This window comes from Actinocorallia sp. A-T 12471, from assembly GCF_033875155.1.
Lineage (GTDB): Bacteria > Actinomycetota > Actinomycetes > Streptosporangiales > Streptosporangiaceae > Actinocorallia.
The window spans coordinates 57,672-114,117 of the sequence record NZ_JAWZTE010000017.1 but is presented as its reverse complement, the minus strand read 5'-3'; the positions used below and the strand labels follow the sequence as shown (position 1 = coordinate 114,117).

Here is a 56,446-nt window from a genome sequence, read left to right as displayed (position 1 = left end):
CCGGGAACGGCTGGAGATCCCCGAAGGCAAGAAGGTCGTCCTGTACGCGCCGACCTGGCGTGACGACCAGTTCTACGGCGCGGGCCGCTACAAGGCCGACTGGAACATCGACCTCGACCTCTTCGGCCGGGAACTCGGCGACGACCACGTGCTCGTCGCCCGGCTCCACCCGAACGTGGTCGACGGCGCACCCGACGCCCCCTTCGTCCGCGACGCGTCCCTGTACCCCGACATCGCCGAGCTCTACCTCGCCGCCGACGTCCTGGTCAGCGACTACAGCTCGGTCATGTTCGACTTCGCCAACCTCCGCCGCCCCATGCTCTTCTACACCTACGACCTCGCCCACTACCGCGACAAACTCCGCGGCTTCTACTTCGACTTCGAAACCGAATCCCCCGGCCCCCTCCTGGAAACCACCCAATCCCTCATCGACGCCCTCAAGAACCTCGACGAAGTAGCCGCCAAATACCAATCCCCCTACGAAGCCTTCCACACCCGCTTCTGCTCCCTGGAAGACGGCCACGCCGCCTCCCGAGTAGTAGACCAGCTCTTCGGCAAGCCATAACCCCAAGGACGGGGACACCGAACACCCCCGCCCTTACCCGGCGCAGCCGATCCGCCGCCAGATGATCCCGACGACGTCCGGCAGCCGCTCGGCCGTGCCGACCAGATCGTCGGTCTCGATCCCCAGCGCCTTCCCGCTCACGGCGCTTGCTTGGGGGGCGAGGCGGCCGGGCAGCAGGGGAGGCGGTCGCGGAGGTGGGTGCGGGCCGCCTCGACCGTGCAGGGGGAGCCCATGGACAGGTGGATCTCGGTGAGGGCCTGGGCGGCCAACTCGGAGGCGAGCGCGCGACGGGTGGGTTCCATGAGCGTGGGGGACATGCCGACGGTCTTCTGGGCGTCGGTGAGGTCGCAGCGGGTCGCCATCCACGAGCCGCCTCCCGCCCGCCACAGCCGCCACTCCGTGTAACGGCCTTGCAGCGTGGCCAGTTCGGCGGCTTCCTCGTCCGTCTGCGCATAGGTCATCGCACAACCTCCCTGAGGAGTTCAGCGAGGGCCCGGATGGTGTCGGCGCGCAGTTCATGGTCGTCGGTGAGGCGGCGGGCGATCCAGTCGCCGTGGCCTTGGCGGCCGAGCTCGCGCCAGATCTCCCAGGCGTGCCCGTACTCGGCCATGAGGAGTTCCGCCGTGCTCGGGCGGGCGCTGACCATCTCGGACCCCCGAATGAGTGGGTTGCCCGAGACGGTACGGAGAGTTACGGTGAGGTGACAGCTGTGGGGCGTGGTCTTTTCAGGTTGAACGCGGCGGAAGGGGCATGGAGCGTGACCTTCAGTCCTCGACGTTCATGAACTCGGCGAGGTCGCGCAGTTCGGTGGTGAGCGTGCGGGCCCTCGTCGCGAGCAGGGCGCGGGTGACGTCTCGGCCGTACTGCTGGTACTGGAGCCACTCGCCGTGGTCGCGGCGCAGGCCGGTGAGGATCTCGGTGGCCTCGTCGCTGTTGCCCGTCCGCAGGTGGGCGCTCGCGAGATCGAGGCGGTGCCGGTTCAGCGTCGTGTTGTTGACGTCGTCGGCGCTCCGCGCGATCGACGCGGCGATGGCCAGGGCGCGGTCGGGTTGCCCGCCGAGCAGTTCGACCTCGGTGCCCATCATCGCGACGTTGACCGGCCCGAACGCCTGGTGGCCCGGCATGTCCTTGTGCTGGCGGCCTAGCGCGTTCCCGGCGGCGGTCGCCATGCGCTGGTAGTCGCGGGCCTCGGTGAACCGGTTGTTCCTGGCGGCGGCCGCCGCGGCCCGGGTGAGCAGCTTGCCCCACCCGAACAGGTCACGTGCCGTGGCCCGCGACAACCGCGGCTCGATCTCGTCGGACGTGTCCGCGCACAGGCGCTCCACCTCGCCGAACCTGCCCTGCCGCATCATCGCCCATGCCTGCGAGGAGACCGCGGCGGCGGCGAGCGGCATGTCGCCGACGGCGAGCGCGTCACGCAGCGACTGGTGCAGCGCCATCAGCGCGAGGTCGTGACAGCGCACCTGGATCAGGTAGCGGCCGGCGAGCTGGGTGATGTCCGCGCGCAGCCGCAGGGCCTGTTCACGCTCGTGGCCGGGGTCGTCGTACACGTCGACGTGGTGGTGGGCCGATCGGACCAGGGACGGGATGAGCTCGGCGAGGTCGTCGTACCGGTCCGCGTGGTAGGCCGTCGCCACGCTCGCGATCGTCAGCCGCAGGCGCGCGAGGTCGGGCGAGTCGTCGTCGGCGGTGCCGTACAGCGGGCGGCCGCTGAGCGCGACGGGCGGAATGATCGCTGCGCGCATGTCGGCGAGGATCGCCTCGTCGTGCACGCCCTCGACGGGCCTCGGCGACGCCGGGGACACGAACCAGACGGTCTCCACCCCAAGCGCGCGGGCGAGCGCGTGGTACGTCTCCATCCGCGCCGACCCGCCCCGCTCGATCTTCTTGACGACCCCCAGCGAAAGCCCCGCCGCCTCGGCGAGCCGTTCCTGACTGAGCCCCCTCCGCCGCCGCAGCGCCCTCAGCCGGTCCCCGACGTCAGTGGTGCCGTCCCGCATAGCCCCGCCCCTTCCCGTGCCGTCCCGACACCTCCCACGGTAGGCGCGCGACTCCCCTTCCGCAGCGCCAACGCAACGACTACTCCCACACCAGGAAGATGTGGCCGTTTGGGGTGGTTTGTCTGCTGGGTGGGTGGGTGGGTGGGGTTAGGGGGCGGGGTGGGCGTAGATCGGGTGGGATGAGGAAGGGCCCGCCTTCCGGGGAAGGGGGGCCCTGGCGTTTGAAGGGTTACTTGCAGTTGGGTTTGGGGATGGGGCGGCCTTGGAATTGGGCCTTGGCGCGGGCGAAGTTGCAGGCGTATTTGGCGTGGATCTTGGCTGGGCCGAGGTTGCCTAGGCGCTTGATCTGGAGGATGGCTTCGTCGTCCTGGTGGAGGGAGCCCCAGGTGAGGTTGGCGGAGCCGGTCCAGACCCACTTGCCGACCTTCGTGCCGCGCTGGCCGGAGATGAGCGTGTACTTGGAGTGCATGATGTTCGGGCTGGTGTACGCGCCGAAGTCGTAGACCTTGACGCCCGCGCCGCGCAGCGCGCCGACGACCGAGGTGCGGCCGCCGTCGGCGGGGTCGACGGTGAGCATCACCTCGACGTTGCAGCCCTTGCGGGCCAGGGACGACAGCGCGGAGATGACCTCACGGCGCTTGTCGTTGAACTTGCCGGTGGTGATGCGGATGTGGCTTTTGCGCTGCTTGCCCTTGTGGGTGTAGACGCACTTGACCTCGCGCAGCGTCCGCGCGACGGGGTCGTGGGTCTGCCTGGCCTTCGGGAAGAACTGGACGTTCCCCTCGCTGCTGGTCACCTCGCCGCCGCGCTTCTTCCAGTAGTTCGCGAACGGCTTGCGCGCCCACAGGTCGTTGAAGTACCGGTTGTAGGCGTTGTACGTGCCCGTGGCGTTCGCCAGGACGACGGCGTCGTTCCAGTCGGTCCCGGTGCCGCCGGTCGCGTTGAGGTTCTGTGACGTCTGCACGACGACGTTGCGGGTGCCCCGGGTGTTGCTGAACAGGAAGAACTTCGTGTGGTTCAGCTTCTCGCCGATGCACGCGCGGGTCTGCGGGCAGGTGATGACCTTGTCGCCGCCGATCGCGTCGCGGACGCGTTCCAGGCCGGTCGGCGCGTAGTCCGGGCCCCAGCGCTGGAGCGAGTACTTGTCGGCGACGATCCTGACGTCGACGCCGCGCCGCGAGGCGGCGATGAGGGCGTCGGCGATGCCGTAGGCGTTGGAGAAGCGGAAGACGCTGATGCGGATCTTGCTACCGGGCCGCGCGCCCTTGACGAGCTTGGTGATGCGGTTCTCGATGTTCTTCGCGCCCTTGGGGGTCAGGGGGTTGTTGAACACGATGTGCGACTTCACTCCGCCGCCCGCCGCGGATGCCGTCCCCGGTAGTCCCGCGACCGCCCCGGCCGCCGTGACCGCCGCCAGCATCACGGCGAGCCCGCGTCTGTGACCCTTGCTCCTGAGCACCCCGAACCTCCCCAGCCCCGTACAAGAACATCAGCGCGCGACATTACCGGATCTTCACCGGCTCTTTTCAAGAAACCGGGACATCTCACATCACCAGACCGGACAAGTTTCATGAAAAGCGACAAAAACCTCCGCTTCCCCACAGCCAGCCCCAGCACAGCCCGTACCCCACAGCCCCGGACCCCACAGCAAAAAAGGGCCCTTCTTCACCGCATTTCACGATGAAGAAGGGCCCCGACGTCAGCGGAAGACCGGTCGGCTACCGGCCCGGCTTGGGCAGCTCCTGGCCCAGGTAGACGCGGCGCACGACGCGCTCGGCGGCGCTGCCGTTGTCCCACGGGCAGAACCTGGCGCGGAACTCCACCCGGTCCTTGGCCGCCGAGTCGCCCCAGGCGCGGCCGGACAGGAACGCGTCGGTGAGCTCGTCCTGGGTCTGCGCGAACACGCCGGGGGGCTGCTGCGACAGGTCGAAGTTGACGCCCCGGGTCCGCTTGTAGGTGTCCCAGTCGTTCGCGTAGATCACGATCGGCCGGTCTTCCAGGACCGCGTAGTCGAACATGATGGACGAGTAGTCCGTGATGAGCGCGTCGGACGCGATCATCAGGTCCTCGACGGTCGGGTAGCCGGACACGTCGATGATGCTGTCCTCGGGCAGCCCGCGGTCCTTCGGCTTGTAGAAGTAGTGGGCGCGCAGCAGCAGGACGTAGTCGGGCCCGAGCGTCTTGACGAACTCGACAAGGTCGAACTGCGGCACGAACCGCTTCATGTAGTCGCGGTGGGTCGGCGTGTACAGGATCGCCTTCACCCCCGGCTTGATGCCGAGCTGCTTGCGCAGCTTCGTCCGCTCGGCCTCGGTGGCGCGCACGAGCCTGTCGTTGCGCGGGTAGCCGACCTCGAGCATCTCGTAGGAGCAGGGGAAGCCCCGGTCCCACGCCTCGCTGGACAGCGGGTTGGACGACACGAGGTAGTCCCACCGGTCCGCGCGCATGATCAGCTCGCGGAAGTCCATGTCCCCGGCGCTGACCGGGAACTCCATCTGGTCGAGGCCCATCTTCTTCAGCGGGGTGCCGTGCTGGGTCTGGACGTGGACCTGCCCCTTGCGCTTGACGGGGTCGTCCACGAAGTTCACGTTGTTCACGAAGTACTTCGCGCGCGCCATCAGCCGCGAGTGCGCCCGCGATCCGGCGACGACGTACGGGACGCCGTCGGGCATCGTGGTGTGCGCGCCGCGCCGGACCACCCACACGCCCTTGATCTGCGGCGCGAGTTCCTTCTGCTTCTCGTAGATCGCCGCGGGGTTGCAGGCGTAGCCCCGGTACCAGTACGCGGCGTAGACCGCGAGGTTCGGGTCGAGCGGCATGCGCAGCTGCGCCCGGTAGTACAGGCCCTTGGCCTTGCCCTTGGCGAAGTTGACCGCGCGCCGGGCGTGCTTCCGCGTCTTGCGCAGCCGCTGCTTGGCCGCCAGGCGCTGCTCGTTCAGCCGCTTGGAGGTGGCGAACGCGCGGTAGTTGTTCTTCTCGATCAGCTTGTACTTGGCCGCGAGCTGCGGGTCCTCGGGCAGCGTGTGCGTCTTGGGCCGGAACGTGTTGTAGATCTTCGACATGCCGGCGAAGAACTTCGCCCGGTCCTCGGGCAGCACCCGGTCGCCGCGGCCGAGGATGATCAGCAGGTGCCAGATCGTCCTGTCGAACATCAGCGGACGGTACTGGTCGGTCTCCGGGTGCGCGTCCATGAACGCGAAGATGCGCTCGTACTGGGCGAACGCGTCGAAGTGCTTCTTGCCGCCGGTGCGGGTGATCGCGCCGCGCCTGCGCTGCCGGTAGATGTAGACGACGTCGTCAAGAAGGCTGAGCTTGTCGGCGGCCATCAGGATCGGGTACGTGACGTTGATGTCCTCGTAGTACCCGCCGCTGAACTTGAGGCCGAGGTCGACGAGGAACTCCCGGCGGATCGCCTTGTTCCACGCGGTCATCATCAGCTGGAGGACGCTCGGCCTGTCCTTGAGCGCGAAGACGTCGGGGGCGGGGGGTTCGCGGAAGAGCTTGTTGATGACGCTGCGCTGCACCTTGCCGTGCCAGTAGGCGCGCGCGTAGTCGAAGATCAGGACGTCGGGACGGGTCTCCTGGAGCCGGTCGTAGACCGAGGACACCGCGCCGTCGGCGGCGTAGTCGTCGCTGTCGAAGAACCAGACGTACTCGCCGGTGGCCAGCGACAGGCCGACGTTGCGCGCCTCGCCGAGGCCCACGTTCTGTTCCAGATGGACGACCCGCAGCCGCGGGTCACGCAACGCGTACTCGTCCAGGATGGCGCCGCAGCCGTCCGGGGACTTGTCATCGATCGCGATCACTTCGAGGCCGGGGCAACCGGGGTAGAGGATCGAGTCGAGGCACTGGCGGAGGTAACCCTGGACGCCGTGCACGGGCACGATGACACTCAGGAACACGCTGCTCATTCCAGATGAATCCGTTTCCAGCAATGGAGGCTTGGCCGGCGGCAGGACTGCCGCGAGTCTACCGAGGCACCGACCGTGCCCTGAGGATCACGATCACGCGTGCGGCATCCGACGACTCTACAGACTTCCGGCACGCGTCAAGCCTGGTTCATCTGCCCGATGGGCACCTGTAATAAGCGTGTTCTGCATCACTTCCGGGTGAATGCCCAGCTTGCCCGGGGTTCTACCGCCCAGCGAAATATCTTCCGCACCGGCGGCGTGCACAGCGCGGTGCCCAGAACGACCGCGAAAACGACAGTCGCGACGAGCCCGAACCCGTTCTGCAGGAACGCCGCGTGGTCCCACTCCTGGAACTGCGCGTACTTGATGACGAACCCGTGCAGCAGGTACGAGAAGATCGTCGCCGCGCCGAGCCCGGTGAACCAGTGCCTGCCGCGCGGCACCACCGCGAGGAACGCCGCGACGAGCACGAGCGCGGTGACCATCATCGCCAGCCGCATCGCCGTCCCGGTCAGGTTGCCGACGCCGAACTGGTCATGGGCGTCGCGCCAGTAGAACCAGCGGTAGTCCACCCGGTCCTTGACCCAGAACGAGCCGGCGAACGCGGCGGCGAGCACCGCGGCCCCCACCGGACGCGCCCACCGGCGGCGCAGCACCTCGAAGTGCTCGGGACGCAGGCACAGGCCAAGGACATAGAACGGGGCGAGGCCGAAGACCCGGTGCATCTCCAGGTCGTCGGCGAGCGGCGCGGTGTAGGCGAGCAGCGAGATGCCCACCGCGACGCCGAGCGGCCACCGGATCTGCTGCCACACCGGGGTCGACAGCCGCCACAGGAACAGGGCGAGCAGGAACCAGGTGAGGTAGATCGGGTTGAGGAGGCTGATCTCCAGGGTGGGCTTGTGGTTGAAGTGCCACTCCCACAGCGAGTAGGCGACCTCGAAGATCACATACGGGACGCCGACGTTCGTCAGCAGCCGCTGCGCCTTGCGGCGGCTGAAGGAGAAGGTCCGCGAGAAGTAGCCGGTGATCACGATGAACAGCGGCATGTGGAACAGGTGGAGGAACGTGTAGAGGCCGCCCGCCGCCTCGACGGTCGTGCGCATGCCGACGATCGAGTGCCCGATCACCACGAGGAGGATCGCCAGGTACTTGGCGTTGTCGAAGAACGGGTCGCGCGCCTTCGGCACGGCGGTCTGCGCCGCCTGCGCCGTCTGCTTGGCCTGCGCCGGTCCCGGGACGGTGATCTGGGTCAAGGTGGATCCCACATGAGAGCCTGCTGAAAGGTGGGTGAGAACCTAGCAGCGGAGCGTGACCGGGGATCACGGGGAAATCACCGAATATTAATGACCCTTTGCCGGATCTTGGTGGGGCCGTAGTGGGGCCTTGGCGGGGCCTCAGCCGGGAGTCGGTCAGGTCTGCGCGCAGATGTTGTCGCCGGCCTTGATCTCGCCGTCGAGCTTCTTGGGCAGCTTGGTCTTGGTGACCAGGCCCGTCCAGCCGGGGCCGAGCACGAGGTGGACGGTGCCCGCGGCGACCTTCTGCGACGGGACGGGCTTCACGCCGGAGACCTGCTTGGCCAACGTGTTCGCGGCGGCCTCCGCGCCCTCGCCGTAGAGGATCTGGGTCTCGGCGGGCATCTCCTTGGGGTTGCCGACCGACAGGACCTGGAACTCCTTGGCGGTCAGCGCCTCGCCGGTGCGCGCGGCCGCGCCCTCGATGCCGCTGCCGTTCAGCACCTTCACCTGAACCTCGGAGGCCGGGACGGTCTCCTTCTTGTTCATGTCCTCGATCTCGTTGTCGTTGGCGATCTGCGAGAAGAAGGTGTTGGCGTCGGGCTGGGCGAGGGCGACCCGGTTGGGGTCGGGCGCGTAGGGGGCGTAGGGGACCGTCACGAAGCGGATCTTGTTGAGCTTGACGTCCTTGAGCTTGGTGCCGAGGTCGACCATCGCCTCGAGCGTGAAGTCCTCGTCCACCTCGACGGTCTTGGTGACCGAGCGCAGCATCGCGTTCAGCTTCACCGGGTTGCCCAGGACGCCCTGGCTCAGCGCCTTCTTGGCGACCGAGCCGAGGAACTGCTGCTGGCGCTTGACGCGGCTGAGGTCGGAGCCGTCGCCGAGGCCGTGGCGGGCCCGCACGTACGCCAGGGCGGTCTCGCCCTTCACGTTGTGCTTGCCCTTCTTCAGGTTGAGCTTGCTGTCCTTGTCGTTGACGTCGTTCGGCAGGCAGATCTGGACGCCGCCGATCGCGTCAACGACGCCCTTGAACCCCGCGAAGTCCACGACCGCCACATGGTCGATGTGGATGTTGGTGATCGTCTGGACGGTCTTCCAGGTGCAGGTGGCCCCGCCGATGGAGAACGCCGAGTTGATCATGCCGCGCTGCGGGGCCGAGGTGCCGCCCTCGCGCGTCTGGCAGCTGGGGATGTCGACCATGAGGTCGCGCGGGAAGCTGATGCCGGTGACCGCGCCGCCGCCGGGGGAGAAGTGCATGAGGATCGTCGCGTCGGCGCGCGGCACCTCGCCCGCCAGGCTCTTGCCGTACTTCTCGTTGTCCTTGCCCTGCCGGGAGTCCGAGCCGAGCAGCAGGATGTTGACTGCCTCGTTCAGCTTCGGCGGGGCGGCGACGCCCTCGGGGGCCTCGAACCGGGTGATCCTGCCGTCGAGGTACCGCGCGTAGCCGTAGGCGGAGATGCTGCCCAGGACGAGCACGCCGGACATGGCGACCGACACCCAGCCGAGCGCCTTCCAGCCCTTGGAGACCCCCTTGTTCTCCAGGGTCTCCGGCTCCGGCGTCTTCGCGTCGTCGGCGTAGTCGAGATACAGGGGGCTGTTCATGGCTCCACGAGAGTAGGTCACGGGAGACGGCGCACGGTGGCGTACGGCGTTTCCAGTCCGGCTACTGCGGTCACATGCTCCGTTTCGATCCGGCGCGGCACCAGATCATCGGCAAGGTCGCGACAAAGTATGACCGATCCTTCCGCCCGGAGCGGGGCGAGCAGGCCGGAGATGAGGCTCCGCGCGTCGGTGAACGGGGCGGCCACCAGAACCCGATCATCGGCGTGCAGCCTGTGCTTCTGGAGGAAGGAGGCTATTTCGGTATCCAGTTGTGATGTGTCGAATGTGGTGTTCGTCACAGTGAGCTTGGGGCCCGAGTGTACATACGGAGAGAAACGGTCGCCATACGCCCTGACCTCGACCGCGTAGTCCGTCACCCAGGCGGGCGCGTCCTTGAGGGGCGCGCCCATCGCGTCGAGTGACAGGCCGACGACCTCGTCGGGCCAGTCGGGCGCGGAAGCCGGGTCGGCGGTCACCCACAGGCCCTCCTCCTCGACGACGGCGTCGCGCCCGAGCACGACCTCCTGACCCGCCCACCAGGCCGCGAAGATCCACACCGCGGTCTGCCAGTGCAGCGGAAGATCGATGACGACGCGGCCGCCCGGCTGCGCGCCCAGCCCGTCGACCAGCAGGTTCGCGGTCTTGGCGGTCCAGTTGTCGAAGGTGCGGCGGGAGAACTCGAGGCGTTCGCCGGTGGAGTCGTCATAGAAGGTCACCAGCGGGCGCTGGGCCGATCCGCGCAGGAGATCCATGGCGGAAGGGTACCGACGCGCCGCCCCGGCAGGTGATGACGCGCGCGTCGCGCGGCCGTCACCGGCCCCGACGCCTCACGGTTTTCACACGGGGCACCCGTTAGCCTGCTGCACCGTGACAACCCCAGCGGTACCGCCCACCCCGCTGGCGCGGCTCAGCGTCGCACCGGCCCTGCTGGTGGTCGCCTGGCTCGTCGTCGGACTTCCCCTGCTGCTGCTCGGCTCCTTCACGATCGGGCCCGCGCTCGCCCTGTTCCCGCTGGCCGCGGCCGCGACCCTGACGATCGGGTTCCGCGGCTCGACCAAGGCCCCGGCGAGACCCGGGCCCCGGCTCGCCTGGCTGCCGCCCGTCGGCGTCGTGCTCGTGGCGCTCGTGTTCTTCGTGGTGCAGCTGGAGTTCAACTCCGAGCAGGTGATCGTCCGGCGCGACCCGGCGACCTACGCGCAGTTCGCGGCATGGCTGAACGGGCACGGCGGCCTGCCGATCTCGCCGTCGCTGTGGGCGTTCGGCGGGCCCGACCCCGTCCTGCGGTTCGACAGCCCGGGCTTCTACGCCGACGGCGACGCCGCGATCCACCCCCAGTTCATGGCCGGGCTGCCGATCCTGCTCGCGCTCGGCGGCTGGATCGGCGGGACCGGCGCGCTGCTGGCGGTCTCGCCGCTGCTGGGCGCGTGCGCGGTGCTGACGTTCGGCGGCCTCACCGCCCGGCTCGTCGGCCCGCTGTGGGGCCCGGTCGGCGCGGCGGCGTTCGCGCTGTGCTGGCCGGTGATGTTCGTCTCCCGCTCGACCTACAGCGAGTCGGCGGCGCTCGTGCTGCTGCTCGGCGGTCTGTGCCTGCTGCACGACGTGCGCGACCTGCGCGACGGCAAGGCCCGCGCGTTCCTCGCCGGGCTCGCGTTCGGCCTCGTGGTGCTGGTCAGGATCGACGGCCTGCGCGACATCCTGCCCGTCATCGTCTTCGCCGGGGTGCTGTTCGCGCGCCGCCGCCCGACCGGGCTGCCGCTCGCGGCGGGCGTCGCGGTCGGCGCGGGCGCGGGCCTCCTCGAGGGCTACCTGTTGTCCCGGCCGTACCTCACCTATCTGAGCGGCTCGCTGACGCCGCTGCTCGCGGTCACCGGCCTCACCGTGCTCGGGACCGTGCTGATGGCTGCGCTGTGGCGGTGGCGTCCCGTGTCGTTCCGGCGCGGCGGCGACTGGGTGGCGCGCGGCCGCATCCCCGACGTGGCGGCCGCGCTCACCGTCGTGTTCCTGCTCGCCCTCGCGGTCCGGCCCTACGTGCAGACCGTGCGGCGCATCCCCGCCAACGCCGACGACGAGTTCAACTCCCAGTACATCGCCTACATCCAGGAGGCGATCGGGCTTCCCGTGGACGGCACCCGGCAGTACACCGAACTGTCCCTGCATTGGGTCGCCTGGTACGTCGGCGTCCCCGCGCTGATCCTCGCGACGGCCGGGGCGGCGCTGCTGCTCCGCCGGATGCTGCGCAGGGCGTCGCCGGAATGGGTGCTGCCGTACGGGCTGATCGCGCTGACGACCGTCGCGACGCTGCTGCGTCCCGGGATCACCCCCGACCACCCGTGGGCGTCGCGGCGGCTGGTGTCCGTCGTGATCCCCGGGCTGCTGCTGTTCGCGGTGTGGGCGCTGGCGTGGGCGACCCGTCGCGTGCGGCGCAGCGGGTACGGCCGTGCCGTGACGTTCCTGTTCGCCGCCGCCGGGACGCTCGCGCTGACGTTCCCGATCGGGGCCGCGTCGGCGGGGCTCGTGCTCAAGCCGGTCGACCAGGGCGAGAACGCCGCGGTCCGGGCGCTGTGCCGGCAGCTCGGGCAGGGCGTCACCGTGCTGATCACCGAACGGGTGACCGCCGACCGCTTCTCACCCGTGCTGCGCAACACCTGCGGCATCCCGACGGCCCGGGTGGACGGGGCCGACAAGGCCGACGTCGACAGGGTCGCCGCCCGCATCCTGGAACGCGGCCGCAGGGCCGTCGTGCTCGGCGCGAACGCGCCCGACGTGTCCCCGTACGGCGAGGCACGGCAGGTCGTCGACCTGCGGACCCGTCAGGACGGCCACGCCCTGGAGTCGCGGCCGCGCTCGACCTGGTCGCTGACGATCACGGTCTGGATGGCGGAGATCGCCAGGCCCTAGCCTCAGACGCCGGTCTTGCAGATGTCGTCGGACGCCTTGACCTCGTCGTCCACCTTCGGGATGGACGACGCCGCCGAGCCGAGGCCCGCGTAGTCCGCGCCGAGGTAGAGGTGGACGGTCCCGGCCTCAAGCGTGTCGTCGAGCTTCGGGGTGACGTCCGGGAGCAGCTTGCCGAGCAGCGCTGCGGCCGCCTCGCCGCCCGCGCCGAAGGCGATGACCGTCTCCTTGAGGGTGCCGCCCTGGTAGCTGCCGGTCGAGCCGAGCGACGCCTGGTACTTCTTGGCGGTGAGGTCGGTGACGGCCCGGCCCGCCAGGCCCTGCCGGTCGGTGCCGTTGTAGACCTTGACGACGACGTCGGCGGCCTTGACCTTCGGCGTGGTCGGCGCGTCCGCGCCGCCGCCGTCGGCCGCCGCGGTCGGCTTGTCGCCCTTGGGCTTGGTGTTCTTCGGCATCTTGTTGTCGCGGCGCACCGCGTCGAACAGCTCCTGCGCCTTCTCGTCCTGCCAGAAGACGACGCCCGCGAGCGCCGGGTTCGAGGCCCGCTCGGCCTCGGTGGCGTACCGCCAGGGCACGGTGATGAACCTGATGCTCTTGGGGTTGATGCCCTTGACCTTGGTCGCCAGGTCCATGATCTCGGTCGAGTTGAAGCCCTCGTCGGTCTTCAGCGACTTGGTCGCGGCGTTGACGAACCCGAGCAGCTTGCCGGGGTCGGTGAGGATGCCCTTGGTCGTCACCTTCTGCACGATCGAGCTCATCAGCTGCTGCTGACGCTGGATGCGGCCGAGGTCGGTGCCGTCGCCGAGCTGGTAGCGGGTGCGCGCCCAGCCGATCGCCTGCTTGCCGTTGATCTTCTGCCGGCCCGCCTTGGGGATGACGAGCTGGGCCTTGGGGTCGCTGAACGCCTTGGGCGAGCAGATCTCGACGCCGCCGAGCGCGTCGACGATGTCGCGGAAGCCCGCGAAGTCGACCTTGACGAAGTGGTCGATGCGGATCTGGGTGAGGCTCTCGATCGTCGCCCAGGTGCAGTACGCGCCCGCGTAGGCGAACGCGGAGTTGATCTTGTCGGTGCGGCCGGGGACCGTCTTGCCGTCCTTGTCCTTGCACTCGGGGATCTGCACGTAGGAGTCGCGCGGGAAGCTGATCGCGACGGCCTTCTCGCCGCCCGCCGAAAGGTGCAGCACGATCGCGGTGTCGGACCGTTCCCCGTCGACGTGCCCGTAGCCCGCGTTCTTGCCGCCCCGGCTGTCGGACCCCAGTAGCAGGATGTTGACCGAACTGTCCAGCTTCTGCGGCCGGTTGGCGTCGATCAGGTTGCCTGTGTCGTTCTCCTGCTTGATGTTGCCCGTCAGCTTGTAATAGAAGCCGTACGCGGTCAGGCTCCCCATGACGACCACCGCCGCGAGCGCGATCGACACCCACTGGATGATCTTCCAGGACTTGCCGTGCGGCTGCGCGGTCTCGTACGCCCCGCTGATCTCCGGCGTCTCCAGAAAGTCGAGGTCGTAGTCGATTCCGCCGCGCATGAGCCCTGCCCGATTCCCGGAGTGTTTCAAGGTGTGCAGCAGTATGGCGGAAGTGTCGTTGGTTGTCGTCTTGTAGCCGAGGGCGCGGGGCTCGGTAGGGTTGGGCGGCGTGAGCACTGAGCAGCAACCCGTGCACGTCACCGTCGTCCTGCCCTGTTACAACGAGCAGGACCACGTGGTCGACGAGGTCGAGCGCATCGCCAAGGCGATGGACGCCAGCGGGCACACCTATGAGCTGCTCGCGTTCGACGACTGCTCCACCGACGACACGCTCGCCAGGCTCCGCGAGGCCGAGCCGCGCTTCGCGCACCTGCGCGTCATCCCGTTCCACCACAACAGCGGGTCGGGCACGATCCGGCGGGTGGGCAGCCAGCAGGCGCGCGGCGACATCGTGGTGTGGACCGACGCCGACATGACCTACCCCAACGAGCGCATCCCCGAGCTCGTGGAGATCCTCGACACCGACCCGACGGTCGACCAGGTCGTCGGCGCGCGGCTCACCGAGGAGGGCTCGCACAAGGTGCTGCGGGTCCCGGCCAAGTGGGCGATTCGCAAGATCGCCGAGCGGCTGTCCGGCTCCAAGATCCCCGACCTGAACTCGGGGCTGCGCGCGTTCCGCCGCGAGGTCGCCAGGCCCTACCTGCGGCTGCTGCCGCCCGGGTTCTCCTGCGTCACCACGATCACGCTCGCGTTCCTGTGCAACCAGCACGGCGTCCGGTACCTGCCCATCGACTACGCCAAGCGCGCGGGCAAGTCAAAGTTCCACTTCACCAAGGACGCCTACCGCTACATCCTCCAGGTGCTGCGGATGATCATGTACTTCAACCCGCTCAAGGTCCTCATGCCGCTCGCCCTGTGGCTGCTCGGCCTCGCCCTGGCCAAGGCGGTCATCGACCAGTTCACGCACAACCTGCTCTACCTGTCGAACAACACGATGCTGATGTTCATGAGCGGCCTGCTGACGGTCTCCCTCGCGCTGCTCGCGGATCTCATCGTCCGCTCGCGCGGCGACGTCTAGGGCCCGGCGTGCGGATCGCGCTCGTCGGCCCGGCCTTCCCCTACAAGGGCGGCGGGGCGCGGCACACCACGGAACTCGCGCACCGGCTCGCGGCGGCGGGGCACGAGGTCGTCCTTGAGTCGTGGAAGGCGCAGTACCCGGGGTTCCTGTATCCGGGACAGCAGACCATCGACGTGCCTGAGGGCGAGTTGTTCCCGGCCACCTACCGCCGGTTGTCTTGGCGTCGTCCGGACGGGTGGTACCGGGCGGGGAGACGGCTGCGGGCTTACGACCTTGTGGTGTTCGCGGTCTTGTCGTCGGTGCAGGTGCCGGCTTATCTGGGGATTCTTCGGGGGCTCGGATCGCGGGCTAAGGCCGTCGCGCTGTGCCACAACGTGCTGCCGCATGAGCCGAAGCCTTACGACGGGCCGTTGATGCGGGCGCTTCTGCGACGTGTGGGGACGGTTCTTACGCACACCCCGGAGCAGGGGGCCTTGGCGGAGAGCCTTACGGATGCCGAGGTGCGCGTCGCGGAGTTGCCGATGCACCTTCCCGCGTCAGGCGGGCAAGAGGGGCGGGGCGGGGGAGGCGGGCTGCTGTTCTTCGGGATCGTCCGGCCCTACAAGGGGCTTGACGTGCTGCTCAGGGCGCTTCCCGAGGGCGTGCGGCTGACCGTCGCGGGGGAGTTCTGGGCGGGGCTCGACGAGACCCGCGAGCTGATCGCGTCGCTCGGGATCGGAGATCGGGTGGACCTGCGGCCCGGGTACCTTCCGGCCGAGGAGATCCCGGGGCTGCTGCGTGCCGCCGACGCGCTCGTGCTGCCGTACCGGTCGGCGACGGCGTCGCAGAACGTGCTGATGGCCTTCGAGCACGGGACGCCGGTGGTGGCGACCCGCGTCGGCGGGTTCCCGGCGCAGGTACGTGACGGGATCGACGGCGTCCTGGCCGATCCCGACGACCCCGTCGGCCTGCGCGCGGCGATCGAGAAGCTGCTTGCCGACCCCGACGGGTTCCGCGCCAGGGTCGAGCGCCCCGACCCCGAACCCGTCTGGGCCGCCTACCTGGCCGCGCTGACGGCCTGACCGTCTACAGGTGCGGTTCGATCGCGCTGAGCAGGGCCCGCTTCGGCCGTGCCCCGACGATCTGGGCGACGACCTCGCCGCCCTTGTAGAGGTTCAGGGTCGGCGCGCTGAGGATGCCGTACGCCCGCGCGGTCTCGGTGCTCTGGTCGATGTCCACCTTGACGACCTTGAGCCGCCCGGCGTACTCGGCGGCGATCTGCTCAAGGACTGGCGCGATCATCTTGCACGGCGGGCACCACTCGGCCCAGAAGTCCACGAGGACGGGCAGGTCGGCGTCGAGCACCTCGGCGGTGAAGTCGGCGTCGGTGGCGGAGGTGGTGGCTGTCGTCGCGGTCACGAGCTCTCCTCAGTAATCACGAATCTCCTTCAGGCGGTGATCGTCCTCGGGGACAAGGCCGCGGGGCGCCGGTTGATTCCCGTTCTCCGGGGCTTTCTGGAGCCGTCCTACGGCGGCCCAGATCAGGTCGGCGAGGGTCAGGACCGCGCGCGAGGCGAGGGCGAGGACGAGCGCGTCGGCCTGCCCCATGACCGGGCCGAGCGCCAGCACGAGCGCGGCCTCGCGCGCGCCGAGCCCGCCGGGCGCGAGGATCACCAGGAAGCCGACCACGTACGCCAGCGCGTACGCGCCGCCCGCCAGCAGCACCGACCCCGACGGGGCCAGCAGCCACAGGTGCACCGCGAAGCACACCCAGCCGAGCAGCGTCCAGGCGACCGCCGCGGCCATCGTGCGGGCCGGGACCGACCTGTCCAGCACTGGCCTGCGCACGAGCCGCAGCGCGAGGTTCAGCGCCCGGGTGACCACCCAGGGGTGCAGGCAGGCCAGCAGGACCGGCGTGAGCGCCACGGCCCACCAGTACTCGCGCAGGGCGTCCGCCGAGGTCAGCGGGAGCGTCACCGCGGCCGTCAGGCACCCCGTCGCGACCGTTGTGGCCATCGCCAGGAGCGTGGCGGCCCCCGAGGCCGTCCTGGCGACCCCGTAGCCCCTGGCGAGCTCCACCTGGCCCACGAGCGCCCAGACGGATCCGGGCACGTACTTGCCGAGCTGGCCGAGGAACATGATCCTGGTGGTGGCGCGGACCGGCAGGGGGGCTCCGCACCCGGCGAGCAGGGCCCGCCAGCCCAGCATCCAGCAGCCGAGCCCGGCGAGCCCGGCCACGAGCGCGCCGACGAGAGCGGGGGGCGACATCCGCGACAGGGCGTCAACGATCGACGGCCACTGCGATGCCACGCCGTACAGGCAGCACCCCAGCGCGGTCAGAACGAAGATCGACTTCAGCCGGCGGGAGTTCACTCGGCCACCCTATGGGGGAGAAAGCTCCGAGTAGGCTCTGTGATCTGCTCCGGACGGCCGGGTCAGACGCTGTAAGAAAGGTGTGGCGTGGAAGCGATTCTCCTTGTCGGGGGCAAGGGCACAAGGCTGCGGCCGTTGACGATCTCGACCCCCAAGCCGCTGCTGCCGACCGCGGGCGTGCCGTTCCTCGCGCACCAGCTCGCGCGGGCCAGCGCGGCGGGGATCACCCGGATCGTCTTCGCCACCTCGTACCGGTCGGAGATGTTCGAGGCGGCGTTCGGCACCGAGGCGTACGGACTCGAACTCGTCTACGTGGACGAGCGGCGGCCGCTCGGCACCGGCGGCGCGATCCGCAACGCGGCCCAGGCCCTGGTCAGCAAGCCCGACGACCCGGTGCTCGTGCTCAACGGCGACATCCTGTCCGGACACTCGATACCCGACCAGGTCAAGACCCATCTCGACGCCGACGCCGCGGTCACCCTCCACCTCACCGAGGTGGACGACCCGTCGCGGTTCGGCTGCGTCCCGACCGCTCCGGACGGCCGCGTCACCGCGTTCCTGGAGAAGACCAACAATCCCGTGACGAACCGGATCAACGCCGGGTCGTACGTGTTCCGGCGCGACGTCATCGACACGATCCCGTTCAACGAGGTCGTTTCGGTCGAGCGTGAGACGTTCCCCGGGCTTATCGCGTCCGGCGAGACCGTCATGGGGTTCGTTGACGCGCACTACTGGCTCGACGTCGGCACGCCGTCGGCGTTCGTGCGGGGGTCCTGCGACCTCGTCACGGGGCTGCTCGACTCGCCCGCGCTGCCGGGCAAGCCGGGGCCGATGCTGGCGCTGGAGGGCGCGAACGTGTCGCCGCGCGCGGTCGTCACGGCGGGGACCGTCGTGGGGTGCGACGCGACCATCGAGGCGGGCTCGACCGTCAGCGGCAGCGTGCTGTTCGACGAGGCGGTCGTGGCGAAGGGCGCGTGGGTGCGCAACTCGGTGCTCGGGCGCGGCGCGCGCGTCGCGTCGGGGGCGATGCTCGACGGCGCGATCCTCGGCGACGGCGCGGTCGTCGGGCCCGGCAACGAGCTCGGCGACGGGCTGCGGCTGTGGCCCGGGATCGAGCTGCCGCCGACCGCCGTCCGGTTCTCCAGCGACGTGTAGTGCCGCGCCGCGTTTGGGACGCGCCGTGGCCGGTGCGGCCGCGGCGCACCCTCGCGGTGTTCCGGCGCGGCCCGCACGACCCCGCCTACCGGGTGACGCCCGACGGAACCGTCTGGCGGACGTCGTACACGCCGGAGGGTCCGGGGACGCTCGCGGTGGCGGCGTCGGGTGGGCGGGCCGAGGCGGAGGCGTGGGGGCCGGGGGCCGAGTGGCTGCTCGACGCGCTGCCCGGGCTGCTCGGCGCGGACGACGAGCCCGAGGCGCTCGTGCCCGTCGATGACGTCGTGCGCGACGCCGTCGAGAAGCACCCGTTCCGTATCGCCAAGTCGGGACTCGTCTTCGAAGCGCTGGTTCCGGCGGTTCTGGAGCAGAAGGTCCCCGGTGCCGAGGCGTGGCGCGCGTGGGGGTATCTGCTGCGGCGGTTCGGCGAGCCCGCGCCCGGCGCGCCCGAGATGCGGGTGCCGCCGCCGCCCGAGGTGTGGCGGACGATCCCGTCATGGGAGTGGCACAAGGCGGGTGCGGAGGCGGTGCGGGCGCGGACGATCGTGGGGGCGAGCCGGGTCCGTCTCGACGGGCGTCCCGAGGTGCTGCCGAAGCTGCCGGGGGTCGGGCCGTGGACGACGGCCGAGGTGCGGCAGCGCGCGTTGGGCGACCCGGACGCGGTGTCGGTCGGCGACTACAACATCCCCGGGATCGTCGGGTGGGCGTTCCTCGGCCGCAAGGTCGACGACGCGGGGATGCTCGAACTCCTTGAGCCCTACCGGGGCCAGCGCTACCGGGTGACGGTTCTGCTCCAGCTCGCGGGACACCGGCCGCCGCGGCGCGGACCACGGCTCAGCGTGCGGGACTATCGCCGGTTTTGATGCGGTTTCTTGAATTTCGTGTGACTTCTCGTGGTTGCCCGCCCCCTGCCCTGTTCCCATTATGACGCTTGGCATAGAGTGCGCCCATGGAGAGCGCAGTGAGTGAATCCGGGCTGCGCCGCGCACTGGCGCGCGCCCGCGACGGGAAGACCCTGGACCAGGCCGAGGCCGCGGTGCTGCTGCACGCGCGCGGGGAGCGCCTGGACGAGCTGCTGTCCTACGCCGCGCGCACCCGCGACGCCGGACTGCGCGACGCCGGACGCCCCGGCGTCATCACCTACAGCCGCAAGGTGTTCATCCCGCTGACGCGGCTGTGCCGCGACCGCTGTGGATACTGTACGTTCGCCACCGCCCCGCACAAGCTCCCGGCCCCGTTCCTCAGCCCCGACGAGGTGCTCGACATCGCCCGCCAGGGTGCGGCGCTCGGCTGCAAGGAGGCGCTCTTCACTCTCGGCGACCGGCCCGAGGACCGCTGGCACCAGGCCCGCGAGTGGCTTGACGAGCAGGGCTACGACGACACGCTTTCGTATGTGCGCGCGATGGCCATCCGCGTCCTTGAGGAGACCGGGCTGCTTCCGCACCTCAACCCGGGCGTCATGACGTGGCGGGACTTCCAGCGGCTCAAGCCGGTCGCGCCGTCGATGGGGATGATGCTGGAGACGACCGCGACCCGGCTGTTCACCGACAAGGGAGGGCCGCACTACGGGTCGCCCGACAAGGACCCTGCCGTCCGGCTGCGGGTGCTTGAGGACGCGGGACGTCTCAATGTGCCGTTCACGACGGGCATCCTCATCGGCATCGGCGAGACCATCGAGGAGCGGGCCGACGCGCTGTTCGCCATCCGGCGGACCATGCGGGAGTACGGGGCGATTCAAGAGGTCATCGTCCAGAACTTCCGCGCGAAGCCGGACACCGCGATGCGCGGGACGCCCGACGCGGAGCTTGAGGAACTCGCGGCGACGATCGCCGTCGCGCGGCTCGTCCTCGGGCCCAAGGCGCGCATCCAGGCCCCGCCGAACCTCCTTGACGACGAGTACGCCCTGTTCGTCCGCGCCGGAATTGACGACTGGGGCGGTGTGTCCCCGCTGACGCCCGACCACGTCAACCCCGAGCGTCCGTGGCCGCAGATCGAGGAGCTCGCCGCGCGCACCGCCGCCGCCGGGTTCACGCTGCGCGAGCGGCTCACCATCTACCCCGAGTACGTCAAGAAGGGCGAGCCGTGGCTCGACCCGCGTCTCGTCGCGCACGTCCGCGCGCTCAGCGGCCCCGACGGCCTCGCCGACGAGGACGCCGTCGTGGAGGGCCGCGTCTGGCAGGAGCCGGACGGCGGCTTCACCTCCACCGGACGCACCGACCTGCACACCGCCATCGACGTCGAGGGCCGCACGTCAGACCGGCGCGACGACTTCGATGAGGTCTACGGCGACTGGGACGCGCTGCGCGAACGCGTCCGCGCCCCCGAACGGTTCGACGCCGACGTCAAGGCCGCGCTCGCCGCCGCCGAGAAGGACCCGGGCGGCCTGTCCGACGCGCACGCCCTCGCCCTCCTGCACGCCGACGGCCCCGAGCTCACCGCGCTCGCCCGCATCGCCGACGACCTGCGCCGCGAGGTCAACGGCGACGACGTCACCTACGTGGTGACCAGGAACATCAACTTCACCAACGTCTGCTACACCGGCTGCCGCTTCTGCGCGTTCGCCCAGCGCCGCACCGACGCCGACGCCTACAGCCTCTCCCTGTCCCAGGTCGGCGACCGCGTCGACCAGGCGTGGGAGGCGGGCGCGACCGAGATCTGCATGCAGGGCGGCATCCATCCGGATCTGCCCGGAACCGCCTACTTCGACCTGGCCCGCGAGGTCAAGCAGCGGCAGCCCGACATCCACCTCCACTCCTACAGCCCGATGGAGGTCGTCAACGGCGTCGCCCGCACCGGCCTTTCGTTGCGCGAATGGCTCATCGCCGCCAAGGAGGCGGGCGTCGATTCCCTGCCCGGGACCGCCGCCGAAATCCTGGACGACGACGTCCGCTGGGTCCTCACCAAGGGCAAACTCCCCACCTCAGCCTGGATCGACGTGGTGAAGACCGCCCATTCGGTCGGCCTGCCCACCACATCCACGATGATGTACGGCCACGTCGACACCCCGGCCCATTGGGTCGGCCACCTGAAACTCCTCCGCTCCATCCAGGAGGAGACCGGCGGCTTCACCGAATTCGTCCTGCTGCCTTTCGTCCACCACAACGCCCCCATCTACCTCGCCGGAATAGCCCGCCCCGGCCCCACGGTCCGCGAAAACCGAGCCGTCCACGCCCTGGCCCGCATCCTCCTCCACGGCGCCATCCCCAACATCCAAACAAGCTGGGTAAAACTCTCCGACGACCTCTGCACCGAGGTCCTCCAAGGCGGCGTCAACGACCTCGGCGGCACCCTCATGGAAGAAACCATCTCCCGCATGGCGGGCTCCGCCAACGGCTCCTTCAAAACCATCTCCTCCCTAGAAGAAATAGCCGCCCGCGCCGGCCGCCCCGCCGTCCAACGCACCACAACCTACGGCCGCCCCACCCCCGAACGCCTCACCGCCGCCCGCAAAACCAACGGCGTAGGCCACTTCCTCCCCCTAACCCCCGCCTGACCCCCGAAATCCCCGGGGCCGTAAACGCAAATGGCCCCGGGGATTCCCGAACTGCAACGTCCACCTCTAGGATCGACACTTCTCGGAAGTGAACTCGGCGCGGGCGGGCCTGACCCGTCGTGGCTGTTCACGCTCGACGTGTTCGGTGGAGGACAGGTATGGGTGTGCGGGTTTGGGGACTGGCGTTGGCGGTGCTCGCGAGCGTGTGCGGGTGCACGGGCGGCGTCGGCGAGTTGCCCAAGGCGAGCAAGGAGTTCACCGGGGCCCAGCCGTTCGACGTGCTCAAAGGCGAGGAAATGGGCATGCTCGACCACGCCCGGTTGTGGGCGCACGCCCGTTGTATGGCTGACGCGGGATATCCGCAGGTGTCGAAAGCTGGCCTGACGGAACCGCGCGACGCGTTCGATTATCTGAAGATCGGACCCGGCGGCGGCAAGGCCGGCTGGCCCAGCGAGGAGATCGCCCGCGCCAAGGGCTTCGGCGCGGATCAGGACCCGCCGCCCGCAAAGATCGTCAGTTCTGATCCCGCCTACGACGCGCTGTTGGTGAGCTGCGAGGACAAGGCGTGGAAGGCACTAGGCGACGACGCCAAGACGACCTACGACCAATACCACGACCTGGTCGTCAACAAGGTCGTGGTGGAGTACCACCAGTTGCTCCCCCGCGACGACTACCACCTCTACAACCTCAAGGCCGCCGAATGCCTGGAGGAAGCGGGCTTCCCCGCCGCAGGCAAAAACTCAACCCTGGAGCGCCCCTCGGATTACGGCGTCACCGCAGGCGGCTACGCAGGCCCGGACCCCGAAGACTGGCGCCCGCAGCAGAAACCCGGCACCGTCCAGGTAGGCCCAAAACCCGCCAAGCGCGTCTACGTCCCCACCGAACGCGAGTCCGACCTGGCCGTCGCCTTCCACAAATGCAACACAAAACTCGGCCGCATCAAGTTCATCAACGCAACCGAACTCGAAGCCCAACAAAAGATCATCACAAAATACAAATCCCAACTAGCCGCCTACGACACCCCCCTAGAGTCCCTGGCCCACAAAGCCACCACCCTCACCACCCCCACCTGACCCACCCCCCCCGAAAGGACCACCGCCAACACGGCGGCGGCCCCACTCGACCGCTGCGGCAAGGGCCCCAAGAGCGTTAGGGGGTGACGTTCCAGGAGTAGGAGATCTGCCAGTAGTGGGTGGGCATCACGTGGACGCAGACTTCGACTGGGCGGTCTTGTGCTGTCCAGCCGATGTGGGTGATGACATAGACGCTTTGTTCGGGTGACATCTGGAGGAATTCGGCTTCCTCCTCGGTGGGTGGGCGGACGTTGATGTCCTCGGTCATGCGGGTTTGGGGGAAGCCGAGTTCGGCCATGCGGCTCACCATTCCGCCCTGGCCGGTGTCGGTCTGTTCCAGGACGGTGTCGGCGGCGATGTCGAGCGGGATGTAGGACGGCGCGATCTGGACGGGGGTGTCGTCGGCGTACATGCGCCGCGAGCGGCACACGACCTGCTCGCCTTCCGGCGTCCCGAGGATCTCGGCGACTTCGGGTGGAGGGGACACGCGGCTGACGGTGAGCTCTGAGCGGGGCTCCATCCCCAGGGCGCGCAACTCGGCGTCGAACGCGCCCTTGCCCTGCTCACGCTGCGCACGCTGGTAGCGGGTCATCGGATCACGCCGGATACGCCTGGGCATTGCCGTCACGTGGTTCCCCTTCGTGTTAGCCGTCTGCCGGAGGACGTGCCCACCGGTGCGCCGTGGCACTCGGAATACCTGTGAGATCCGCGATCTGCCGGTAGGACAGCCCACTGTCCGCGAGAGCCGCGATCACCTGCGCTCCGGCCAAGGTGTTCACGTGCCGCCTGCGCCAAGCCTCAACGGCGGCGGCGACCAACTTCTCACGGTCCTCGACCAGCGCGCTCTCGTCGATCTCGGAAGCCTGCGCTCCCAGCAATTCTTCCAATGCCTCTTTAAGGTTCACCTTGAATCTCCCTGTCTCATTGTGAGACAGTCGCGGTGTCTCACAATGAGACAGTATACGTCCGGAGCGGATATAGGGACAGACGGCCCCAAACGGCGCGGCCACGCCGCTGGGGCCTTGATCGGAGGCGAGTCCGACCATGAGCAGTAAGGGTATGGGGTGGGGGGCGAGCGTGCCTCCCCTCGGAGTGGCGAGCGTGTGGGAGTGCGTGCGGCGTTCGTTGCACGCTGGGCAGGGGATCAGGGTCGGTACCGGCGGGCACGAGGCGCTGCGGGGGCAGCGGGCTTGGGTGCGGCGGGTGCTCGACGGTAACGGCTCGGCGGATGACTGTCTGACGGTGGTCGGGGAACTCGTCGCGAATGTGGTCGAGCACGGGGGCGGCGGTGAGGTGTTCGTGTGGCTGCTCCCGTCGAAGGGCGGGGTGCTTGGGCTGTTGGTGCATGGCCTCGAAGCCGTCGTCTCGCCTGAGTTTGTGGGCAGGCTCGGGGAGATGGCGGGGGCGGGGTCGGCGCGGCGGTCGATGCCGGGGGGCGAGGTGGAGCGGGGGCGCGGGTTGGCGTTGGCGGCCGGGTTGTGTACGCGGTGGGGGGCGGTGGCGCCGGGGCCCGGGCATGGGGCGTGGTGCTGGGAGATCCGCGAAGACGTCGAGGGGTGGCGGCGGGAGGTGCTGGGTGGGCTGCGGGTCAGGTATCCGGGCAGGATGCTGTGGTACGGCGAGTGCACTCGGCGGTGGTGGGCGGTCGGGCGCGACAAGCTTCTTGAAGCCGACACGCCGGACGGACTGGACCGGGCGCTGAGCGTCCACTACGGGCAGTCGGGTCCTGCTCGGTCCCAGATGGGGGCGCGTTCGGGGTCGGTCACATGCGGTGCCCCTCGGCGGCCCAGGGCGTCGGGGCTCTCCGTTGCCTAGCGCGCTGGAGGACCTCGCCCTGCGACTGCTCCACGTGGGCCGTGACGCGTGCCTCCGGGTAGGGGAGTCCGGCCCTTACCTGAACGTCAGGGTCCCCGGCTCGAAGGTGGGCGTGTCCGTCTTCCACGCGGACGGGGAGTTTCGGGTTTCGCTCGGCCCTGACGCGTCCATCGCGCTCGGCGCAGACCCCGACACGGCCGCGATGAACATCGCGGAGCTATGCACGATGGAAGGCATCGCACGGGCCCTCCGCGATGCCATCGCCCGCGCAGAACCGGGTCCGGCGGGTCAGTAGCCGAGCGGGATGTTTCCGGCGTTTCGGACGACCCAGGTTCGCCTGGTGACGGCGCTGCGGCGGTGACGCCCGGGAACTGGGGTGGGGTGGGTGGGGGTGGGGGGATGGGTGGGGGGCGGGGGATGATGGGGGTTATGGGGATGGGGCAGCGGGACAGTCTGCTTGTGGGGTATTTGTTCATGGTGGTGATGGTGGCGACCACGTTGCCTACGCCGCTGTATGCGATCTACTCGGGGAGGCTCGGGCTCGCGCCGTGGATGGTGACCGTGGTGTACGCGGTTTACGCGGTGGGGGTGCTTGGGACGCTTCAGGTTCTCGGGCGGGTTTCCGACCATGTCGGGCGTCGGCCCGTGTTGCTCGCGGCTGTGGCGTTCTCGGCGGCGTCTGCTGTGGTTTTTGTGGCCACCGAGGGGCTTGGCGGGCTGTTCGCGGGGCGGTTGGTTTCTGGGGTTTCGGCGGGGTTGGTGACGGGGGCGGCTACCGCGTACATCGCGGAGTTGGAAGCGCCGTTGGGGGCGCGGAGCAAGGCTGGCGTCATGGCGACCGTGGCGAACATGGGCGGGCTTGGGCTCGGGCCGCTGCTGGCCGGGGTGCTCGCGGACCATGTCGGGCATCCGCTCGACGTGCCCTACATCGCGGGGGCGCTGCTGCTTGTCCCCGTCGTCCTGGTGTTCGTGTGGCGGGTGCCCGAGACCGTCCGCGACCGCGACGGCTTCCGCGCCGGGATCGGCCTCCAGCGCATCGGGGTGCCCGCCGAGATCCGCACCCGCTTCCTCGCCGCCGCGATCGCCGGACTCGCGTCCTTCGCCCTGCTCGGCTTCACGACCGCGCTCGCGGGCCAGGTCCTGTCCGAGGGCCTCGGCAACCACAGCCACCAGACGGCAGGGGTCGTCGCGTTCCTGCTGTTCGCCGCCGCGGCCGCCGCACAGGTCGCCGCGGGCCGGTTCCCGCCGAGAACCGCGAGCCTCATCGGCCTCGCCCTGATGACGGGCGGCACCGCCGTGATCGTCGCCGCCGTCGCCGCGGCCTCCCTGCCCCTGCTCATCACCGGCGCCCTCGTCGGCGGCGTCGGCGTCGGCCTCGCCTTCCGCGCGGGCCTCTCGACGGTGACGGCCATCGCCCCCGAAGCCCGCCGAGGCGAGGTCATCTCCACATTCTTCATAGCCGCCTACATCGGCCTGACCATCCCGGTGGTCGCCGCCGGCATCCTCGTCACCACAACGACCCTCCTCGACGCCACCATCGCCCTCGCCCTCTTCATCGCCGCCCTCTCCGCCGCCTCCGCCACAATCATCACCCGCACCCGCCCAACCCCCTGACCCACGCGCGAACAGTAGGGATTCATGGGGAAATGCGGGGTTCGCACCGAGGCTCAGGCGGTCAGACCCTCCGAGAGGCACGTCGAGCGCAGGGGGCGGGTATGCCGGAAAGCAGGGAAACGGAGCCCATGGGGCCCGTCGACGTCGCGGTGATCCGCTTCAAAGGAAGCCGCTTCAACGGGGACGTCGCGCCCTCGCTGCTCGACCTCCAGGACGCGGGCACGATCCGGATCCTCGACCTCGCTTTCGTCTCCAGGGACTCAGACGGCTCGGTCGTCGCGACCGAGGTCGTCGACACCGAGTTCGCCTCGACGTTCCTCGGATTGACGAGCCGGCAGCTCGACCTGCTGAGCGAGGAGGATCTCGACAAGGTCGGCGACGGGCTCGATCCGGGCGACTCGGCGCTCGTGCTCGTGTGGGAGCACGCGTGGGCGAGGCGCTTTGGTGACGCGGTGCGCGGCTCCCACGGGGAGGTCAGGTCGTGGGAGCGGATTCCGCGTGATGTCGTGGCGACCGCGATGGCGGCGCTGAGCTAGAGGGGGAACGCGAATGATCAGGGCAGGACGGCCAGGGCTGCTGGGCACCATGGCGCGTACCGCGGTCATCACCGGGACGGCGAGCGCGGTCTCCGGGCGTGTTCAACGCAGGCAGGCGCGCCGGGACGTGCAGCAGGAGGCGCAGTACGCCCAGCCGCAGCCGCAGCCGCAGCCGCAGCCGCCGCCGACCCAGCCGCCGCAGCCCGCGCAGGCCCAGCCCGCGCAGGGCGACGACCGGATCGCGCGGCTTCAGAAGCTCGCCGACCTCAGGGACAGCGGCGTGCTCACGCCCGAGGAGTTCGCCGCGGAGAAGGCGCGTGTTCTGGGGTCCTGAGGTGCGCGGGGCTCAGCGGACCTCGATGAAGGTGTCCGGGATGCGGGGGGCGCGGTCGCGGGGTGGGGCGGCGGCGCGGCCGACGGCGATCGCGCCCATCGGGTCCCAGGAGTCGGGGAGGTCGAGGACTTCGCGGACGGTCGGGCGGCAGAACATCGTGCTCGACACCCAGCAGGAGCCCAGGTTCTCGGCGGTCAGGGCGACCAGGAGGTTCTGGACCGCCGCGCCCGTGGAGACGACGAACATCTCGCGTTCCGCGGTGTTGCGCCGGGGGTCGGGGTAGGCGTGCTGTCCCGCCTCGGTGTCGAGGCAGGGGATGACGAGGTAGGGGGCGCGGCGCAGGACGTCGCCGCGGGCGAGCCGCCGCGCGATGGAGTGCTCGGTGAAGCGGTCGGCTTCCAGGTCGGCCCGCCACGCGTCGCGCATCGCGTCGAGGAGCTTCATCCGGATTTCGGGGGATTCGAGCAGGACGAACCGCCACGGGGTCGTGTGGTGCGGGGCGGGCGCGGTGAGGGCTGCGGCGACCGCGCGGCGCACCGCCTCCCCGTCGACGGGTTCGTCGGTGAACTCACGGACCGTCCGGCGCGCGTGCAGCAGCTCCGCCCCGCCCCAGCGGAACATGTCGTCGGCCGGGACGCGCACGATCGCGCGCGCGCCGGGCCCGTCGGCGTCGGTGACGAGGTGGCCGAGCCCCCGCACGACCGCGACGGGCACCCCGTCGAGCTTGCCCTTGGCGAGTTCGGCGGCGGCGGCGAGCTCGTCGGCGATCGCGGTGACCGTCGCCTCGAGGAGGTTGCCGTGCGGGTCGGTGCGGCCGCGGAAGTCGTCAAGCGGTTCAAGGCCCGCCGCGCCGATCGCGACGTCGGTCTGCCCGGCCCGCCACGGCCTCCCGAAGGTGTCCGAGACGAGCACGGCGACCCGCGCGGGCAGCGCCGCGCGCAGCGCGCGGGCGGACGCGTCAGGGTCCTCAGGCAGCAGCAGCACGGTCCCCGGCGCGGTGTTCGACGCGTCAACCCCGGCCGCCGCCATGACGAGCCCGTGCCGCGTCTCCACGATCCGCGTCCGCCCCCGCCGCGCGACGACCCGGACGGCCTCGGCGTCGATCGCCGCCTCACGGTCGTCGGCCTTGACGATCCGCCCCTCGGCCTTGCTGACGATCTTCGACGTGACGACGACCACGTCGCCGTCGCGCAGCCCGGGGAAGGCCCCCGAGATCAACGCCGCGAGGTCGTCCCCCGGCTTGATCTCCGGAATCCCCGGAACCCCGATGATCTCGATGCTCACGCGCCCTCCCCGGACAGCTCGACCGCGAGGTCCACGGCCGCGGCGGCAAGCGCACGCGTCGCCTCCGGGTCGGACATCAGCAGCGGCCGCGACCGCACGACGACCTCCTCGAGCCCCGGCGACGCGAAGTGCGGCCCGTCCTCGGTCGCCACAAGCCAGCCGTTCAGTAGCGCAGGCCCGTAGAACCCCGCTACGGCCGCCGCAGACGTCTCCACCCCGATCGCGCTAAGACAGGCGTCCGCCATACCGCGCACAGGCGCGCCGCCGATGATCGGCGAGACCCCCACGACGATCTTGGCCTTGAGCGCGTCCCTGATACCCGGTATCGCCAGGATCGTCCCGACGCTCACCACAGGGTTCGACGGCGGCAGCAGCACGAAGTCCGCCTCCGCGATCGCTTCAAGGACCCCCGGCGCGGGCTTGGCCTCGTCGGCCCCCACGGGCGTGATCGCCAGCGCCGGAGCCGACGCCCGCATCTTCACCCACCACTCCTGGAAGTGGATGGCCCGTTTGCCCTTCTCGTCCTCGATGACGACATGGGTCTCGACCCTGTCGTCGGTCATCGGGATCAGCCGCACGCCCGGCTGCCACCGGTGGCACAGCGCCTCGGTGACCTGCGACAGCGGGTACCCGGCGTCCATCATCTGGGTGCGGACGATGTGGGTGGCGAAGTCGCGGTCGCCGAGGCCGAACCAGGTGGGCTCGACGCCGTACGCGGCGAGCTCCTCCTTGACCTTGAACGACTCGTCGGTCCTTCCCCAGCCCTGCTCCTCGTTGATGCCGCCGCCCAGGGTGTACATCACGGTGTCCAGATCGGGACAGACCTTCAGCCCGAACAGATGGATATCGTCACCGGTATTGCCGATGACCGTAACGTCGGCGTCCGGAGCCGCCGCCCTGAGTCCGCGCAGGAAGCGCGCCCCGCCTATCCCTCCGGCCAGAACCACGATTTTCACGGTTCAAGTCTTCCATCCCTGCGATACGCTACGCGCCCGGGATGAGCCGCCCAAATACCCCATTATGGAGTGATCCAGTGAACACCGAAGCGTTGCAGCGGCTGCGGGAACCCGCCGCGTATCTGCTGCTCGGAGCCGCCGCCGTCCAGGTTCTCGCCGGATTGATCTCGCTGTTCGCGGGCGCCGCGTTCACGTCGAACGCGTTCGGTGAGAGTTACGGCGCGGTGGGCAGTTTCACCGGATTCATCCTTGCGGCGCTCGTGGTCGGCGCGGTCCTGCTCGCGACGAGCCCGGCCCCGTCCGCGGCGGCCAAGACGATCGTCACCGGGGCGCTCGCGGTCGTCGGCGTGGGCCTTGCCCTCGGCGTCATCACCCTGTTCGCCGGCCTCCTTTCCGAGTACGCGAGCGGCGGCGACAAGGCGGCCGCGTTCTTCTTCGGCCTGAGCAAGATCGCGATCTCGGCGGGCGCGGGCTACTACGTCTTCCTGAACTTCAAGACGTTCCAGCCGGCCCGTCCCGCGCAGGTCCCCGGCCAGGTGTACGGCCAGCAGCCTTACGCCGACCCGTACGCCCAGCAGCAGCAGCAGTACGGCCAGCAGCCGCAGCAGTACGGGCAGCCGCAGTACGGCGTCCAGGACCCGTACGCGCAGCCCGGCGCGCAGCAGCCCGCGGCCCAGCCAGGACAGGACCCGTACTCCCCGCAGCACTCCGCTCCGGCCGACCCGTACGCCCAGGGCCAGTACGGGCAGCCCGGCCAGCAGTACGGCCAGTCCGACGCCTACGGCCAGCCCGCGCAGCCGGGACAGCCCGCTCAGGGCCAGCCGCAGTACGGCCAGCAGCCGCAGCAGGACCCGGGCGGCTGGACCCGTCAGTTCGGCGACGACGCCGCCGGACAGCCCCAGCAGCCCCAGCAGAGTGACCAGAACTGGTATCGCGGGGATCAAGGCCCGCAATAATCAGTTCCAGGAGCGGCGCGCTTCGCCCGGATAACCCATAGTTCACCCCACCCGTGGCCCCTACCGCTTGACGCACGGGGGACTACACACGTGTAATTTCGAGTGTGTAGTTCTGACCGGGGGGCTCTACGGGGGCGGCTAGGAGGTGCGCGTGGGCGAGATCGTGATCCCGCTGGCGCACGGCACAGATGAAGGTGAGGAGTCGGGCTGGCAGGAGCGCGCCCTGTGCGCTCAGACCGATCCGGAAGCGTTCTTTCCGGAGAAGGGCGGCTCGACCCGAGAGGCCAAAAAAGTGTGCCGGGCATGCGAGGTGCGCGCGGAATGTCTGGAGTACGCGCTCCAGCACGACGAGCGTTTCGGGATCTGGGGTGGCCTGTCGGAGCGGGAGCGGCGCAAACTCAAGCGCGCCGCCGTCTGATCGGACCGCAGCAAGGACCGACCGTGATCAAGGACTTACTGTGACATTCCGGCCGGTTCTCCGGCCGCGTCGGGCGTGGATCGTCCCGGCGCTGACCGAGACCGGGCGGTCACAGTAGAGTAAGCAGCCGCGTGGACCGAGGTCCGCGCGGCTGTCGCCTTGTCGCACAAGATTCGCTCCCGCACCCCACCCGAATGAGCAGCCCGTGGCGCCTGGACTCGACCGGCATGTGGTCACCGCCGTGCTCGTCATGCACGACGGCGCGCGCTGGCTGCCCGAGACCCTCAAGGCGCTGCTCAGCCAGACCCGCCGCATCCAGCGCCTCGTCATCGCCGACACCGGCAGCACCGACACCGGGCCCGCGATCGTCGCCGGCGTCGTCGGCCCCGGCAACCTGCTCACCCTCGACCGCGACGTGCCCTTCGCCGCCGCCGTCGCCGCCGCGCTGAAGACCCCGGCCGCCGCCATGGAGGTGGACGCCGCCGACGCCGTCGAGTGGGTGTGGATTCTGCACGACGACTCCACCCCCGCGCCGACCGCCCTGGAGAACCTGCTCCTGCAGGCCGACGCCGACCCCAACGTGGCCCTCGCCGGACCGAAGCTGCGCGACTGGGACGACCGCCGCCTCCTGCTGGAACTCGGCGTCGCCCTCGACGGCCAGGGCCGCCGCTTCACCGGCGTCGACCGCGGCGAGTTCGACCAGGGCCAGCACGACGGCGTCCACGAGGTCATGGCCGTCAGCACCGCGGGCATGCTGGTCCGCCGCGACGTGTGGAACCACACCGGCGGCCTCGACGAGCGCTTCGGCCTGTTCCGCGACGACGTCGACTTCGGCTGGCGGGTCCACGCGGCCGGGCACCGGGTCATCGCCGTCAGCGACGCGCTGGTCTACCACGCCGAGGCCGCCGCGCGCGGGGGCAGGCCGTCGCCGGTCGCGCCGCGCCGCCTCGACCGCCGCAACGCCATGTGGGCGCTGCTGGCCAACCTCCCGGCCAGGCACGCGTTCGGGTCGCTGCTGCGGCTGCTGTTCGGCTCGCTGCTGCGCGTCACGCTGCTCGCGCTGGCCAAGAAGCCGATGGCTTTGCGCGACGAGGTCGACGCCGTCAAGGACGTGGTCTCCGCGCCGCTCAAGCTGCGCGCGCTGCGCTCGGGGCGCACCGAGGGCAGGGCGCGCGTCTACCGGTCGGTCCGGCGCTTCCAGCCGCAGTGGGTGACCCTGCGCAGGCTCGCCGAGCGGCTCGGCGCGCTGATCGCGCCGACCGAGTACGGCCTCGACCCGGTGGAGGCCGAGGAGGAGCACATCCCGCTGCGGGAGCGGAGCTTCGGCGTCATCCGGCGGATTCTCGCCCACCCGAGCGCGGTCGTGCTGCTCGTGCTGTCGTGTGTGGCCTTCCTCGCGGAACGGTCTTTGCTCGGCTCCCAGGGGCAGCTCGGTGGGGGCGCGCTCGTCCCGGCGTGGGGGAGCACGGGCGACCTGTGGGCGACGTACTGGGCCGGATGGCATCCCGTCGGCCTCGGCTCGGCGGACGCCTCGCCTCCCTATCTGCCGTTCTTGGCGGCGTTGTCGGTGCTCACCCTCGGCAAGCCGTCCTTGGCGGTCATGGCGGTGCTCGTAGGGTGCGTGCCGCTCGCGGGGCTCACCGCGTACCTGGCCGCGAAGCGGCTTATCCCGACGAGCCTTCCGGCCGGGAAGCGGACCGCGCGGCTGCTGCGTCGCAGCCGGGTCCCGGCGAGCGCCATCCGGGTGTGGGCGGCGATCGCGTACGCGGTGCTGCCTGTGGTCACCGGGGCGATCGCGTCCGGGCGGGTCGGTACCTGTGTGGTGTACGTGCTGCTTCCGCTCATCGGCCTTCTGGGCGCGCGGGTGCTGCGTGAGCCGCGCGGGAGGGTGGACGCGCGTCAGGCCAGGCGTGCGGCGTGGGGCCTTGCGCTGCTGCTGACCGTCGCGATGGCGTTCGTGCCTTTGACGTGGCTGCTGCTGCTCATCCTCGGCGGGCTGTCCTACCTCGGGTCGAAGATCGTCAGCGGGATCGACCTCGCGATCGCGCTGGCCGTCCCGCCGCTGCTGCTCCTGCCGACCACGCTCCAGCTGCTCGCGCACCCGTCGCGGTTCCTGCTCGAGGTCGGGCTGCACCGGCCCGACCTCGTCGACCAGAGCCTGACCGGCCTGTCGATCCTCACCCTCGACCCGGGCGGGCCGGGCACCGACCTCGGGTGGGCGACGGCAGGGCTGCTCGCGCTGGCCGTCGCGGCGCTGCCGCTGCGCAGCCGCCGCACCGCCGTCATGGGCGGGTGGATGCTGATCCTGTTCGGGTTCCTCGCCGCGATCGCCGTCTCGGCCGTCGTCGTCACCGAGGCCCCCGGCGAGGGCGCGCCGGGCTGGCCGGGGGTGCCGCTGGCGTTCGCGACGGGCGGGCTCATCCTGGCGGCGTGCGCGGGGCTGCAACGCTCGGTCGAGCTGGTGTCCACGGGCACCTGGAAGTACCGGTTCGGTGCGGCAGGGGCGGTCCTCATCGCGGTGTCCACGCCCGCGCTGGCCGCGCTCGCCTGGATCGGCATCGGCGTCGACGGGCCCGTCGGCAAGACCCAGAAGGAGGCGCTGCCCGCGTTCGTCACGGCCGTCAACGCCGAGACCAGGGCGCGCACCCTCGTGCTCGACCACGACGGCGGCGACGCGATCGCCTACAGCCTCCTGCGCGGGCCGTCACCGGCGTTCGGAGACGAGGACTTCAAGCCCGAGGACAAGACGGCTCGCCGCCTTGCGCGTCTGGTGGCCGACCTGGCTGCGGGGCGCGGTACCGAGGGGCTCAACCACTTCGGCGTCCAGTTCGTGTACCTGCAGTTCACCCAGGAGGGCAGGGAGCGGCCGGAGAGCGCCGAACGGCTGCTGCGCCGTCTCGACGGCCTGCCCGGGCTGACCCGGCTGAGCCGTAGCCACGACTTCGCTGTCTGGCGGCTCACCGAGCCGGGGGCGCGGCTGATGCTCGTCGGCGAAGGAGGGGCGATCACCCCGCTGCGTTCCGGTGCGGTGGAGGCAAGGGTCGACCTTCCGGCCGGCGAAGCCGGGCGCAAGGTCGTGCTTGCGGAGTCGGCCGGGGGCTGGGAGGCGAGCGTGGGCGGGAAGGCGGCCAAGGCCGTCACCGTCGACGGGTGGGCGGCCGGATGGGACGTGCCGGAGAGCGGCGGGACCTTCGTGCTCGAACGCGGGGAGCGGCTGTGGACGGCCTGGTCGATCGTGCAGGGCGTGCTGTTCCTGCTCGTCGTGGTGTTGGCGCTTCCGGGCGGTGAGGCGCCGGTGCGGGGCAGGCGCGGGCGGCGTCTCGGCCGTCGGCGCGGCGCTGCCGCCGCCTGGGTGCCCGAGCAGCGGTTCGAGGGGACTTCCGAGACCGTTTCGGCGGAGCCGTCCGAGCCCGTGGGGGCTCAGCCGTGAGCCGGGGGAAGAAGCGCACGCCGCTCGGCGGCGGCCTCGGCAGACGCCGGGCGACGGGCGGGCGTGGCAGGCGGCCCGCTGAGGCGACCTGGTTGAACCCCGAGGCTCCGGCCTCCGAGGACGTCACACCCGAGGATGACGGGGTCACCCGCATCGGATCGGGGCCGCGCGCCAAGACGGCCGAGCCGGGGGAGGCCGAGGGCGTCTCCATGGCGGCGCGGGGCGGCGCGTTCGCCAAGGTCGTGTTCGACAAGGTGCTCGACGTGGCGACGATCGTCGCGGGCAACCGGTACGGGGTCGCCGCCTCGATCCTCGTGGCGGTCGCCGCCCTGTACGGGTCGGCTGCGCTGACCCGTCCGGGGGAGCCTTCCGCGCTCAAGGGCGCGACGGTCCCCGTCGGGACGGCCCTCGCCGCGTGCCCGGCCGCCGAGCAGACGGCCCGGCTGTCGGTGGTGTCGGGCGGGGAAGGCCAGGGGTCGGCTTCCGTCACCGCGCTCGACGGGAAGGCCGAAGGCAAGGCCGTGGCCGACGTGCCCACGGCGTCCGCGCTGTTCACCGGAGAGGTCAAGCGGGGAAGCGCGCTCGTGGTCCGGGCGGAGGGGGCCGTGGCGGCGGGCCTTGAGGCCGCCCACACCGTCGCGGGCAAGAAGGGGCTCGCCTCCGCGCCCTGCACCGCGCCCTCGACCGAGCACTGGTTCGTCACCCCGGGGCCCGGCGCCGGCCCGCTCGAACTGCACGTGACCAACGTGGACGACGTCCCCGCGACGATCGACCTCGACGCCGTCTCAGACGACGGGTCCCTCGACACCACCGACGGCAAGTCCCTCGACGTGCCCGCGCACGGCACCCGCGTGATCAAGATCGGCGAGTCGCTCGAAGGGCTCGGCATGATCGCCTCCGACGTCGACGTGCTCGCGCTCAGGGTCACCGCGACGAGCGGCCGCGTCGCCGCCGCCGTCCGCGCCGACGTGGGCGCGCGCGGCGCGGACTGGGCGACCCCGACCGCAGAACCGGCCCTGCGCGCGATCGTCCCCGGGGTGCCGGGCGGCAGCGGGAAGCGCACCCTGTACGTGGGCGCTCCCGGCGGCTCCGACGCCCGCGTGACGATCCGCGCGATCACCGCCGAGGGCGCGTTCGTCCCCGAGGGCCAGGACGTCCTCGACGTGCCCGCCCGCACGGTCATCCCGCTCGACCTCGAGTCCTCCCTGGGCGGCCGTCCCGCGACGATCGAGCTGACCTCGAACCGGAAGATCGTCGCCGGGTTCGCCTCGGGCGGCTACGATCTCGCGCTCGGCGGCGCGGGCATCCCCCTGGACGGCGGCACGTCGGCGCTGGGGGCCGTGGTCCCCGCGTCCGGCTCCTCGGGTGCGAAGAAGAGCCGCGAGGCCGCCAGGATCGTCCTCACGGCCCCGGAGAAGGATGCGGTGGTCAGGGTCGTGCCGCTGACGGCGTCGGGGCCGGGGACGCCGACCGAGGTCAAGATCCCCGCTGGGCGCACGGTCGAGGTGCCTTTGACGGAGGGGGCGGTCCGGGTGACGCCGCTGGCCGGTTCCGGGCCCGTCTACGGGGCGCGGTTGCTCAGCCTGAAGGCCGGGCAGCGTGAACAGCTGACGGTACGGACGCTGTTCCCCGCGCCGCTGGAGATCGTTCTCCCGCCCGTGTCGGGGTCGCTGACGTCCGTCGTGCCCTGACGGCTACTCGTCTTCGGGCTCGTCCACGTCGTCCGGGTCGAGGCCGAGGAGCTGCGCGACCTCGTCGACGACGACGTCGTGGATCAGCCTGACCAGCTCGCGCTCGCCCTTGCCGTCCTTGCCCGCCCTGGCCTCGAGGGGACGCCGGAACACCACCACCCTGGGCACGCCGCCGACGGTCCTGGTGACGCCGAGCGGGACCTGGGTCGCCGCGGCGTCGGCGGGCGGGATGTCCTCGACCGCGAACTCGACGCCCGCGAGCCGCTCCCGCCAAGGGGCGACGACCCGCTGGACCTCCTCGCGGACCAGGTCGTCGAACTTCTCGGCGCGGGTGAGGGAGATCGGCACCTCGGGCGGGGCCAGCGGGCCGCGCAGGCCCCTGCCGTGCCGGTCGCGGCGCTTGACTCTCCTCACGCGGGCAGTCTACGCGCGCGGGCGCGGGCCTCCCGACGCCGCGACCCCCGTGGCACACGGCGTTCCCGGAGTTCAGCGGGCATCCGGCGGGACGGAAGCCGGGGAAACGGCCGACCGATTTGTTGACGTATTAGATGAAACGCGAGACACGATCACGCGGATACTGGCGATGCGGGCCGGAAAGGCGTACGTTCAGCCAACGTGAGCCCCGTCCGCATCTGCTCCCGCACCGCGTGCAAAGCGTCTGCTGTCTTCACGCTCACGTACGTCTACCGCGACTCCACCGCGGTCCTCGGTCCGCTAGCCGCGTACGTCGAGCCGCACTGCTACGACCTGTGCGCCGAGCACGCCGACCGCCTGACCGCCCCCATGGGCTGGGAACTCCTGCGGCTGCCCGCCGACGACACCCCCGACCAACCCTCCACCGACGACCTCGAGGCCCTCGCCGACGCCGTCCGCGAAGCCGCCCGCCCCGCCGCCCCCGGCACCGAACCCGTAGGCCAGGGCACCGAAATAGGCCGCCGAGGCCACCTAAGAGTCCTACGGTCCGAGCCGTAGGCAAGCGGGGCGTAATTTTGGGCCTCGCTCCGCTCGGCCGGTGATTGGGCGCCGGGAAGTCGCCGTCTTCCCTCCGGCCTGCTCGCCTGGCGGCTCACAGACCTCCGGTCCAGACGGCGACGCGCCCAATCACTCTGGGGTCTTCCACTCAAAGGCCGTGGCCCCGGCTTAGCTGGAACCCTTTTGCGGGGAGTTCCGCTCGGAGTCCGTGGCCCCGGCTGAGGTGGAACCTTCCGGGGTGAACGCTCTCCAGGCATTCTCGCGCGGTTGCTCGCGGGAGCGTGATCGCTGCGACGCCGGGGGCGGCGCAATCAACTAGGCTCGAAGTCCAAGTTCGGAACGAGCCGGAGGGACACCCGACGTGGGCGATCTCGCCAAGATCTTCAAGGCGTATGACGTGCGGGGCGTGGTTCCGGACGAGTTCGACGAGGAGATCGCCGAGGCGACCGGTGCGGCTTTTGTCCGGGTCACCGGCGCTGTTCGGGTGGTGACCGCCCATGACATGCGGGAGTCTTCCGGCCCTCTGGCGGCGGCCTTCGCGCGCGGGGTGACGTCGCAAGGGGCCGACGTTCTCGAGGCCGGGCTGGGGTCCACGGATCTGCTGTACTACGCGAGCGGGAGCCTCGGGCTGCCCGGCGTGATGTTCACCGCGAGTCACAATCCGGCCCGCTACAACGGCATGAAGATGTGCCTTTCCGGCGCGCGGCCGATCGGGCAGGACACCGGGCTGCGCGACATCCGTGATCTCGTCGCCGCAGGGGTGCCCGCGCATGACGGGCCCGTCGGCAAGGTCGAGCAGCGTGATCTGCTCGCCGGTTACGCCACCCACCTGAAGACCCTCGTAGATCTTTCCGGCATCCGCCCGCTCAAGGTCGTCGTGGACGCGGGCAACGGCATGGGCGGCCACACCGTCCCGGCGGTCTTCGCGGGCCTTCCCCTCGACGTCGTCCCGCTGTACTTCGAGCTCGACGGCTCGTTCCCCAACCACGAGGCGAACCCGATCGAGCCGGAGAACCTGCGCGACCTCCAGGCCGCAGTCCGCGCGCACAACGCCGATCTCGGCCTCGCCTTCGACGGCGACGCCGACCGCTGCTTCGCCGTTGACGAGCGGGGCGAGATCGTCTCCCCGTCGGCGATCACCGCGCTGGTGGCCGAGCGCGAGCTTGCCAAGTACCCGGGCGCGCACGTCGTGCACAACCTGATCTGTTCGGCGGCAGTGCCGGAGATCATCGCCGAGAACGGCGGGGTGCCGGTGCGCACCCGCGTCGGGCACTCGTTCATCAAGCAGACCATGGCCGACGTCGGCGCGGTCTTCGGCGGCGAGCACTCGGCGCACTTCTACTTCCGCGACTTCTGGTTCGCCGACTCGGGGATGCTCGCCGCACTGCACGTGCTGGCCGCCCTCGGCGAGCAGAACGGAACGCTTTCCTCGCTTCTGGCGTCATACGAGCGGTATGTCGCTTCTGGTGAGATCAACAGCGAGGTGGCCGACCAGGCCGCCGCGGTGGCCAGGGTCGGCGCGGTCTTCGCCGCGCGCGACGGCGTCACCGTGGACGAGCTCGACGGCACCACGTTCACGGGCGACGGCTGGTGGTTCAACCTGCGCGCGTCCAACACCGAACCGCTGCTCCGACTCAACGCCGAGGCGCGAGACGGGCAGACCATGGCGGCGATCCGGGACGAGGTCCTGTCGATCGTCCGCACCGAGGAGGCAAAGTGAAGATCGACGCGTGGCTCCTGGAGATCCTCGCCTGCCCGGCCTGCCGTGGCGCGCTGCGCGCCGAGGGCGGTGAGCTCGTCTGTTCCGGCGAGTGCGGCAACGTCTACCCGGTCACCGACGAGGGCGTCCCCGTCCTGCTGGTCGACGAGGCGAGGGCTCCCCGGGCATGACCCCCGCGGCGGGCGCGCTCGACGACCCGGCGGCGCTAGAGGCGGCCGACCGGGGCGGCATGCTCCGGCTCGTCGCCTCCGGCGCGGCGCATGTGCGCCAGGCCGTCGCGCTGACGGCCGAGGCGGGCCTTGCCGAGGCGCTGCAGGGCGCGGGCCGGCCCCGCGCGGTGATCATCACCGGGCCCGGTGACGCCGGTCACGTCGTCGCGGCGCTGTGCGGGTCGGGCTGTCCGGTGCCCGTGCTGTGCGTGGACGGCGACGTCCTGCCCGGCTGGATCGGCGGCAACGACCTCGTGTGCGCGCTTGGCGACGCGGCCTTCGACCTCGCCGCGCAGGCCGTAAGGCGGGGCGCGGCCGTCGTCGGGGTCGGGCCGGCGGACGCGCGGCTGCGCTCGCTCGCCACCCAGAACCGGCTGCTTTACGTGCCGCTCCCGCCCCCGACGGGTCCGGTGCGCGCCCTGCTGTGGGCGCAGATCGTGCCGGTGCTGCTCGTGCTCCGCGGGCTCGGCCTCGTCGCCGCCCCTGATGAGGCGATCGAGGCCGCCGCCCTGCGGCTTGAGGACGTCGCGCACAGGTGCCGTCCTTCGGGTGAACCCTTTGTGAATCCGGCGAAACAGCTCGCCCTCGACCTTTCGGGCACGCTGCCGATGCCGTGGGGGAGCACCCCGCTTGAGCTGGCCGCGGCCCGCCGCCTTGCCGCGCAGCTGGCCGACAACGCCAAGGTGGCCGTCGCGCTTCCGCTGCCCGGCTCCCTGGACGCCGCAGCCCCCGACGCCGACGACTTCTTCCGCGACCGCACCGAGGACCCGGAATCGGCCGTCCACCTGGTGTTCCTCTCCGAGGAGGGGAACGCCGCGCGCGAGCCCGTCGCGGAGACCGCCGCCGCGCGCGGGATCGCGGTGAGCGTGCTGTCCGGCGAGGGCGGCCACCCGCTGGAGCGCGCCGCCTCGCTGCTGTGCCTCGCCGACTACGCCTCGGTCTACCTCGCGCTGGCCCTCGGCAAGGACCCGACGCCCGTGCCCGCCCGCGCCGAGATCGCCGCACGAACCTCCTGAGCCCCGCGCGCCCCCTCTTGTGCGACTATGTGTCCGTTTACCTGGCCTTGGCGCTGGGAGTGGAACCGACACCCGTCCCCGCGCGCACGGAAATTCGAAGCGAGGATCTACCAACATGTCAGCAGAAGGCGGAACCAAGGCGATCGTCGCGGCACTCGCGGCGAACCTGGGGATCGCGGTGGCCAAGTTCGTGGCCTACGTGTTCACGAGTTCGTCGTCGATGCTGGCCGAGTCCATCCACTCGGTCGCCGACTCCGGCAACCAGGCGCTGCTGCTGGTCGGCAAGAAGCGTTCCACCAGGGCGCGGACCGCCGACCACCCGTTCGGCTACGGCCGTGAGCGGTACTTCTACGCCTTCATCGTCGCGCTCGTGCTGTTCACCGTCGGCGCGGTGTTCTCGATCTACGAGGGCGTCCACAAGCTCCAGGACCCGCACCCGGTCGAGTCGCCGCAGTGGGCGTTCGGCGTCCTGATCATCGCGATCATCCTGGAGAGCTTCAGCTTCCGGACCGCGATCGTCGAGTCCAACGCGGTGCGCGGGGACCGCTCGTGGTGGGAGTTCATCCGGCGCTCCAAGGCCCCCGAGCTGCCCGTCGTCCTCCTTGAGGACCTCGGCGCGCTGGTCGGCCTCATCCTCGCGCTGCTCGGTGTGGGCCTTGCCGTCATCACCGGCGACGGCATGTGGGACGCGCTCGGCACCATCTCCATCGGCGTCCTGCTCGCCGTCATCGCGGTGATCCTCGCGGTCGAGACCAAGAGCCTGCTGCTCGGCGAGGGCGCGGGCGAGGCCACCGACAAGGAGATCATCGCGGCGCTGGAGTCGGTGCCCGAGGTCGACCGGGTGATCCACCTGCGCACCCAGTACCTCGGCCCGGAGGAGCTGCTGGTCGCGGCCAAGATCGCGGTCGGCGGTGAGGACACCGCGGTGGAGATCGCGCGGGCCATCGACGCCGCCGAGGGCAAGGTCAGGGACCTGGTCCCGGTCGCGCGGCTGATCTACCTCGAGCCCGACCTCGACAAGCACAAGCCGGGCGCGGACGCCGGCGCATAAGGAAGCGGCGCCGGAGGCCATAGCCTTCCGACGCCGTCTGTCGAGCGAAGCCCCCGCCCATCGGTTCCCCCGAATCCGGTGGGCGGGAGCTTACGGAGACCCCCATCTCCTGCTCTCTGTGTCCAACGGTAGAAGCCGCGCATTCATTCCACGTCCCCCGACGGGGTCGATTCGGCGTCATCCTCAAGGCGGACCGGCGCATCGGGTATCGCACCCTAAGGTGAGGCGAACAGCCAGAAACCCGGCGAGGATGGCAGCGTGAGCAGCGAGAAGACACTCGGGACGGGCGCGGCCGAACATCTGTGGCGGCTGTCTGGGCGCGGCGTGGCCGCCGTCGGCCAGCTGCTGCTGTGGGTCCTCGAGGGGCTGGGACGGCTTCTCAAGCCGCTCCAGGACAAGGTGATGGCCAGGCTCTACGGACAGCCGCCCGCGCCCCCGGCGGCCGCGTACGGGCCGTACGGGACCATGATCACGCCGCAGGCCGCCCCGGAGGGGCCCGCGCCCAGGTGGATCGCGGCGTGGCAGCGGTTCTCGTCCTCGTGGGGGTACGCGCCGGTCACAGGGCTGCTGCTGACCCTCGCGGCCGTGTACGAGGTCGGGACGAACACGTCGGACGTCATGAGCGTCCAGGGGGCGTTCGCCGTCGCCGCGACGCTGCCGATGGTGTGGCGGCGCGAGGTGCTGAAGCCGGCCGCGGCGATCGTGCTGGGCGCGACGGCGGCGTCGCTGCTCTCGGGGCAGGCGTTCCTTGTGACGACCATGGCCGCCGCGTTGTGCATGCTGTACCTGCTCGCGCAGGCGCTGCCTAGGGCGTCGACGGGGGTGCTCGCGGTTACCTCGCTCATGGTCGTCGGGGTCGTCTACGTCGCGGGAACCGGGCTTTCGGCGATCCCGTGGCCCGCCGCGGTCGCCGCCGTCATCGGCGCGATCGGGCTGGGGGACGCGCGCAGGACGGTCCAGGCGACCGAGGCCGAGGCGCGCGAGCAGCGCACCGAGACCCTGCAGGCGCTGGGTGACGCGCAGCGCGACCAGGCCGTCATGCGGGAGCGGGCGCGGATCGCGCGGGAGCTGCACGACGTCGTCGCGCACTCGGTGTCGATGATCGCGGTGCAGGCCGAGACCGCGCCTTACACGATGCCGTCTCTGTCGGACGAGGCGCGCGAAGGGTACGCCGAGATCGCGCACACCGCCCGTGAGGCGCTGGTGGAGATGCGCAGGCTGCTCGGCGTCCTGCGCTCGGACGCGCCGGCCGACGGCGAGGTGACGCCCCAGCCCAGGCTCGACCGGATAGGCGACCTCCTCGACCAGCATCGGGGCGCGGGAGGAGCGGCTTCGCTTTCGGTGCGCGGCAACGAACAGCCCCTCTCGGCGACCCTTGAGCTGTCGGCTTACCGGATCGTGCAGGAGGCGCTGACGAACGTGCGCAGGCACGCGCCGGGAGCGCCCGTCCAGATCGACCTCACCTACCACCCGGACAGGCTCGCCGTACGCGTCCACAACGCGTCGGCGGGGGTGGCGCAGACCAGGGTCGACGGCTTCCCGCTCCCGACCAGCGGCGGCCACGGCCTCATCGGCATGCGCGAGCGCGCGACGATGCTCGGCGGCGACTTCCGCGCCGGACCCGCCCCCGACGGCGGTTTCGACGTGTCCGCCGACCTGCCCTTCGGCTCCTGAACGCCGATCCGCGGGCGCTTACCGGTGCCAGGCGGCCGATCGGCTGGAACAATCGGGGCGACCGGCAAGGGGAGGCGTCATGATCCGGGTGGTCGTCGCCGACGATCAGACGATCGTCCGCGCGGGCTTCGCGGCCCTGCTCGGCGCGCAGGAGGACATCACCGTCGTGGGTGAGGCGGGGGACGGCGCCGAGGCCGTCGAGCTGGCCCGCAGGCACCGTCCCGACGTCATGGTGATGGACGTCCGCATGCCGCGCATGGACGGCATCGAGGCGACCCGCAGGGTCCTTTCCGACCCCGGCACGGAGAACCTGCGCGTCCTTATCCTCACCACCTTCGACATCGACGAACACGTCTACGACGCGTTGTCTGCGGGCGCGTCAGGCTTCCTCCTCAAGGACGCCACAGCCGCCGACCTGGTAGCGGCGGTCCGCATCGTCGCAAGAGGCGACGCCCTCCTGGCCCCCCAGGTGACCGCGCGCCTGGTCCGCGAGTTCGCCAAACAACGCCGCACCCGCCTCACCCCACCCGCCGCCCTCTCCACCCTCACAGCCCGCGAAAACGAAGTCCTCGTCCTCATGGCCGGCGGCCTCTCCAACGCCGAAATCGCCACCCACCTCGTCGTCTCCGAACACACCGTCAAAACCCACGTGGCCCGCGTCTTCACCAAACTCGGCCTCCGCGACCGAGCCCAAGCCGTCATGCTCGCCTACGAATCCGGCCTGGTAACCCCAGGCCAACCCTGACCCCCTCCCTAGGGCCGACCGGACAGAATCTCAAGGCTGGTGCTCTCGAACACCCCTCATATACCATTGAGGATATATACCATCGAGGATATGTTCGAGATCGCTCTGGAGTCTGAAGTGGAGGCATGGCTGGCCGCCCTGCCGTTCGCCCACTACCAGCGGGTACTGGCCAAGGTCGATCGCTGCCTGGTAATCCGGGGAGGCGTGGCTGACGGCCACCACGTCAAGAGTCTCCGTGAAGGCGTGGCTGAACTCCGAATCATCCTGGGGGAGCGCTCATGGCGGATCACCTTCTGGAAGCCCGGGGGCGCATGATCGTGCTCCTCACGGTTTTCGCCAAGACACGGGACGGCGCGCAGCATGACGACGTGGGGAGGGCCGTGGCGGCTATGCGGGTTTGTAAGGCTGAGCACGACATGACCTGCACTCATGTTTTCGACAGGAGGTTGTGATGGGTGGACACGGTTCGTGGAGGGCTGTGCGGGAGGGGCGGCTTCGCGAGGTCGAGGAGCATCCCGAGTACGCGCGGGCCGTTCGGGATCTGGACCTTGGAGACCGGCTGCGTGAGATTCGGATCGCGCGGAACCTCACCCAGGCCGAGGTGGCGCAGGGGGCCGGGATCAGCCAGCCCGCGCTGTCGCGGATCGAGCTGGGCGGCGGGGTGCCGACGCTGGACATGCTGGACCGCATCGGCAGGGCCATGGGCGTCCGCTTCGTGATCTCCCTCGGCGACGCCGACGCCGAGGAGGTCGAACTCCGGGCCGGATGACGTCCGGTGTCACCGGGGGCGGTGGAGGAGGCGTTGGGCTTTGGCCTGGTCGAAGTCGAGGGCGCGGGTGCGGTGGGGGGTGAGGCGGCCTAGGCGTTCGCCGAGGTCTTGGACGCGGGTGCGGGTTTCGGGGTCGGCGAGGACTCGGAGGGCGAAAGCCAGTTCTGAGGGGCCGATGTCGTAGCGCTGCTCTAGGGAGAGGGCTAGAGAGACGGCGCGTAGGTCTAGGTCGGTGTATTGGCGGTGGACCTTGCCCGCGCGTGGGGGGAGGAGGCCCAGTTTCTCCCGGTATCGGAGCATGCGTGGGGAGGTTCCCAGGCGCTGGGCGGCCTCTGTGATCCTCATTCTGACAATTCTATGTCAGGTTCGGGGGTTCCGGCGTGCTCTTGCGGCCCCGGGGGGCCTAGACTCGCGGCGGAGCTATCCAGAGGAGTCTTCAAGATGGACTACAAGGTCGCCGACCTTTCGCTCGCGGCGTTCGGCCGCAAGGAGATCAAGCTCGCCGAGCACGAGATGCCGGGGCTGATGGCGGTGCGCGCGGAGTACGCGGCGGCACAGCCGCTGCGCGGCGCGAAGATCATGGGCTCGCTGCACATGACGATCCAGACCGCCGTCCTCATCGAGACCCTCGTGGCGCTCGGCGCGGACGTCCGCTGGGTGAGCTGCAACATCTTCTCCACCCAGGACCACGCCGCCGCGGCGGTCGTCGTCGGGCCCGAGGGCACCGTCGAGGACCCGAAGGGCGTGCCGGTCTTCGCCTGGAAGGGCGAGACCCTCGAGGAGTACTGGTGGTGCACCGACCAGGCCCTGCGCTGGCCCGACGGCACCCCGCCCAACATGATCCTTGACGACGGCGGCGACGCGACCCTCCTCGTCCACAAGGGCGCCGAGTACGAGAAGGCCGGAGCCGTCCCGGCCGCCACCGCGGACGACCCCGAAGAGTGGCACATCATCGTCGACACCCTGAAGCGCACCATCGCCGAGACGCCGGGCCGCTGGACGGAGACCGCCGCCGCGATCAAGGGCGTCACCGAGGAGACGACGACGGGCGTGCACCGCCTGTACGAGATGCACAAGAACGGCACGCTCGCGTTCCCGGCGATCAACGTCAACGACTCGGTCACCAAGTCGAAGTTCGACAACAAGTACGGCTGCCGCCACTCGGTCATCGACGGCCTCAACCGCGCCACCGACGTCCTCATCGGCGGCAAGGTCGCGGTCGTGGCCGGTTACGGCGACGTCGGCAAGGGCTGCGCCGACGCGCTGCGCGGCCAGGGCGCGCGCGTCATCGTCACCGAGATCGACCCGATCTGCGCCCTCCAGGCCGCGATGGACGGTTTCCAGGTGACCACCCTTGACGAGGTCGTCGGGATCGCCGACATCTTCGTCACCACGACCGGCAACTTCAACATCATCACCGCCGACCACATGGCGAAGATGAAGCACCAGGCGATCGTGTCGAACATCGGTCACTTCGACAACGAGATCGACATGGCCGGGCTCGCGAAGATCCCCGGCATCGTCAAGGAGGAAGTGAAGCCCCAGGTCGCCACCTGGACCTTCCCCGACGGCCACAACATCATCGTGCTCGCCGAGGGCCGCCTGATGAACCTGGGCTGCGCCACCGGCCACCCGTCGTTCGTCATGTCGAACTCGTTCACCAACCAGGTGATCGCGCAGATCGAGCTGTTCACGAAGACCGAGCAGTACCCGGTCGGCGTGTACGTGCTGCCGAAGCACCTTGACGAGAAGGTCGCCCGCCTGCACCTCGACGCCCTGGGCGTCAAGCTCACGACCCTCAGCAAGGCGCAGGCCGAGTACATCGGCGTCGACGTCGAGGGCCCGTACAAGCCCGACCACTACCGGTACTGACCGGTATCTGGCGTCTTGACCGATTCGGACATCGCGGACCCCGGCCTCGCCCAGGCCGGGGTCCGGCGCGTCGACTGGGCCGACCGGGCCATGCCGGTGCTGCGCGCGATCCGCGAGCGGTTCGCGGTGGAACGTCCCCTTGACGGACTCCGCATCGCGGCATGCATGCACGTCACCACGGAGACGGCGAATCTGCTGCGTACCCTCCAGGCCGGAGGTGCGGAGGTGGCTGTGGCCGCGTCCAACCCGCTGTCTACGCAGGACGACACGGCCGCGGCCTTGGCCGTCTCGTACGGGGTCTCGGTGTTCGCCCGCTCTGGGGTGGACATGGACACCTATTACCGGCACATCCACGCGGCGCTCGACCTCGCCCCGCACCTCGTCGTGGACGACGGGTGCGACCTGGTGAACATCCTGCACACCGAAAGGCTCGACCTGCTCCCCGGCGTCCTGGGCGGGTGCGAGGAGACGACGACGGGCGTCCTGCGGCTGCACCAGATGGCCCGCGAGGACGCGTTGCGCTTCCCCGTCGTCGCCGTCAACGACACGGCCACCAAGCGGCTCTTCGACAACCGTTACGGCACCGGCCAGTCGACCCTTGACGGGGTCATCCGGGCGACCAACACGCTGCTCGCAGGCAAGACCGTGGTCATCGCGGGGTTCGGGTACTGCGGTAGGGGCCTCGCCGAGCGCGCGCGCGGGTTCGGCGCGCACGTCGTCGTCACGGAGATCGACCCGGTGAAGGCGTTGGACGCGCTCCTGCAGGGCTTCCGGGTGGAGACGATGGACGAGGCGGCCCGGCACGGCGACGTGTTCCTTACGGCGACCGGCAACCGCGACGTCGTCAACACCGCGCACTTCGCCGTCATGAAGGACGGGGCAATTCTCGCCAACTCCGGGCATTTCGACGTCGAGGTGGACGTGCGGGGGCTCGCCGGGCTGGCCGTCGACGTCCAGCGCGTCAGGCCGCACGCCGACGAGTACCTGCTGGAGGACGGCCGACGGCTCGTCCTGCTCTGCGAGGGCCGTCTGGTGAATCTGGCGGCCGCCGAGGGGCATCCCGCGGCCGTCATGGACATGTCCTTCGCCGACCAGGCGCTCACCTGCGCCTGGCTCGCCGCGACCCACGAGGGGCTGGCCCCCGGCGTCCACCAGGTCCCCGACCACATCGACGCCGAGGTCGCCCGCCTCAAACTCGCGTCCATGGCCGTCGACATCGACGCCCTCACCCCCGACCAGGCGGACTACCTGTCCTCCTGGCGATCGGGCTCCTAGATGCCGCGCGGCGTCTACCTCCGCCCGGAGACCGGCGAACGCGAGTCCTTCCAGTGCGCCCCCGGCCCCGCAGGCTGGCGCTACGTGAGCACGTCCACGACCCGCGTGGATCTCACCGTCGACTCCCGCTGGCGCCCCGCCCGCCTGGAACTCACCTCAGGCCCCTGGACCCTGCGCGGCGGCTGCGCGGGCAAGGACCTCCTCTGGCTCCGCACCGCATCCGACGCCCAAGGCACCGAACACACCGCCGAGGCATACGCCTTCCTAGGCGACTCCCCAGCCTTCCTCATAACCATCGCCCGCTCCCTCAACCTCCACCCCGGCGAAACAGCCGACACCCCCCTCATCGCCATAGAAGGCCCCTCCCTGGCCGCCCGCCGCGTAACCCGCCGCTGGACCCTCCTCACCACCACCGACCACCCCACCGACCTGGGCCCCCTCCCCGTACAACACTGGCAATCCCTGGACCCCGAAACCGCCGAACTCACCTCCTTCCACCTGGCCGGCGACATCCTCCTCTCCGCCCCCAACCTCGAACTAACAGAACTCAACTCCCCACCGAACTTGTAGAGCCGGGTAGGCAGGCTCCTTGTTGTGCGGCGCAAGGGGCGGGCAAGTGCGGGGAAAGGTCCGGATCGGGTGGGGGAGGGTGGGAGGAACGGGGTGACTGAACGTTTGCTGTGGGGTTCGGGGGAGCATGCCGACCGGGGCCGATACTTGAGGTGAGGTGTCCGGGGAGTCGCGGGAGCCGTTGAGTGTTTTCCGGTTCCGGGACCGGGTGGTCCTTCTCGGGCGTCGGTGCAGATACGCACATCGGGGGAGACTTCTCATGTTTCGGATGACGCATCTTGCCCTTGCCGTCGCGGTGGGGGCGGGGGGTACGGCCGTCGCGGGTGTGGCGGCGACGGGGGGTTCGGCGGCCTCGGCGCTTGATCAGCGGGCGAACGCCGTGATCAGGAGCGCGGAGGGGGCCGAGGTCGGGAAGTTGTCCATGGATGACGCGGAGGGAGGGGGCGTGCGGATCACCGTCGAAGGCAAGGGGTTGCCTGCGGGGTACCACGGGCTGCACCTGCACGAGAAGGGCGTGTGCGACGCGTCATCGAAGGACCCGGCGACGGGCAGCCCGTTCTTCAGCGCGGGCGCACACCTCGATGTGGACGGCGGACACGACCACGCCCACCACACGGGCGACCTGCCCGACCTGCTGATCAACGAGAACGGCACGGGCGCGGCCACGACCGTCACCGACCGCTTCCAGCCCGACCAGCTCTTCGACGCCGACGGCACCTCGGTGATCATCCACGTGCTCGCCGACAACCAGGCCAACGTCCCCGACCGCTACAAGGCCCCCGACGGCACCCCGGGCCCCGACCCCGACACCCTCAAGGCCGGCGACTCCGGCGGCCGCCTGGCCTGCGGCATCATCGAAAAGCCCTAACTCCCCTTAATCCCCCCCAAAAACCGCGCAAACACAGCAGCCGAGACAGTCAGATGCCCCTGCCCCGGGTTCTTGCTGTCCCGCACCCCGCGGAACTGACCCACCACGGAAGCCTCAACACAGTTACCCTCCGGGTAGCTGTAGCTGCTGCGGCGCCAGGTCGGCGTGGAAGTAGGAACGCGCATTACGGTCAACTCCTTTGATCAGGATCGGGCCAGCGTCGCCAGGAAGTCGGCGGTCGCTGCCGGGCTTGAGGCGACGGCCCGCAGGTGTTCGAAGGCCGAGGTGTGTTGCTCGATGATGTCTTGTTCCTCCAGGAACAGGCTGCTGGCCAGGCTTTCGATGTAGACGACCTCTGCGGCGATTGGTTCCCGAAAGCCCAGGACGACGAAGGATGACGCGAGGGCGGGATGCGCGCCTGCGGCGAACGGCAAGACCTGGACCGTCACCGTCGGGTAGTCCATGCAGGCGAGAATATAGGCCGCCTGTTCCCTCATGAGGTCGGGACTGCCGACGGCACGCCGAAGTGCGGCCTCGTCGATGATCGCCCAGAATTGCGGGGCGTCGTCCTTGAGCAGGAGTTCCTTGCGGCGCTTTCTGATCTCCACGCGATCCTCGACCGCCTCGACTGAGAGCTTCGGGTGGAACGCCTTGGTGAGGGTGCGCGTGTAAGCCTCGGTCTGGAGGAGGCCGGGGATGAGAACCGGCTCGAAGGTCCGGATTGAGTAGGCTTCGGCCTCAAAGCTGATGTACGTCCCGTATGCCTCCTGGATTCCGGAGCTGTACTTCTGGAGCCAGGAAAGATTCGTGGACTCTTGAAGGAGGCGTCTCAGCAGCCCCCGCTTCTGCTCAGGGACCTCGTAGAGTTCGAGCAGTGCGTTAAGGGTGCGCAGTTGGGGACGCGCCCTGCCCGTTTCGATCCGATAAAGCGTGACCTGGTTGATGTCGGTGCGATTCGTGACTTCGTCACGGCTGAGGCGGCGCTGCTGACGCAATGCCGTGAGCTCGACCGCGAGGCGGCGGATGCGAGCGGTCGGGGGTCGGAACTGCCGCGTCATCGAGCCCTCCTTTTGCGCTGTCCCTGCATTCAATGTCGTGCGTTGCGGTACGAAATCGGACAAACCCATCAGTCTGTTAGACATAAAGAACGCAACCCATTGCGTCCTATGCAATTTCAGTGCATGCTGTCGCTCAGCATCGCAGATGTTGCGGTGAGTGGTCATGGGATCGCGGGAATCGAGGCGATCTGAGAAGCCGCCGCGCGGTCGGGGAAGGATTGAGGCCCAGATCCCGGCCGCGCGGCTCTACCTCGCTGAGGAGGTGAGCATGACGATACTGCTGTTGTGCCCCGGTGGGCACCCGCTTGTCAGGGGTGGGGTGTGAAGGGGGCCGTGGGGCGTCCGGTAGGGGCGGCGAACGGTCTTTGTCAGGACATGGTCGCGTCCAAGGCGTGTGCCGGACTTGCGTGGAGCCTTGTCGAGCAGCGGCTGATCGGCTGGTCGATCGGCGCGGAGCTGCGGTACGACGTGCACCTCGTCCTTTCCGAACTCGTCGCCAACGCCGTCGCGGTGACGCCGGTGGGCGGGACCGTCAACGTCAGGTGTGATCTCGAGGGTGGGGCGGTTCTGCTCGGGGTCGCCGACACACATCCGGGGATGCCGTCCGAGCCCGCGCCCGTCGTCCCCCTGGAGCCGGGCGACCTCGACCTCCGCGAGGAGAACTTCGACGTCAACGGCGGCTGGGGCCTCACGATCGTCAAGGCACTCTCCGAAGCCTGCGGCGTCGCCCCGCTACCGGGCGGCGGCAAAGTCATCTGGGCCCGCCTCCGCCCCTGACCCCACCCACCCCACAACCCCGGCCCGCCCCCACAAGACGGGCCGGGGTCGTGCGTAGGGGGCGCTCGCGGGTGCCTTAACCTGCGGCGATGTGGGGGCAGATCGCCTTGGTGAGCACTGCGGCGAGACGGTTTCCCTCGATGACGGACACGTCGCCGTGCGGGCTGGTGAACCGGTGCGAGATATGGACGGCGAGTTCCGCGCCCCTGAGCCGGGGGTTCTTCTTGATCGCCCGGCACGTGCGTATTGCCCGTTGGAACGCGCGATCCTGTCGGTGTTGGCCTTTGGCGAGCTCAGGGTCGGCGTTCTTGAGGGCGGTGATGAAGGCGTCCCAGTCCTTGTCTGGCAGTGCGTATGCCACCGCCGTCAACGCGTCCGGATTCGGGGGCGGAATCCTGGGTGCCGCGAGGCTGCCGCCGCAAACCGTGCAGCTCAGGAGGATTGCGGCAAAGAGGGTGAAACGCACGGGATGACCCTAGCGGTATGGCGTGGTGCGGGGTGGTTTTGGTGGTCAGGTGAACCAGCCGGGGAGGTCGGTGCGGAAGGGGGTTTGGGCGGTTATGGCGCGAAGGGTGTCTTCGAAGGTGGCGAGGCGTTCTGGGCCGAGGGTTTTGGCCCATTCGGCGCGGAGGGCGTCGAAGATCTCGGCGGAGGCGGCGAGGGCGTCGCGGCCTCGGGGGGTCAGGTGGACGATGCGGGCGCGGGCGTCGGACGGGTCGGGGAAGCGGGTGAGGTAGCCGATTCGTTCCAGGGACTCGACGGTCTTCGCCGCGGCCTGCTTCGTCACGCCCAGGCGACGGCCGAGTTCGGCGGTGCTGCACCCGTCGGGGCCGACGGCCTGGAAGACGAACCCGTGCATGGGGCGCAGGTCGGGGTGGCCGCGTTCGGCTATCCGGGTGTGGAGGGCGTCGATGAGGGTGTGGAAGGCCAGCAGGAGACGGATCGGGAGGTCGAAGCCCGGCGGATCGCTTGACATAAAAGACAACCTGGTTGACTATATGGACAACTTAGATGTCTATCTTAGGGGCTGAGCGCCATGCAGATCGTCCGTTCCGGGGAGACCCGGCTCACCGAGACCCCGGCCGCCGCCATGACGACCCTCGCGTCGCCGACGTTGGGCGGGGCGGCGACGTCCGTTTGGAGGGTGGACGTGGGGCCCGACGCGCCCGCCGGGCCCGCGCACGTCATCGACGCCGAACAGATCTGGACCTTCCTCGCCGGGTCCGCGACCGTCACCACGCCCGAGGTGACCACGACGCTCGGTGAGGGCGACACCGTCGTCCTTCCGGCGCATCTGACCCGGCAGATCACGCCAGCGCCCGGCACGGGGTTCTCCGCCGTCGTCACCGCGCCGGCCCGCGCCGCTGCGGCCCTCCCCGGCAGCGACGCCTTCCAGACCCCGCCCTGGATCTCCTGACCCCCGACGCCCGGGCCGGCTCCCACCCGGGCTTCGCACACCCACCCGGCCTTTGGCCCGAGGGCTCGCCAAGGCGGGTCGGCTCCCTCCCGGGCTTCGCGCGCACCTGCCCGGCTCCGATTTCCTATCCGGGCGTTGGGCCCGAGGGTCGCCAAGGCGGGTCAGCTCCCGCCCGGGCTGCGCGCACACCCACCGGGCTTGGGCCCGAAGGCTCGCCGAGGCGGGTCGGCTCCTTCCCGGGCTGCGCGCGTATCTGCCCGGCTCCGGTTCCCATCCGGGCGTTGGGCCCGAGGGTTCGTCGGGGTGGGTCGGCTCCCAGTTGGGCATTGCGCACGGCTTTGTTCCCGCCGGGGTCGTTGGGCTCGGGGTTCGGCCGAGGGCGGCGTGGAACTTCGGTGGGGCGGTGGGTTTTTGGTGGGTGGGGGTTGGGGGACGGGTTTTGTCAGAGGGGGTTCGTAGGGTTGAAGTGGCCTCGACGGAGGTGCGGACGCCGGTGGGAACAAGTGGAGGTGTGTGATGCGGGCGCGGCCGTTTTTGATGTTCGAGGGGAACGCCGAGGAGGCGATGAACCTTTATGTGGGGGTTTTTCCGGATGCGGAGATCGTCCGGATGGATCGGTACGGGGCTGATGGGCCGGGGCCTGAGGGGAGCGTGTTCCAGGGGGAGTTCCGGATCGGCGACCAGTCGGTGCGGTGCTTCGACAGCCATGTGAACCACGCGTTCACCTTCACCCCGGCGCTGTCATTCTTCGTCGAGTGCGACACCGCCGAGGAGGTGACGCGCATCGGGACCGTCCTCGCCGAGGGAGGGTCGGTGCTGATGCCCGCGGGGACCTACGGGTTCAGTGAGCTGTTCACCTGGGTGAACGACAGGTTCGGGGTCTCCTGGCAGCTCAACTTCCAGGGCGCGGTCCCAGCCTGACCCCCGCCTCCGGGCGGGGGTGCCGGTGCACGTCGGGCCTTGAGGCCGGGCGTTCAGTTTCGCGTCGCGTAGGGCCCGCGCAGGTCCCTTGCTGTCCTGAGTTAGGGGGTGAAGTCTTCCAGGGCGGTGAGGATGTGGACGTCGTCCGGGGGGTCGGTGTCGCGCGTGTACTCGATGAAGTGGCCGATGCCGTGGGCGAGCGCGCGGCGGTGCAGGGAGTGCATGAGGGTGTGGGCGTCGCGCAGGCCGAGGTCGGTGCTGCCGTTCATGAGGAAGACGGGGGCGGAGAGGAACACCGCGTTGTAGGCGTAGATCTCGATGCCGGGGGCGTCGTAGGAGATCTCCCAGGCGTGGTGCAGCTTCGGGCTGAGCGGGACGCCGAGCCAGTCGCCGAGGAGGACGGCCATCACGTCGTGGTCGTCGGTGTCGAAGGAGCAGCACAGGGCGACCGGCCCGTCCCACGCGGGCTCCGGCGTCGGAGTGAGTCCTGACATGCCGCGACGGTAACCCGCCCCATGTCCCACCCCCCAGGGACGCCGGTCCCGCCCTCCCCCGCGGGAACACGGCCCCGCTGGCGCGCGCGTGCGCCTCGTGTGGCGCCCCGGGGCGATGAGCTCGCTTCGGCGCGCTCGACGGCGGGACCCGTCACCGGCTCGCGACGGCCCCGCCCCGACGCGCTGGAAGGCGGTCCCGTATCGGCCGAGGCCCATGCCCCGCGCTGTTGACGTGCACGGCCCGTGCCTCGGCGTCGCATGCCCGTGGCGATGAGCTCACTCCGGCCTGCTCAAGTGAGAGGACCTGCCAACGGGTTGCGACGGTCTCACCTTGATGCGTTGGAAGGCGGGCCCGTTGACAGGTCGCGATGGGCTCGCTCTGGCGTTTCGCCGAAGCCCTGACCTGACCCCAGACACGACAAAGGGGCCCGCGGCACTCGCCGCGGGCCCCTTTCGGTGCGGGCGTGCCTTACCACGTTCGCGACGGCCTCCTGGATGTCGAGCAGCGCCGCCGTCGAGGTGATCCCCCAGTTGTCGTTCAGTGCGCGGCGTGATCGAGGGGCGGGCCCGTTGAAGTGTCGCGACGGTCTCGCCTTGACGCGCCGAAAGCGGGCCCGTTGACAGGTCGCGACGGGCTCGCTTTGACGCGTTGGAAGGTGGGCCCGTCGACGGGTCGCGACTGTTTCGCTCTGGCGTGCTGGAAGGCGGGCCCGTTGACGGGCTGCGACGGTTCTGCCTTGACGCGCTGGAAGGTGGGGCCTGTTAGCGGGTCGGGGGTGGGGCGATGGGTTGGGGTGGGGGGAAGGGGTGGGGGTGGGGGAGGTAGGCGGTGGTGGGGGGGAGGTAGGGGCGGATGTGGGAGGGGGGATCGGAGGGGATGTGCTGGCCGGTGCGGCGGAGGTGGTCGATGCGGCGGGCGTGGCGGGCGGCGAGGCGCTTCTCCTCGCGGCCGCGGCGTTCGGCGAGGACCGCGGTGAGGATCAGTTCGGGCGGGTTGCCCGGGGGAGGCGGGGGCGACAGCACGGCGGCGAACTGCGCAAGGAGGGACGCGCCCATCGACATGCGGACCTCGGGAAGCAGCTCCCAGTAGCGCAGGAGGTACTGGCGGGCGCTGAGGGCGAGGTCGTCGGAGATCTGGGAGAGCTCGAGCGCGGACGCCCAGGGCGCGAGGTGCGGCGGCATCTGCGCGGGCGGCGGGAGGATCGCGGTCGCGGCGGTGCGGTCCTGGATGACGAGGGTGCCCGCGAAGATGTCGCCGAGGCGGCGGCCCTGCCGGTTGAACAGGGAGCAGATCAGGGCGGGCGCGCCCATGAACATGATGAACTCCACGAACCCGGTCAAAGCGCGCATCAGCGCCTGCCGGAACCTGACGACGCCGCCGTCCTCCGACACGACCCGCAGCCCGAGCGCCATCTTCCCGACGGTCTTGCCGCGCGACAGCGTCTCGGAGATCGCCGGGTAACCGACGAATGTCCCGACCGTCACCAGGATCGTCAGGCCGACCGCGACGGCCTCGTCGGCGATCAGGACGACGAACTGCACCCCCTGCGCCAGCGTGGACAGCACCGCGAACATGATCGCGAGATCGAGCAGCAGGGCCGAGGCGCGGCTGGCCAGGCGGGCGGGCCGCAGGTCCAGGGCCACGGCCTCGCCGGTGACCAGCTCTGCCGAGGAGACCGTCATGGTGCCCAGTATGCCGGGCTCGCCGGGCCGGTAGATTCGCCGTCGTGGATGTCGACGCGTACGCTGCCGCGCACAATGCCGAATGGCTCAGGCTCGAGCACCTCATCAACCGCGCCGGCAAGCTGCGCGGCGCGGAGATCGACGAACTCGTCGAGCTCTACCAGCGGGCCGCGACGCACCTTTCGGTGGTCCGCTCCGCCTCGCCCGACCCCGTCCTCATCGGACGGCTGACGTCGCTCGTCGCGCGCGGCCGGGCGGCGGTGTCGGGCGCGAACGCGCCGCTGTGGCGTGACGCGGCACGGCTCATCACCGTGTCGTTCCCGGGGACGGTGTACCGGCAGCGCTGGTGGTGGATCGGGTGCGCGGTGTTCGGGAACCTCCTCGCGCTCGCCGTCGCGTTCTGGGTCGCGGGCGATCCGCGCGTCCAGGCGACGCTCGGGACGCCGTACGACATCCAGCAGCTCGTGGAAGAGGACTTCGCGAACTACTACACCGAGCACGAGGCAGGGGCGTTCGCGTTCCAGGTGTGGGTGAACAACGCGTGGGTGTCGGCGCAGGCGATCGCGTTCGGGGTGCTGCTCGGCATCCCCACGCTGTGGGTGCTCGCGCTCAACCAGCTGAACCTCGGCGTCGTCGGCGGGCTGATGGCCGCGCACGGCAAGACCGACATCTTCTTCGGCCTGATCCTGCCGCACGGTCTGCTCGAGCTGACCGCCGTCTACATCGCGTGCGGGGTGGGCCTGCGCCTCGGCTGGACGATCATCGACCCCGGCCCGCGCCCGCGCGGCCGCGCCCTCGCCGAGGAGGGGCGCGCCGCGATGAGCGTCGTCCTCGGGCTCGTCGGCGTCCTGTTGGTCTCCGGCGCGATCGAGGGCTTCGTCACCGGCTGGGTCCACACCACCTGGCTCCGCATCGGCATCGGCGTCGTCGCCGAACTCGCCTTCCTCACCTACGTCTGGTACTTCGGCCGCAAAGCCCTCGCCGACGGCGACACCGGCGACGCCCCCCAAACCCCCGACCAAGCCCCCGCAACCGCCTAACCCCCCTCGCGCCCGCCCCCCGACGGGCCGCACCGCTTTTACATCCCTCCGGCCTGCTCGCCTAGCGGCTCGCAGACCTCCGGAGGGAGCCGCGCTCACGCGCGATAAACGCACCCCGCTTTCGCTTCCCCTCTGCCCGCTCGCCTAGCGGCTCGAAGCCCCGCGGAAGAGCCGCCCCCGCGCCCCGCTGTCTGCTGTACCCTCCGGCGTGCCTGTTCCGTCGGCTCGTAGACCTCCGGAGGGGCTATCCCCACGCCACGCTGCCTTGCTTCCCTGCGGCCCGTTCGCCTGGCGGCTCACGGGCCCCTGGAGGAGCCGTCCCCACACCCCGCTGTCTTGCTGTTGCCTCCGGCCTGCTCGCCTGGCGGCTCGCAGACCTCCGGAGCCGCGCTCGCGCCCTGCTGTTCCCTGGGGCCTGCTCGCCTGGCGGCTCACGGGCCTCCGGAGGAGCCGTCCCCG

Annotated in this window: 55 protein-coding genes (1 of these 55 running past the window's edge); 32 read left to right on the top strand and 23 right to left on the bottom strand. The window is 70.2% G+C overall.

Going from position 1 to position 56,446, the window contains the following annotated elements; all coding sequences use genetic code 11:
- Nucleotides 1–565, top strand: the 3' end of a protein-coding gene (locus R9X44_RS32965) for a bifunctional glycosyltransferase family 2 protein/CDP-glycerol:glycerophosphate glycerophosphotransferase (protein ID WP_319818285.1). It extends 2,798 nt beyond the left edge of the window; the window shows 565 of its 3,363 coding nt (coding positions 2,799–3,363); the start codon falls outside the window, past its left edge; its stop codon occupies nt 563–565.
- A 137-nt stretch (nt 566–702) separates the two neighbouring features.
- On the opposite strand, the gene R9X44_RS32960 is transcribed toward R9X44_RS32965, so the two are convergent.
- The 8 genes from R9X44_RS32960 to R9X44_RS32925 all read right to left on the bottom strand — a co-directional run bounded on the left by R9X44_RS32960 (nt 703) and on the right by R9X44_RS32925 (nt 10,062).
- Nucleotides 703–1,026, bottom strand: a complete 324-nt coding sequence (locus R9X44_RS32960) for a hypothetical protein (RefSeq protein ID WP_319818284.1) — start codon at nt 1,024–1,026, stop codon at nt 703–705.
- Nucleotides 1,023–1,211, bottom strand: a complete 189-nt coding sequence (locus tag R9X44_RS32955) for a hypothetical protein (RefSeq protein WP_319818283.1) — start codon at nt 1,209–1,211, stop codon at nt 1,023–1,025. The genes R9X44_RS32960 and R9X44_RS32955 overlap by 4 nt, the downstream gene beginning before the upstream one ends.
- A gap of 118 nt (nt 1,212–1,329) precedes the next feature.
- Nucleotides 1,330–2,565, bottom strand: a complete 1,236-nt coding sequence (locus tag R9X44_RS32950; protein ID WP_319818282.1) for a helix-turn-helix transcriptional regulator — start codon at nt 2,563–2,565, stop codon at nt 1,330–1,332.
- 229 nt (nt 2,566–2,794) lie between these two features.
- Nucleotides 2,795–4,024 (bottom strand): phospholipase D-like domain-containing protein, encoded by a 1,230-nt coding sequence (locus R9X44_RS32945; RefSeq protein ID WP_319818281.1) that lies wholly within the window; start codon nt 4,022–4,024, stop codon nt 2,795–2,797.
- Between the two features lie 259 nt (nt 4,025–4,283).
- Nucleotides 4,284–6,467: a bifunctional glycosyltransferase family 2 protein/CDP-glycerol:glycerophosphate glycerophosphotransferase gene (locus R9X44_RS32940; protein ID WP_319818280.1), complete on the bottom strand. Its 2,184-nt coding sequence runs from the start codon at nt 6,465–6,467 to the stop codon at nt 4,284–4,286.
- A gap of 197 nt (nt 6,468–6,664) precedes the next feature.
- Complete coding sequence (locus R9X44_RS32935; protein WP_319818279.1) at nt 6,665–7,729, bottom strand: acyltransferase family protein; 1,065 nt, start codon at nt 7,727–7,729, stop codon at nt 6,665–6,667.
- A 156-nt stretch (nt 7,730–7,885) separates the two neighbouring features.
- A complete protein-coding gene (locus R9X44_RS32930) occupies nt 7,886–9,310 on the bottom strand; it encodes an LCP family protein (protein ID WP_319818278.1) in 1,425 nt (474 codons plus the stop codon).
- 17 nt (nt 9,311–9,327) lie between these two features.
- On the bottom strand, nt 9,328–10,062 hold the full coding sequence (locus R9X44_RS32925; RefSeq protein ID WP_319818277.1) for a TIGR03089 family protein: 735 nt from the start codon (nt 10,060–10,062) through the stop codon (nt 9,328–9,330).
- Nucleotides 10,063–10,177: 115 nt separating this feature from the next.
- Between R9X44_RS32925 and R9X44_RS32920 the strand changes: the two genes are divergently transcribed.
- Nucleotides 10,178–12,208, top strand: a complete 2,031-nt coding sequence (locus tag R9X44_RS32920) for a hypothetical protein (RefSeq protein WP_319818276.1) — start codon at nt 10,178–10,180, stop codon at nt 12,206–12,208.
- A 2-nt stretch (nt 12,209–12,210) separates the two neighbouring features.
- On the opposite strand, the gene R9X44_RS32915 is transcribed toward R9X44_RS32920, so the two are convergent.
- Nucleotides 12,211–13,731: an LCP family protein gene (locus tag R9X44_RS32915; protein ID WP_319818275.1), complete on the bottom strand. Its 1,521-nt coding sequence runs from the start codon at nt 13,729–13,731 to the stop codon at nt 12,211–12,213.
- Nucleotides 13,732–13,840: 109 nt separating this feature from the next.
- On the opposite strand from R9X44_RS32915, the gene R9X44_RS32910 reads away from it, so the two are divergent.
- Nucleotides 13,841–14,749 (top strand): glycosyltransferase family 2 protein, encoded by a 909-nt coding sequence (locus tag R9X44_RS32910; protein WP_319818274.1) that lies wholly within the window; start codon nt 13,841–13,843, stop codon nt 14,747–14,749.
- Nucleotides 14,750–14,757: 8 nt separating this feature from the next.
- Entirely contained in the window at nt 14,758–15,810 is a 1,053-nt protein-coding gene (locus tag R9X44_RS32905; protein WP_319818273.1) for a glycosyltransferase family 4 protein, read from the top strand.
- A 4-nt stretch (nt 15,811–15,814) separates the two neighbouring features.
- Here the strand turns inward: R9X44_RS32905 and trxA are convergent, their stop codons facing one another.
- Together trxA and R9X44_RS32895 are read right to left on the bottom strand one after the other, a co-directional pair.
- Nucleotides 15,815–16,147 carry a thioredoxin gene (gene trxA / locus R9X44_RS32900; protein WP_319818272.1) on the bottom strand — a complete coding sequence of 111 codons (333 nt, stop codon included), beginning with the start codon at nt 16,145–16,147 and terminating at the stop codon, nt 15,815–15,817.
- A 9-nt stretch (nt 16,148–16,156) separates the two neighbouring features.
- Entirely contained in the window at nt 16,157–17,101 is a 945-nt protein-coding gene (locus R9X44_RS32895; protein ID WP_319818271.1) for a lysylphosphatidylglycerol synthase transmembrane domain-containing protein, read from the bottom strand.
- A gap of 87 nt (nt 17,102–17,188) precedes the next feature.
- Between R9X44_RS32895 and R9X44_RS32890 the strand changes: the two genes are divergently transcribed.
- The 4 genes from R9X44_RS32890 to R9X44_RS32875 all read left to right on the top strand — a co-directional run bounded on the left by R9X44_RS32890 (nt 17,189) and on the right by R9X44_RS32875 (nt 22,822).
- The gene (locus R9X44_RS32890; protein WP_319818270.1) at nt 17,189–18,256 is read left to right on the top strand and encodes an NDP-sugar synthase; all 1,068 of its coding nucleotides are present in this window, start codon (nt 17,189–17,191) and stop codon (nt 18,254–18,256) included.
- Nucleotides 18,256–19,119 carry a DNA-3-methyladenine glycosylase 2 family protein gene (locus tag R9X44_RS32885; RefSeq protein ID WP_319818269.1) on the top strand — a complete coding sequence of 288 codons (864 nt, stop codon included), beginning with the start codon at nt 18,256–18,258 and terminating at the stop codon, nt 19,117–19,119. Before R9X44_RS32890 ends, R9X44_RS32885 begins: the two co-directional genes overlap by 1 nt.
- A gap of 86 nt (nt 19,120–19,205) precedes the next feature.
- A complete protein-coding gene (locus R9X44_RS32880) occupies nt 19,206–21,749 on the top strand; it encodes a bifunctional FO biosynthesis protein CofGH (RefSeq protein ID WP_319818268.1) in 2,544 nt (847 codons plus the stop codon).
- Nucleotides 21,750–21,907: 158 nt separating this feature from the next.
- A complete protein-coding gene (locus R9X44_RS32875; protein ID WP_319818267.1) occupies nt 21,908–22,822 on the top strand; it encodes a hypothetical protein in 915 nt (304 codons plus the stop codon).
- A gap of 76 nt (nt 22,823–22,898) precedes the next feature.
- Here the strand turns inward: R9X44_RS32875 and R9X44_RS32870 are convergent, their stop codons facing one another.
- Both R9X44_RS32870 and R9X44_RS32865 read right to left on the bottom strand, forming a co-directional pair.
- On the bottom strand, nt 22,899–23,441 hold the full coding sequence (locus tag R9X44_RS32870; protein WP_319818301.1) for a UTRA domain-containing protein: 543 nt from the start codon (nt 23,439–23,441) through the stop codon (nt 22,899–22,901).
- Nucleotides 23,442–23,466: 25 nt separating this feature from the next.
- Nucleotides 23,467–23,727 (bottom strand): helix-turn-helix domain-containing protein, encoded by a 261-nt coding sequence (locus R9X44_RS32865; RefSeq protein ID WP_319818266.1) that lies wholly within the window; start codon nt 23,725–23,727, stop codon nt 23,467–23,469.
- A 1,369-nt stretch (nt 23,728–25,096) separates the two neighbouring features.
- Here R9X44_RS32865 and R9X44_RS32860 point away from each other — a divergent pair.
- The 3 genes from R9X44_RS32860 to R9X44_RS32850 all read left to right on the top strand — a co-directional run bounded on the left by R9X44_RS32860 (nt 25,097) and on the right by R9X44_RS32850 (nt 27,121).
- Complete coding sequence (locus tag R9X44_RS32860) at nt 25,097–26,251, top strand: MFS transporter (RefSeq protein WP_319818265.1); 1,155 nt, start codon at nt 25,097–25,099, stop codon at nt 26,249–26,251.
- Between the two features lie 128 nt (nt 26,252–26,379).
- Nucleotides 26,380–26,787 carry a DUF6325 family protein gene (locus tag R9X44_RS32855; RefSeq protein WP_319818264.1) on the top strand — a complete coding sequence of 136 codons (408 nt, stop codon included), beginning with the start codon at nt 26,380–26,382 and terminating at the stop codon, nt 26,785–26,787.
- A gap of 13 nt (nt 26,788–26,800) precedes the next feature.
- The gene (locus R9X44_RS32850) at nt 26,801–27,121 is read left to right on the top strand and encodes an SHOCT domain-containing protein (RefSeq protein ID WP_319818263.1); all 321 of its coding nucleotides are present in this window, start codon (nt 26,801–26,803) and stop codon (nt 27,119–27,121) included.
- A 12-nt stretch (nt 27,122–27,133) separates the two neighbouring features.
- On the opposite strand, the gene R9X44_RS32845 is transcribed toward R9X44_RS32850, so the two are convergent.
- Together R9X44_RS32845 and cofD are read right to left on the bottom strand one after the other, a co-directional pair.
- Nucleotides 27,134–28,405, bottom strand: a complete 1,272-nt coding sequence (locus R9X44_RS32845) for a coenzyme F420-0:L-glutamate ligase (RefSeq protein ID WP_319818262.1) — start codon at nt 28,403–28,405, stop codon at nt 27,134–27,136.
- Nucleotides 28,402–29,361 (bottom strand): 2-phospho-L-lactate transferase, encoded by a 960-nt coding sequence (gene cofD / locus R9X44_RS32840; protein ID WP_319818261.1) that lies wholly within the window; start codon nt 29,359–29,361, stop codon nt 28,402–28,404. Before cofD ends, R9X44_RS32845 begins: the two co-directional genes overlap by 4 nt.
- 77 nt (nt 29,362–29,438) lie before the next feature.
- Here cofD and R9X44_RS32835 point away from each other — a divergent pair, with 77 nt between their 5' ends.
- The 4 genes from R9X44_RS32835 to R9X44_RS32820 all read left to right on the top strand — a co-directional run bounded on the left by R9X44_RS32835 (nt 29,439) and on the right by R9X44_RS32820 (nt 35,856).
- Nucleotides 29,439–30,317, top strand: coding sequence for a hypothetical protein (locus R9X44_RS32835; RefSeq protein WP_319818260.1), 879 nt, complete (start codon nt 29,439–29,441; stop codon nt 30,315–30,317).
- A 151-nt stretch (nt 30,318–30,468) separates the two neighbouring features.
- On the top strand, nt 30,469–30,735 hold the full coding sequence (locus R9X44_RS32830) for a WhiB family transcriptional regulator (RefSeq protein ID WP_123669020.1): 267 nt from the start codon (nt 30,469–30,471) through the stop codon (nt 30,733–30,735).
- A gap of 205 nt (nt 30,736–30,940) precedes the next feature.
- Nucleotides 30,941–34,165: a glycosyltransferase family 2 protein gene (locus tag R9X44_RS32825; protein ID WP_319818259.1), complete on the top strand. Its 3,225-nt coding sequence runs from the start codon at nt 30,941–30,943 to the stop codon at nt 34,163–34,165.
- Nucleotides 34,162–35,856 (top strand): DUF5719 family protein, encoded by a 1,695-nt coding sequence (locus tag R9X44_RS32820; protein WP_319818258.1) that lies wholly within the window; start codon nt 34,162–34,164, stop codon nt 35,854–35,856. Before R9X44_RS32825 ends, R9X44_RS32820 begins: the two co-directional genes overlap by 4 nt.
- Nucleotides 35,857–35,859: 3 nt before the next feature.
- On the opposite strand, the gene R9X44_RS32815 is transcribed toward R9X44_RS32820, so the two are convergent.
- Complete coding sequence (locus tag R9X44_RS32815; protein ID WP_319818257.1) at nt 35,860–36,270, bottom strand: metallopeptidase family protein; 411 nt, start codon at nt 36,268–36,270, stop codon at nt 35,860–35,862.
- Nucleotides 36,271–36,471: 201 nt separating this feature from the next.
- On the opposite strand from R9X44_RS32815, the gene R9X44_RS32810 reads away from it, so the two are divergent.
- The 9 genes from R9X44_RS32810 (at nt 36,472) to R9X44_RS32770 (ending at nt 44,012) form a co-directional block, all read left to right on the top strand.
- Nucleotides 36,472–36,828, top strand: coding sequence for a DUF3499 domain-containing protein (locus R9X44_RS32810; RefSeq protein WP_319818256.1), 357 nt, complete (start codon nt 36,472–36,474; stop codon nt 36,826–36,828).
- Between the two features lie 361 nt (nt 36,829–37,189).
- A complete protein-coding gene (locus tag R9X44_RS32805) occupies nt 37,190–38,548 on the top strand; it encodes a phosphomannomutase/phosphoglucomutase (RefSeq protein WP_319818255.1) in 1,359 nt (452 codons plus the stop codon).
- The gene (locus R9X44_RS32800; RefSeq protein ID WP_319818254.1) at nt 38,545–38,718 is read left to right on the top strand and encodes a Trm112 family protein; all 174 of its coding nucleotides are present in this window, start codon (nt 38,545–38,547) and stop codon (nt 38,716–38,718) included. Before R9X44_RS32805 ends, R9X44_RS32800 begins: the two co-directional genes overlap by 4 nt.
- Nucleotides 38,715–39,773, top strand: a complete 1,059-nt coding sequence (locus R9X44_RS32795; RefSeq protein ID WP_319818253.1) for an SIS domain-containing protein — start codon at nt 38,715–38,717, stop codon at nt 39,771–39,773. Before R9X44_RS32800 ends, R9X44_RS32795 begins: the two co-directional genes overlap by 4 nt.
- A 115-nt stretch (nt 39,774–39,888) precedes the next feature.
- The gene (locus R9X44_RS32790) at nt 39,889–40,824 is read left to right on the top strand and encodes a cation diffusion facilitator family transporter (protein WP_319818252.1); all 936 of its coding nucleotides are present in this window, start codon (nt 39,889–39,891) and stop codon (nt 40,822–40,824) included.
- Nucleotides 40,825–41,082: 258 nt separating this feature from the next.
- The gene (locus tag R9X44_RS32785; RefSeq protein WP_319818251.1) at nt 41,083–42,498 is read left to right on the top strand and encodes a sensor histidine kinase; all 1,416 of its coding nucleotides are present in this window, start codon (nt 41,083–41,085) and stop codon (nt 42,496–42,498) included.
- A gap of 79 nt (nt 42,499–42,577) precedes the next feature.
- A complete protein-coding gene (locus tag R9X44_RS32780; RefSeq protein WP_319818250.1) occupies nt 42,578–43,243 on the top strand; it encodes a response regulator transcription factor in 666 nt (221 codons plus the stop codon).
- A 90-nt stretch (nt 43,244–43,333) separates the two neighbouring features.
- Entirely contained in the window at nt 43,334–43,558 is a 225-nt protein-coding gene (locus tag R9X44_RS32775; RefSeq protein ID WP_319818249.1) for a hypothetical protein, read from the top strand.
- A gap of 136 nt (nt 43,559–43,694) precedes the next feature.
- The gene (locus tag R9X44_RS32770; RefSeq protein ID WP_319818248.1) at nt 43,695–44,012 is read left to right on the top strand and encodes a helix-turn-helix transcriptional regulator; all 318 of its coding nucleotides are present in this window, start codon (nt 43,695–43,697) and stop codon (nt 44,010–44,012) included.
- A gap of 9 nt (nt 44,013–44,021) precedes the next feature.
- Here R9X44_RS32770 and R9X44_RS32765 read toward each other — a convergent pair whose 3' ends face one another.
- Nucleotides 44,022–44,357, bottom strand: a complete 336-nt coding sequence (locus R9X44_RS32765; RefSeq protein ID WP_319818247.1) for a MerR family transcriptional regulator — start codon at nt 44,355–44,357, stop codon at nt 44,022–44,024.
- 96 nt (nt 44,358–44,453) lie between these two features.
- On the opposite strand from R9X44_RS32765, the gene ahcY (R9X44_RS32760) reads away from it, so the two are divergent.
- The 4 genes from ahcY (R9X44_RS32760) (at nt 44,454) to R9X44_RS32745 (ending at nt 48,597) form a co-directional block, all read left to right on the top strand.
- A complete protein-coding gene (gene ahcY, locus R9X44_RS32760) occupies nt 44,454–45,884 on the top strand; it encodes an adenosylhomocysteinase (protein ID WP_319818246.1) in 1,431 nt (476 codons plus the stop codon).
- Nucleotides 45,885–45,899: 15 nt separating this feature from the next.
- Nucleotides 45,900–47,159 (top strand): adenosylhomocysteinase, encoded by a 1,260-nt coding sequence (ahcY, locus tag R9X44_RS32755; protein ID WP_319818245.1) that lies wholly within the window; start codon nt 45,900–45,902, stop codon nt 47,157–47,159.
- Nucleotides 47,160–47,729, top strand: a complete 570-nt coding sequence (locus tag R9X44_RS32750) for a hypothetical protein (protein ID WP_319818244.1) — start codon at nt 47,160–47,162, stop codon at nt 47,727–47,729.
- Between the two features lie 421 nt (nt 47,730–48,150).
- A complete protein-coding gene (locus tag R9X44_RS32745) occupies nt 48,151–48,597 on the top strand; it encodes a superoxide dismutase family protein (protein WP_319818243.1) in 447 nt (148 codons plus the stop codon).
- Here the strand turns inward: R9X44_RS32745 and R9X44_RS32740 are convergent.
- Nucleotides 48,594–48,782 carry a DUF397 domain-containing protein gene (locus tag R9X44_RS32740; protein WP_319818242.1) on the bottom strand — a complete coding sequence of 63 codons (189 nt, stop codon included), beginning with the start codon at nt 48,780–48,782 and terminating at the stop codon, nt 48,594–48,596. The genes R9X44_RS32745 and R9X44_RS32740 overlap by 4 nt on opposite strands.
- 18 nt (nt 48,783–48,800) lie before the next feature.
- Nucleotides 48,801–49,655 carry a helix-turn-helix transcriptional regulator gene (locus R9X44_RS32735; protein ID WP_319818241.1) on the bottom strand — a complete coding sequence of 285 codons (855 nt, stop codon included), beginning with the start codon at nt 49,653–49,655 and terminating at the stop codon, nt 48,801–48,803.
- A 375-nt stretch (nt 49,656–50,030) separates the two neighbouring features.
- Between R9X44_RS32735 and R9X44_RS32730 the strand changes: the two genes are divergently transcribed.
- Nucleotides 50,031–50,432 carry an ATP-binding protein gene (locus R9X44_RS32730; RefSeq protein WP_319818240.1) on the top strand — a complete coding sequence of 134 codons (402 nt, stop codon included), beginning with the start codon at nt 50,031–50,033 and terminating at the stop codon, nt 50,430–50,432.
- A 76-nt stretch (nt 50,433–50,508) separates the two neighbouring features.
- On the opposite strand, the gene R9X44_RS32725 is transcribed toward R9X44_RS32730, so the two are convergent.
- Both R9X44_RS32725 and R9X44_RS32720 read right to left on the bottom strand, forming a co-directional pair.
- Nucleotides 50,509–50,898, bottom strand: a complete 390-nt coding sequence (locus R9X44_RS32725; protein WP_319818239.1) for a hypothetical protein — start codon at nt 50,896–50,898, stop codon at nt 50,509–50,511.
- A gap of 45 nt (nt 50,899–50,943) precedes the next feature.
- On the bottom strand, nt 50,944–51,408 hold the full coding sequence (locus R9X44_RS32720; RefSeq protein WP_319818238.1) for a MarR family winged helix-turn-helix transcriptional regulator: 465 nt from the start codon (nt 51,406–51,408) through the stop codon (nt 50,944–50,946).
- A 60-nt stretch (nt 51,409–51,468) separates the two neighbouring features.
- On the opposite strand from R9X44_RS32720, the gene R9X44_RS32715 reads away from it, so the two are divergent.
- Both R9X44_RS32715 and R9X44_RS32710 read left to right on the top strand, forming a co-directional pair.
- Entirely contained in the window at nt 51,469–51,849 is a 381-nt protein-coding gene (locus R9X44_RS32715; protein WP_319818237.1) for a cupin, read from the top strand.
- Between the two features lie 516 nt (nt 51,850–52,365).
- Nucleotides 52,366–52,770, top strand: a complete 405-nt coding sequence (locus R9X44_RS32710; RefSeq protein WP_319818236.1) for a VOC family protein — start codon at nt 52,366–52,368, stop codon at nt 52,768–52,770.
- 101 nt (nt 52,771–52,871) lie between these two features.
- On the opposite strand, the gene R9X44_RS32705 is transcribed toward R9X44_RS32710, so the two are convergent.
- Together R9X44_RS32705 and R9X44_RS32700 are read right to left on the bottom strand one after the other, a co-directional pair.
- Nucleotides 52,872–53,264 carry a hypothetical protein gene (locus R9X44_RS32705; RefSeq protein ID WP_319818235.1) on the bottom strand — a complete coding sequence of 131 codons (393 nt, stop codon included), beginning with the start codon at nt 53,262–53,264 and terminating at the stop codon, nt 52,872–52,874.
- 762 nt (nt 53,265–54,026) lie between these two features.
- Nucleotides 54,027–54,947: an RDD family protein gene (locus R9X44_RS32700; protein WP_319818234.1), complete on the bottom strand. Its 921-nt coding sequence runs from the start codon at nt 54,945–54,947 to the stop codon at nt 54,027–54,029.
- 44 nt (nt 54,948–54,991) lie between these two features.
- Between R9X44_RS32700 and R9X44_RS32695 the strand changes: the two genes are divergently transcribed.
- Nucleotides 54,992–55,987, top strand: a complete 996-nt coding sequence (locus tag R9X44_RS32695; protein WP_319818233.1) for a stage II sporulation protein M — start codon at nt 54,992–54,994, stop codon at nt 55,985–55,987.
- Nucleotides 55,988–56,446 lie beyond the last annotated feature (459 nt).

Coding starts and splice junctions, on each gene's coding strand:
- R9X44_RS32915 (WP_319818275.1), bottom strand. CDS start 13,731: ATGCGCGGCGGAATCGACTACGACCTCGACTTTCTGGAGACGCCGGAG.
- R9X44_RS32770 (WP_319818248.1), top strand. CDS start 43,695: ATGGGTGGACACGGTTCGTGGAGGGCTGTGCGGGAGGGGCGGCTTCGC.
- R9X44_RS32875 (WP_319818267.1), top strand. CDS start 21,908: ATGGGTGTGCGGGTTTGGGGACTGGCGTTGGCGGTGCTCGCGAGCGTG.
- R9X44_RS32710 (WP_319818236.1), top strand. CDS start 52,366: ATGCGGGCGCGGCCGTTTTTGATGTTCGAGGGGAACGCCGAGGAGGCG.
- R9X44_RS32730 (WP_319818240.1), top strand. CDS start 50,031: ATGGTCGCGTCCAAGGCGTGTGCCGGACTTGCGTGGAGCCTTGTCGAG.
- R9X44_RS32720 (WP_319818238.1), bottom strand. CDS start 51,408: ATGTCAAGCGATCCGCCGGGCTTCGACCTCCCGATCCGTCTCCTGCTG.
- R9X44_RS32850 (WP_319818263.1), top strand. CDS start 26,801: ATGATCAGGGCAGGACGGCCAGGGCTGCTGGGCACCATGGCGCGTACC.
- R9X44_RS32955 (WP_319818283.1), bottom strand. CDS start 1,211: ATGGTCAGCGCCCGCCCGAGCACGGCGGAACTCCTCATGGCCGAGTAC.
- R9X44_RS32780 (WP_319818250.1), top strand. CDS start 42,578: ATGATCCGGGTGGTCGTCGCCGACGATCAGACGATCGTCCGCGCGGGC.
- R9X44_RS32750 (WP_319818244.1), top strand. CDS start 47,160: ATGCCGCGCGGCGTCTACCTCCGCCCGGAGACCGGCGAACGCGAGTCC.
- R9X44_RS32715 (WP_319818237.1), top strand. CDS start 51,469: ATGCAGATCGTCCGTTCCGGGGAGACCCGGCTCACCGAGACCCCGGCC.
- R9X44_RS32795 (WP_319818253.1), top strand. CDS start 38,715: ATGACCCCCGCGGCGGGCGCGCTCGACGACCCGGCGGCGCTAGAGGCG.
- ahcY (WP_319818246.1), top strand. CDS start 44,454: ATGGACTACAAGGTCGCCGACCTTTCGCTCGCGGCGTTCGGCCGCAAG.
- R9X44_RS32925 (WP_319818277.1), bottom strand. CDS start 10,062: ATGGATCTCCTGCGCGGATCGGCCCAGCGCCCGCTGGTGACCTTCTAT.
- R9X44_RS32700 (WP_319818234.1), bottom strand. CDS start 54,947: ATGACGGTCTCCTCGGCAGAGCTGGTCACCGGCGAGGCCGTGGCCCTG.
- R9X44_RS32855 (WP_319818264.1), top strand. CDS start 26,380: ATGGGGCCCGTCGACGTCGCGGTGATCCGCTTCAAAGGAAGCCGCTTC.
- R9X44_RS32740 (WP_319818242.1), bottom strand. CDS start 48,782: ATGCGCGTTCCTACTTCCACGCCGACCTGGCGCCGCAGCAGCTACAGC.
- R9X44_RS32745 (WP_319818243.1), top strand. CDS start 48,151: ATGGATGACGCGGAGGGAGGGGGCGTGCGGATCACCGTCGAAGGCAAG.
- R9X44_RS32880 (WP_319818268.1), top strand. CDS start 19,206: ATGGAGAGCGCAGTGAGTGAATCCGGGCTGCGCCGCGCACTGGCGCGC.
- R9X44_RS32735 (WP_319818241.1), bottom strand. CDS start 49,655: ATGACGCGGCAGTTCCGACCCCCGACCGCTCGCATCCGCCGCCTCGCG.
- R9X44_RS32705 (WP_319818235.1), bottom strand. CDS start 53,264: ATGTCAGGACTCACTCCGACGCCGGAGCCCGCGTGGGACGGGCCGGTC.
- R9X44_RS32930 (WP_319818278.1), bottom strand. CDS start 9,310: ATGAACAGCCCCCTGTATCTCGACTACGCCGACGACGCGAAGACGCCG.
- R9X44_RS32765 (WP_319818247.1), bottom strand. CDS start 44,357: ATGAGGATCACAGAGGCCGCCCAGCGCCTGGGAACCTCCCCACGCATG.
- R9X44_RS32960 (WP_319818284.1), bottom strand. CDS start 1,026: ATGACCTATGCGCAGACGGACGAGGAAGCCGCCGAACTGGCCACGCTG.
- R9X44_RS32950 (WP_319818282.1), bottom strand. CDS start 2,565: ATGCGGGACGGCACCACTGACGTCGGGGACCGGCTGAGGGCGCTGCGG.
- R9X44_RS32870 (WP_319818301.1), bottom strand. CDS start 23,441: ATGCCCAGGCGTATCCGGCGTGATCCGATGACCCGCTACCAGCGTGCG.
- R9X44_RS32790 (WP_319818252.1), top strand. CDS start 39,889: ATGTCAGCAGAAGGCGGAACCAAGGCGATCGTCGCGGCACTCGCGGCG.
- R9X44_RS32775 (WP_319818249.1), top strand. CDS start 43,334: ATGTTCGAGATCGCTCTGGAGTCTGAAGTGGAGGCATGGCTGGCCGCC.